Annotated in this window: 45 protein-coding genes; 25 read left to right on the forward strand and 20 right to left on the reverse strand. The window is 64.3% G+C overall.

Features of this window, described 5'->3' with window-relative positions; translation table 11 throughout:
- Positions 1 to 111 precede the first annotated feature (111 nt).
- The gene (locus B2Z70_RS06710) at positions 112 to 738 is read right to left on the reverse strand and encodes a P-loop NTPase family protein (RefSeq protein ID WP_162010955.1); all 627 of its coding nucleotides are present in this window, start codon (positions 736 to 738) and stop codon (positions 112 to 114) included.
- 56 nt (positions 739 to 794) lie between these two features.
- Positions 795 to 2,291 (reverse strand): GumC family protein, encoded by a 1,497-nt coding sequence (locus B2Z70_RS06715; RefSeq protein ID WP_292982084.1) that lies wholly within the window; start codon positions 2,289 to 2,291, stop codon positions 795 to 797.
- 82 nt (positions 2,292 to 2,373) lie between these two features.
- On the opposite strand from B2Z70_RS06715, the gene B2Z70_RS06720 reads away from it, so the two are divergent.
- A complete protein-coding gene (locus tag B2Z70_RS06720; RefSeq protein ID WP_292982085.1) occupies positions 2,374 to 3,105 on the forward strand; it encodes a polysaccharide biosynthesis/export family protein in 732 nt (243 codons plus the stop codon).
- A gap of 57 nt (positions 3,106 to 3,162) precedes the next feature.
- On the opposite strand, the gene B2Z70_RS06725 is transcribed toward B2Z70_RS06720, so the two are convergent.
- From B2Z70_RS06725 to B2Z70_RS06735, 3 genes are all read right to left on the reverse strand, one after another.
- Positions 3,163 to 3,435, reverse strand: coding sequence for an SEL1-like repeat protein (locus B2Z70_RS06725; RefSeq protein WP_009800700.1), 273 nt, complete (start codon positions 3,433 to 3,435; stop codon positions 3,163 to 3,165).
- 174 nt (positions 3,436 to 3,609) lie between these two features.
- Positions 3,610 to 5,109 carry a hypothetical protein gene (locus B2Z70_RS06730; protein ID WP_292982086.1) on the reverse strand — a complete coding sequence of 500 codons (1,500 nt, stop codon included), beginning with the start codon at positions 5,107 to 5,109 and terminating at the stop codon, positions 3,610 to 3,612.
- 72 nt (positions 5,110 to 5,181) lie between these two features.
- Complete coding sequence (locus tag B2Z70_RS06735) at positions 5,182 to 5,907, reverse strand: glutathione S-transferase N-terminal domain-containing protein (RefSeq protein WP_009800698.1); 726 nt, start codon at positions 5,905 to 5,907, stop codon at positions 5,182 to 5,184.
- A 114-nt stretch (positions 5,908 to 6,021) separates the two neighbouring features.
- Between B2Z70_RS06735 and B2Z70_RS06740 the strand changes: the two genes are divergently transcribed.
- The 5 genes from B2Z70_RS06740 (at position 6,022) to B2Z70_RS06760 (ending at position 9,163) form a co-directional block, all read left to right on the forward strand.
- Positions 6,022 to 6,981, forward strand: coding sequence for an isopenicillin N synthase family dioxygenase (locus B2Z70_RS06740; RefSeq protein ID WP_292982087.1), 960 nt, complete (start codon positions 6,022 to 6,024; stop codon positions 6,979 to 6,981).
- Complete coding sequence (locus B2Z70_RS06745; protein WP_292982088.1) at positions 6,978 to 7,406, forward strand: hypothetical protein; 429 nt, start codon at positions 6,978 to 6,980, stop codon at positions 7,404 to 7,406. Before B2Z70_RS06740 ends, B2Z70_RS06745 begins: the two co-directional genes overlap by 4 nt.
- 44 nt (positions 7,407 to 7,450) lie before the next feature.
- Positions 7,451 to 7,900 carry a hypothetical protein gene (locus B2Z70_RS06750; RefSeq protein ID WP_292982089.1) on the forward strand — a complete coding sequence of 150 codons (450 nt, stop codon included), beginning with the start codon at positions 7,451 to 7,453 and terminating at the stop codon, positions 7,898 to 7,900.
- Entirely contained in the window at positions 7,897 to 8,112 is a 216-nt protein-coding gene (locus B2Z70_RS06755; RefSeq protein WP_009800694.1) for a helix-turn-helix transcriptional regulator, read from the forward strand. Before B2Z70_RS06750 ends, B2Z70_RS06755 begins: the two co-directional genes overlap by 4 nt.
- Positions 8,113 to 8,218: 106 nt before the next feature.
- Positions 8,219 to 9,163 carry a radical SAM protein gene (locus B2Z70_RS06760; protein WP_292982090.1) on the forward strand — a complete coding sequence of 315 codons (945 nt, stop codon included), beginning with the start codon at positions 8,219 to 8,221 and terminating at the stop codon, positions 9,161 to 9,163.
- A gap of 1 nt (position 9,164) precedes the next feature.
- Here B2Z70_RS06760 and B2Z70_RS06765 read toward each other — a convergent pair whose 3' ends face one another.
- From B2Z70_RS06765 to gatC, 8 genes are all read right to left on the reverse strand, one after another.
- Positions 9,165 to 10,109, reverse strand: coding sequence for a DUF6624 domain-containing protein (locus tag B2Z70_RS06765; protein ID WP_292982091.1), 945 nt, complete (start codon positions 10,107 to 10,109; stop codon positions 9,165 to 9,167).
- Between the two features lie 31 nt (positions 10,110 to 10,140).
- Entirely contained in the window at positions 10,141 to 11,547 is a 1,407-nt protein-coding gene (locus B2Z70_RS06770) for a mechanosensitive ion channel family protein (protein WP_292982092.1), read from the reverse strand.
- A gap of 360 nt (positions 11,548 to 11,907) precedes the next feature.
- Positions 11,908 to 13,404 carry an Asp-tRNA(Asn)/Glu-tRNA(Gln) amidotransferase subunit GatB gene (gene gatB / locus B2Z70_RS06775; RefSeq protein ID WP_292982093.1) on the reverse strand — a complete coding sequence of 499 codons (1,497 nt, stop codon included), beginning with the start codon at positions 13,402 to 13,404 and terminating at the stop codon, positions 11,908 to 11,910.
- A gap of 36 nt (positions 13,405 to 13,440) precedes the next feature.
- The gene (locus B2Z70_RS06780; protein WP_292982094.1) at positions 13,441 to 14,427 is read right to left on the reverse strand and encodes an NADPH:quinone reductase; all 987 of its coding nucleotides are present in this window, start codon (positions 14,425 to 14,427) and stop codon (positions 13,441 to 13,443) included.
- A complete protein-coding gene (locus B2Z70_RS06785) occupies positions 14,427 to 14,672 on the reverse strand; it encodes a hypothetical protein (protein WP_292982095.1) in 246 nt (81 codons plus the stop codon). Before B2Z70_RS06785 ends, B2Z70_RS06780 begins: the two co-directional genes overlap by 1 nt.
- Positions 14,672 to 14,965 (reverse strand): hypothetical protein, encoded by a 294-nt coding sequence (locus tag B2Z70_RS06790; RefSeq protein ID WP_292982096.1) that lies wholly within the window; start codon positions 14,963 to 14,965, stop codon positions 14,672 to 14,674. The genes B2Z70_RS06785 and B2Z70_RS06790 overlap by 1 nt, the downstream gene beginning before the upstream one ends.
- Positions 14,962 to 16,443, reverse strand: a complete 1,482-nt coding sequence (gatA, locus tag B2Z70_RS06795) for an Asp-tRNA(Asn)/Glu-tRNA(Gln) amidotransferase subunit GatA (RefSeq protein ID WP_292982097.1) — start codon at positions 16,441 to 16,443, stop codon at positions 14,962 to 14,964. Before gatA ends, B2Z70_RS06790 begins: the two co-directional genes overlap by 4 nt.
- A 6-nt stretch (positions 16,444 to 16,449) precedes the next feature.
- Positions 16,450 to 16,737: an Asp-tRNA(Asn)/Glu-tRNA(Gln) amidotransferase subunit GatC gene (gatC, locus tag B2Z70_RS06800; protein ID WP_009800686.1), complete on the reverse strand. Its 288-nt coding sequence runs from the start codon at positions 16,735 to 16,737 to the stop codon at positions 16,450 to 16,452.
- A gap of 123 nt (positions 16,738 to 16,860) precedes the next feature.
- Between gatC and ruvX the strand changes: the two genes are divergently transcribed.
- From ruvX to dprA, 7 genes are all read left to right on the forward strand, one after another.
- Positions 16,861 to 17,349 carry a Holliday junction resolvase RuvX gene (ruvX, locus tag B2Z70_RS06805; protein WP_292982098.1) on the forward strand — a complete coding sequence of 163 codons (489 nt, stop codon included), beginning with the start codon at positions 16,861 to 16,863 and terminating at the stop codon, positions 17,347 to 17,349.
- Entirely contained in the window at positions 17,346 to 18,266 is a 921-nt protein-coding gene (locus tag B2Z70_RS06810; protein WP_292982099.1) for an AEC family transporter, read from the forward strand. Before ruvX ends, B2Z70_RS06810 begins: the two co-directional genes overlap by 4 nt.
- Entirely contained in the window at positions 18,263 to 19,177 is a 915-nt protein-coding gene (locus B2Z70_RS06815; RefSeq protein WP_292982100.1) for an AEC family transporter, read from the forward strand. Before B2Z70_RS06810 ends, B2Z70_RS06815 begins: the two co-directional genes overlap by 4 nt.
- Before the next feature lie 79 nt (positions 19,178 to 19,256).
- Positions 19,257 to 20,261, forward strand: coding sequence for an aspartate carbamoyltransferase catalytic subunit (locus B2Z70_RS06820; RefSeq protein ID WP_292982101.1), 1,005 nt, complete (start codon positions 19,257 to 19,259; stop codon positions 20,259 to 20,261).
- Positions 20,258 to 21,523, forward strand: a complete 1,266-nt coding sequence (locus B2Z70_RS06825) for a dihydroorotase (RefSeq protein ID WP_292982102.1) — start codon at positions 20,258 to 20,260, stop codon at positions 21,521 to 21,523. Before B2Z70_RS06820 ends, B2Z70_RS06825 begins: the two co-directional genes overlap by 4 nt.
- Positions 21,523 to 22,122 carry a glycerol-3-phosphate 1-O-acyltransferase PlsY gene (gene plsY / locus B2Z70_RS06830; RefSeq protein ID WP_292982103.1) on the forward strand — a complete coding sequence of 200 codons (600 nt, stop codon included), beginning with the start codon at positions 21,523 to 21,525 and terminating at the stop codon, positions 22,120 to 22,122. The genes B2Z70_RS06825 and plsY overlap by 1 nt, the downstream gene beginning before the upstream one ends.
- Positions 22,119 to 23,237, forward strand: coding sequence for a DNA-processing protein DprA (gene dprA, locus B2Z70_RS06835; protein ID WP_292982104.1), 1,119 nt, complete (start codon positions 22,119 to 22,121; stop codon positions 23,235 to 23,237). Before plsY ends, dprA begins: the two co-directional genes overlap by 4 nt.
- Here dprA and B2Z70_RS06840 read toward each other — a convergent pair.
- The gene (locus B2Z70_RS06840) at positions 23,234 to 23,521 is read right to left on the reverse strand and encodes a hypothetical protein (RefSeq protein ID WP_292982105.1); all 288 of its coding nucleotides are present in this window, start codon (positions 23,519 to 23,521) and stop codon (positions 23,234 to 23,236) included. The genes dprA and B2Z70_RS06840 overlap by 4 nt on opposite strands.
- A gap of 171 nt (positions 23,522 to 23,692) precedes the next feature.
- On the opposite strand from B2Z70_RS06840, the gene topA reads away from it, so the two are divergent.
- The 6 genes from topA to rpmG all read left to right on the forward strand — a co-directional run bounded on the left by topA (position 23,693) and on the right by rpmG (position 31,319).
- Positions 23,693 to 26,347 (forward strand): type I DNA topoisomerase, encoded by a 2,655-nt coding sequence (topA, locus tag B2Z70_RS06845; protein WP_292982106.1) that lies wholly within the window; start codon positions 23,693 to 23,695, stop codon positions 26,345 to 26,347.
- On the forward strand, positions 26,344 to 28,602 hold the full coding sequence (gene rnr, locus B2Z70_RS06850; protein WP_292982107.1) for a ribonuclease R: 2,259 nt from the start codon (positions 26,344 to 26,346) through the stop codon (positions 28,600 to 28,602). The genes topA and rnr overlap by 4 nt, the downstream gene beginning before the upstream one ends.
- Positions 28,580 to 29,275: an NUDIX hydrolase gene (locus B2Z70_RS06855; RefSeq protein WP_009800675.1), complete on the forward strand. Its 696-nt coding sequence runs from the start codon at positions 28,580 to 28,582 to the stop codon at positions 29,273 to 29,275. The genes rnr and B2Z70_RS06855 overlap by 23 nt, the downstream gene beginning before the upstream one ends.
- Positions 29,272 to 29,880, forward strand: coding sequence for a hypothetical protein (locus B2Z70_RS06860; RefSeq protein ID WP_292982108.1), 609 nt, complete (start codon positions 29,272 to 29,274; stop codon positions 29,878 to 29,880). Before B2Z70_RS06855 ends, B2Z70_RS06860 begins: the two co-directional genes overlap by 4 nt.
- A gap of 8 nt (positions 29,881 to 29,888) precedes the next feature.
- The gene (locus B2Z70_RS06865; RefSeq protein WP_292982109.1) at positions 29,889 to 31,064 is read left to right on the forward strand and encodes an MFS transporter; all 1,176 of its coding nucleotides are present in this window, start codon (positions 29,889 to 29,891) and stop codon (positions 31,062 to 31,064) included.
- Positions 31,065 to 31,151: 87 nt separating this feature from the next.
- Entirely contained in the window at positions 31,152 to 31,319 is a 168-nt protein-coding gene (gene rpmG / locus B2Z70_RS06870; RefSeq protein WP_009800672.1) for a 50S ribosomal protein L33, read from the forward strand.
- 58 nt (positions 31,320 to 31,377) lie between these two features.
- Here the strand turns inward: rpmG and B2Z70_RS06875 are convergent, their stop codons facing one another.
- Together B2Z70_RS06875 and B2Z70_RS06880 are read right to left on the reverse strand one after the other, a co-directional pair.
- Positions 31,378 to 32,730, reverse strand: coding sequence for a PleD family two-component system response regulator (locus tag B2Z70_RS06875; protein ID WP_009800671.1), 1,353 nt, complete (start codon positions 32,728 to 32,730; stop codon positions 31,378 to 31,380).
- Positions 32,731 to 32,742: 12 nt separating this feature from the next.
- On the reverse strand, positions 32,743 to 33,108 hold the full coding sequence (locus B2Z70_RS06880) for a response regulator (protein ID WP_009800670.1): 366 nt from the start codon (positions 33,106 to 33,108) through the stop codon (positions 32,743 to 32,745).
- 178 nt (positions 33,109 to 33,286) lie between these two features.
- Between B2Z70_RS06880 and B2Z70_RS06885 the strand changes: the two genes are divergently transcribed.
- A complete protein-coding gene (locus B2Z70_RS06885; RefSeq protein WP_292982110.1) occupies positions 33,287 to 34,195 on the forward strand; it encodes an ROK family protein in 909 nt (302 codons plus the stop codon).
- Complete coding sequence (locus B2Z70_RS06890; RefSeq protein ID WP_083783159.1) at positions 34,195 to 35,472, forward strand: DNA polymerase IV; 1,278 nt, start codon at positions 34,195 to 34,197, stop codon at positions 35,470 to 35,472. The genes B2Z70_RS06885 and B2Z70_RS06890 overlap by 1 nt, the downstream gene beginning before the upstream one ends.
- Here B2Z70_RS06890 and B2Z70_RS06895 read toward each other — a convergent pair.
- Positions 35,469 to 36,350: an alpha/beta hydrolase family protein gene (locus B2Z70_RS06895; protein WP_292982111.1), complete on the reverse strand. Its 882-nt coding sequence runs from the start codon at positions 36,348 to 36,350 to the stop codon at positions 35,469 to 35,471. The two genes, B2Z70_RS06890 and B2Z70_RS06895, sit on opposite strands and share 4 nt — an antisense overlap.
- Positions 36,351 to 36,498: 148 nt before the next feature.
- Here B2Z70_RS06895 and B2Z70_RS06900 point away from each other — a divergent pair, with 148 nt between their 5' ends.
- The 3 genes from B2Z70_RS06900 to B2Z70_RS06910 all read left to right on the forward strand — a co-directional run bounded on the left by B2Z70_RS06900 (position 36,499) and on the right by B2Z70_RS06910 (position 38,666).
- Positions 36,499 to 36,960: a RidA family protein gene (locus B2Z70_RS06900; protein ID WP_009800665.1), complete on the forward strand. Its 462-nt coding sequence runs from the start codon at positions 36,499 to 36,501 to the stop codon at positions 36,958 to 36,960.
- Positions 36,961 to 37,024: 64 nt separating this feature from the next.
- Positions 37,025 to 38,170 (forward strand): GNAT family N-acetyltransferase, encoded by a 1,146-nt coding sequence (locus B2Z70_RS06905; RefSeq protein ID WP_292982112.1) that lies wholly within the window; start codon positions 37,025 to 37,027, stop codon positions 38,168 to 38,170.
- Positions 38,171 to 38,234: 64 nt separating this feature from the next.
- Entirely contained in the window at positions 38,235 to 38,666 is a 432-nt protein-coding gene (locus B2Z70_RS06910; protein WP_292982113.1) for an HIT family protein, read from the forward strand.
- A gap of 6 nt (positions 38,667 to 38,672) precedes the next feature.
- On the opposite strand, the gene B2Z70_RS06915 is transcribed toward B2Z70_RS06910, so the two are convergent.
- Positions 38,673 to 39,119, reverse strand: a complete 447-nt coding sequence (locus B2Z70_RS06915) for a hypothetical protein (RefSeq protein WP_292982114.1) — start codon at positions 39,117 to 39,119, stop codon at positions 38,673 to 38,675.
- Between the two features lie 119 nt (positions 39,120 to 39,238).
- Here B2Z70_RS06915 and B2Z70_RS06920 point away from each other — a divergent pair, with 119 nt between their 5' ends.
- A complete protein-coding gene (locus B2Z70_RS06920; protein ID WP_292982115.1) occupies positions 39,239 to 40,060 on the forward strand; it encodes an alpha/beta fold hydrolase in 822 nt (273 codons plus the stop codon).
- Here B2Z70_RS06920 and B2Z70_RS06925 read toward each other — a convergent pair.
- Both B2Z70_RS06925 and clpA read right to left on the reverse strand, forming a co-directional pair.
- Positions 40,057 to 41,301 carry a S41 family peptidase gene (locus B2Z70_RS06925; protein ID WP_292982116.1) on the reverse strand — a complete coding sequence of 415 codons (1,245 nt, stop codon included), beginning with the start codon at positions 41,299 to 41,301 and terminating at the stop codon, positions 40,057 to 40,059. The two genes, B2Z70_RS06920 and B2Z70_RS06925, sit on opposite strands and share 4 nt — an antisense overlap.
- On the reverse strand, positions 41,298 to 43,323 hold a 2,026-nt coding region (gene clpA, locus B2Z70_RS06930; RefSeq protein ID WP_292982117.1), incomplete at its 5' end, for an ATP-dependent Clp protease ATP-binding subunit ClpA. The genes B2Z70_RS06925 and clpA, both read right to left, overlap by 4 nt.

Below are 43,323 nucleotides of genomic sequence, written 5' to 3' on the forward strand. Positions count from 1 at the left end.
GCGCACTCGAGAACAGGAAGATGACCAGCACCGCGAGCGCGGTCTCCAGCGTTTGCGCGAAGCGGAACCGGGGCAGATAGCCCCGCCAGCGATCCGCCAGGGCGAAGGCGCTCACGCCGCCGTCGCAGACCGGGCGCGATTGACCACCACGCCCCAGACCTGCGCTCCCAGCTCGCGCAACTGCTCCGCCATGGCTTCACAGCGCTCGCGACCGTCCGTACGGGCGTTCGCGACCAGAATGACGCCGTCCATGTTCGGAGCCACCAGAGGAATGGCGGCGCTCTGATAGGAGGCGTCCACCAGCGTCAGGCCTGCGCTGCGACGCGCCTGCATCCAGTAGTCGGGCGCATCCAGGAAGGTCAGGCTGCGCACCTGTCCCGGCTGGCGCTCGAACCGGCTGACATAGATCGGCTGGTCCTCGACCCGGCGCAGCGCGACTCGCCCGGCATTGTCCGGCACGGTGCGCCAGAAGCGGCGGCCCGACAACGCGCCGGAATAGGCCTTGCCATTCAGCCGGAAGGCGTCCGATTGAGGATTGTTCTTGAAATCAAGGTCATAGAGCCAGACGGGCTTGACGCCGCGCTGCACGGAGGCGCGCGCGAGGCCCGATGCGATTGTCGAGGCGCCGGCGTTGACGCTGACCGGAACAACCATAACCGCACGCGCATGGGCGCCCTGCGGCGCCAAGCGCCGGGCCAAGCCGTCCAGTTCCACCTCGATGCTCATACGCACAGCCACGCCTGTTTACCCAACAGACAGATGTATGCGTGAATGGTTAACGGAGCCCTGTCAGATCAGCGCGTCTCGCTAACCCGGGCCAGCACGGGCAAGCGGGTCCGCGATCGTGAGCGGGTCGGCTCGGACGCATCCGGGTCGGGCTGTGGCTCCGAACGGGAATTGTGAGTTGGCGATGGCGTTTGCGGCGCCGGGCTGCGCGGCGCAGGCTCAGGCGCATCACGCAGTGTGATGACATAGCCGCGGATCAGGCCCAGCAACAAGGCGACTCCTCCCGCCAGAACGCCCACCGCCATCACGGCGAGCTTGCGCTTGGAGGAGGCCTGCACCGGCGGCGTTGCGCGGGACACGATGCGGATGGCGTCCGCTCCGCCCGGCGGCATTTCACGGCGCGCCATGGCGTCCGCAGCCTGCACCGACAACTGATCAGCGGCTGCAGACCGCGCGGCCACGGCCCGCGTCAGGCGGTCATAATCAGATTGCAGGGCGCGCAGCCGGTCCACTTCAGCCCGGGCGTCCCGCAACTGCGAATTCAGCGAGGAGGCCAGCCGGGCCTGCCCAGCCGCGTTGGATTCCTGCTGCAGGCGAGAGGACTCAAGCTCTTGCCAGATCGGATTCACACCCGTGCGGCGCTGGCCCTGACTATTGGCGCGACCTTCCTCGACAAAGCGCTCCAGCGCTTCGATCTCGCGCTGCACGGCAATGACAGGCGGCGCGTCCGGCTGATAGCGCGCCATCAGCCCGGCCTGGCGGACCTGCAAGTCGAGAAGCTGGCCCGTAACCGAGTTTTCGACATAAAGTTCAATCGTCTGCGGGATATTCTGGAGACGGTCTTCAAGCGCTTGCGCCAAGGCGCGCGCCTGAGCGGCGTCTGCCTCAGCCGCCAGCTTGCGCCCCTGAATGTCCGCCAGGCGGCCAAGCGCCGAGTTCAGTTCGGTCTCGAAATCGGTGATGTCGTTGTCTGACATGAACAGGCGCAACGCCATCTGTGCGGCGCGCGCATCCCGCTCCGCCGCATCCAGACGGGCCTGCACGCCGCCTTCGTATCCGCCCGTCAGAAGTTCCACACGATAGCGCAGATAGGCGTCGACAATGGCGTTCACGGTATTCGCCGCCACTACCGGATCGGGATTCTTGAAGGTGGCGATCAGGAAGCTTGCGTTCGGAGCCCGCGAGACGCCAAAGCCCTCGCCCAGCGTCTTGAGCTGTTCGGGATCGGCGCTGCCTGTCAATTCGATCAGCATGCGCCGTTTGACTTCCTCGGACGCCAGCAGATCCGCTTCGGACTGCATGATCTGGTCAAACATGAACTCGCCGCCCGCCCCGGCGGCGCCCGGTGTCAGGTCTTCATCATCCATGATCACCAGCAAACGGCTGCCCGCGGTGTAGGTCGGGGTCAGGCTCAGATAGGCCGCGATCGCTAGCGGGATGAAAATCAGAAACGTAATCAGGATGATGAACAGACGTTGCGTCCATGCGATCGCGACCAGATCCACAAGATCCAGTTCGCGCCGCGCCCGCCCGTCGGCGGAGGAGTCTGAAGGCGTTGACGTCATAGGTGCATCTGGCGCGATTGCGCTTAATTTTTCCTTAGCCGCAGCCTTTCATGGTGAAGATCTGATTAGGGGAGTTTCCGCGATGGCTGCGCCAACACGTCGGTCTGTCTTGTCCGCTTTGGGCGTCCTGGCCCTGGGCGCCTGCGCCAGCACGCCGCAACAGGGCGCGGGAAACAGCTTTGAACCGAGCCGGTTCCAGACCTGGTCGGAAGGCGATCCGGCCTATCGCCTGTTCCCCGGCGACGAGGTTGAAGTCACGGTGCATACGGCGGACGAGCTGAACCGGACGCTGGCGGTCGGACCTGATGGTCGCGTCAGCCTGCCCCTGGCGGGTTCGGTCATGGTGGCTCAGATGACAGGGCCCCAGGCGGCGCGCGCGATTGCCGATCGCTATGCCCGCGTGCTGCTTGATCCGATCGTGGAGGTGCGGCCGGTCACCTACGGCGCCCAGCAGATCCTGGTCGGCGGCGAGGTTCGCAGCCCCGGCGTCTATGAAATGATCAGCCCGCGCATGGGCGTGATGGAAGCGCTCACCCTTGCCGGCGGCGCCAATAATCGCGCGCGTCTGCGTCAGGTGGTCGTCCTGCGCCGCGCAGAAGATGGCGGCGTGATGATGCGCACGGTCGACATTCGCAACGCCCAGAGGGGCGCGCCCACGGACATCATTCCGCTGGCTCGACACGACATCGTCTTTGCGCCCCGCACAACAATCGCTGAAATCAACGATTTTACAGAGCTTTATATTCGAAACATCCTGCCGCTCGACAACGCGTTCGCTTACGCACTCGCCGATCAGGTGTTCAATTCGAACTAGAGGGATGCAGACGGATCGAGCCTGTCGCTTCTGACGGCGATCATGGCTCGATCGGTCCTAGTGCCGGGTCGACAGCCACTCGCGGGCGGCCGTCAGGGCGGCGGCGATCTGTTCGCCATCCATCTCGGCGGCGACTTCGCTGCGATAGTATTTGGCGGTGTCCGAACCCATCAGAGAGGCCAGGTTGAACCATTTGTGCGCCTCGACGTAATCGATCACGCCGCACTGGCCAGTCGAATACAGAAGGCCCAGCTTGCACAGATCCTCGCCCGTCGGGTCCATTTTGACCGCGTCGTGAACTTGCGCCGTTTCCACGTCAGTGAAAGCCATTTTAGTCTTCCCATCGTTGGCGGAGGGCCGGACTTTCCGTCCGTGTCGCCTCCGCATCCCACCATGCACCCGATGCCTTTTCATTGGCCCGTTGTGCACGATCAGAATGCGCACGATGTCTGACTACAGGGTTAAAGAGTCTCAAGAATAACGTCGATTAACCCTTTAATTCCGTTAGAGATTCCTACCCAAAATTAACCGGCTGACTTTTCCGTCGAGCCGTTCCAGCGCCCCTGGAGCGCCGCCTGAACGTCGTAAGCGCCCATGAATCAAAACGATTCCCAGAAGCAGCATCGCCAGAACGAACTGAAGACCGGCGAGCCAGAACTCGGGCGCGCCCGGATCGGGTCGAAAAAAATTTTTCACTCGCCCCAGCTCGATCAGACGCGCCTCGAGCAGGATGCGCCCCGCCAGCAATCGTCCGTCAGAAATGTTGCTGACCCGCGCGAGCGCGTGCACATCATCCTCTTGCCGAAGAAGATCGGAGGTTCTCAGGGCGACCAGCGCGCCCTCAGCCCGGCGTATCCCGTCATAGGCCTCGAACCAGCGCTGCTGCGCCTCCAGGTCCAGTCCGGCGGCCTGCCGGAATTCCGACCTCGCCTGCCCGCAGGCGGACACACAGGTTTCCGGACGCGCATAATACCGATCCGCATCGGCCAATACGGGCATCAGCGCCGTCAGCAACCGCATCTCCGGCGCGCGTGACGGCGCTCCGAGCATCAACCTGTCGAGCCAGTCGCCCTGCAGCCGCCCAGCCGCACGCGCCGCCAGCGCCAGACGCACAGGCGTGGGCTCGAGCGCCGGATCATGAAGCGAGAGCGCCAAAGCCGCCTGCACGGGATCCGCAGCAGGAAAGACAAGCCCGGTTCGCTCACAGGCCGGCACGCGCTGTTGCTGAGCCTGAGCAAGGGCGCAGCCCTGAACAATCACTTCGCGGGCATCGGGGAGCACAGGCGGAATGCGCCCGCGATCCGGCGCCATGACGCCCGGAAGGGCCGCCAGATTGATCGCCAGCCCGTCTGGTCTCAGAAACCAGTCTTCCGCATCACGCAGGCTTCTGCCGTAAAGCGCCTGGGCGCGGTCAAACCGACGCCGGATCGTGGGCGGCGCTTCCACAAGCCAGACCGGCGCCGGGCCAGGAGGCGCGATTTGGCGGCGCGCCTCAAGCACGCCGCTGATGATTTGCTGACGCCGCCAGACCGGCATGGCGACGAGATCGGCCTGCATCAGCTCGGGCCGGCGATCCTGTCGCATCAGATAGAGGGCCAGGGATTCCCGCCCCATCAGCGCGGGCAGGCTGTTTGCGAAACTTTCCGCGCGCAACAGGTCAGGGCCGCCGGCCTGTCCGGGCCGGAGAGCCAGGTCGAGTTCAGCGCGCCACAGCGTCAGGACATCCGCGTCCGATTGTTCTCCTGCTGCGTTCTGAAGGGCCGTCTCGAAACGTTGCCCCAGCGGCGGGGCGGGACGGAAGGCGTCGACCGGGGCGGCGCCCAGGCCGCGATACATCCAGAAGACCGCACCCGATAGCAACACGACAAACAGGGCTGGACGGGCAAGCGCGAAGAGTGTGCGCCAGATCAGATAGAGCGCCACGCGCCAACGCTCGACAAGCCAGGGCGAGCGCGCGCCATAGCGTTCGCTATAGGTGCGAGACGGTGCTGTCTCAACCCTCATCAGTCTTCCCCCTGCCCTCGCCTCTCAAACTAGAGGGCGGAAGCGACAGGGGAAAGCCTGATTCACGTTGCGTTAGGATTTGGCGCGCTGGCCAAACAGGACATCGCGCGCCTTCTTCATCTCCTCGCTGTCGTCTGCGAGAGATTTGAACAGGTCCTTGCCCACAGCGCGGCCGGTCTTCACCGCCTCGCGCGCGCCGACGCGCTCATGCCAGGCTTTCAGACGCGGGAACTCGTCGAGATTCTGGCCCTGACCTTCAGGCAGGATCCAGGGCCAGGCCGCCATGTCGGCGATGGAGTAGAAATCGCCCGCCAGATACTCACGGTTTTCCAGATCACGCTCGATCACGCCATAAAGCCGGTGCACCTCGTTGGTGTAACGGGTCTTGCCGTACTCGAGCTTGGTTTCATCGGGCTCGATCTTCAGCGCATAGGTGCGGAAATGGTGCGCCTGGCCGCACATTGGGCCCAGCCCGCCCATCTGCCAGAACAGCCATTCCTCGACCGCGGTCTGTTCGCGCAGGTTCGAGCCATAGAACTGGCCGGTCTTGCGTGCGAGGTATTGCAGGATAGCGCCGCTTTCGAACACCGAGATCGGCTCGCCGTCCGGACCTTCAGGGTCGATGATCGCGGGCATGCGATTGTTGGGGCTGATTTTCAGGAAGTCCGGCTCGAACTGTTCGCCCAGCCCGATATTGACCGGCTTGAGCTCATAGGGCAGGCCCATTTCCTCAAGGGCGATACTGACTTTCCAACCGTTCGGGGTCGGCCAGTAATAGAGTTCGATCGGCTTGCTCATGGGTGTCTCCCTGCCCTGAAAATCGGCTGTGAACGCCCTATGTCGGCGCCTGCGACCATACGTTCAAGACATAGCATCTTCACGAGCCCGCGAGGGAGCGCTAAAGAGCCCGCCATGACCGATATCATTTTGACCGACCAGACCCTCGAGCCGGTGTCCTTCAAGCTCGCCGGAGAGAATCCCGAAGCCTTCGCCCGCGATCTGGGCGCCAGCTTCCGTGAAACCGGCTTTGCGGTGATCAGCGATCACCCTGTAGATCAGGACGTGATTGATCGCGCCCTGGAGGACGCCAAGGCCTTCTTCGCGCTGCCCGACGCCACCAAGCGCGCCTACGCCATTGAAAACGGCGGCGGCCAGCGCGGCTATACGCCCTTTGGCACCGAAAACGCCAAGGGCATGGACCAGAAGGACCTCAAGGAATTCTGGCACCATGGCCGGAACTTGCCCGAGGGCCACAAGTATTCCGACGTGATGCCGCCGAATGTCCCGGTGACGGAAATCCCCCGTTTCGACGAGAGCATCCAGGCGCTCTACGCCGCGCTCGATGAAATGGGCGCCGTGCTTCTGAAGGCCCTGGCCAGGGATCTGGGCCTTGAGGAGAGCTGGTTCTCCAAGACCGTGAATGACGGCAACTCCATTCTGCGCCTGCTGCACTATCCGCCCATCGACGGCGATCCCTCCGGCGTCCGGGCGGGTGCGCATGAAGACATCAACGTCATCACGCTGTTGCTGGGCGCCGAAGAAGCGGGTCTGCAGGTCAAGACCAAGACGGGCGCCTGGCTGCCAATCCAGCCGCCGCCCGGCGCGCTGGTGATCAATATCGGCGACATGCTGCAGCGTCTGACGAACCATGTGTATCCCTCCACGACGCATCGCGTGGTCAATCCGTCCAGGGAGCGCATGGGCTTCTCACGCTATTCCACGCCCTTCTTCCTGCACTTCAATCCCGACTTCCTGATCGAAACCCTGCCCGGCTGCATCAGCGAGGAGCGCCCCAACCGGTACCCCGAACCGATGACCGCGCACGAATACCTGCTGGAACGCCTGCGTGAAATCGGGCTGATCAAGACGTGACCGATCCCGCGCTCAAGACCTCCCTCGCCCGACGGACCCGGTTGTTCACGCGCCTGTTCGGCGTCGGGTTCGCGGGCTGGCAGGCAGGCGAGGCCCTGATCGCCTTCGGTCTGATCGGGGTCGGCTTCTCCGTGTCCGGCATCGGCATGGGGCTGACCATTGTGGGCCTGATATTGCTGGCGGGGACGGTCCTGCACGCACGCAAGGCCAAGGCGTTCGACATTTTCCGCTCCGAGGCGATCGGACCGGCCTCGCGCAGCGCCCTCATCGCGCTCGGCGTGGCGATGGCGATCTCCGCTGCTCTCATTGGACTCGCCCAGGCGCCGCAATCGCCGCTGATCGATCTCATGATCGCGGCGCCGGTGCTGGCGTTTTGCCTGCATTTTGCACAGGCCTTCAAGGCGGACCTCGACGAGGCGTCCTGACTGCGCAATGTTACCTCAAGGTGACATAGCGCAAGAGAGACGTCATGGATCAGCTCGAAGCCCTCAACGCCCGCATGCGAGTCTGCCTGCTGTGTCAGGCCGCTGGTTTTTTCGCCTGGCAAGCCGGCGGAGGGGTCGCCGCGTCAGAGCAGATGCCGGCATCCCTCTCTGCAACCGGCCTTGTCGTCAGCCTGCTTGGCTTCGGGCTCTGGCTGGTGACGATCAGTGTGTATTTCATGAATGCCAGACGCGCCTACAAGAGCGTCGGCTATGACGTCATAAATGACGAATGGGCGCGCGATGTGCGCCGTCGCGCCGCTGAAGCCGCGTTCTGGGTGATCACCCTGTGCACCGTGCTCGCCATGACGCTCAGCAATTTCGGTGTCGAGGGCGCATTGCTGCTCAAGATCCTGACCGGACTGTCCGTTTCCAGCTTCTTCGTTGCTACGGTCCTGTATGATCGCCGCGGAGAAGGTGAAGAGGACGCAGCATGAGCCGGAGCGGGCTGGAGAACGCGATGAAGGCGTTGCGCGCCGAAGCGGGCCTGACCCAGGCCGATCTGGCGGCTCGGGTGGGCGTCACCCGCAAGACCATCAATACTGTCGAGAACGGGGTCTTCACCCCGTCCGCCCTGCTGGCGCTGAAGATCGCCCGCGCCCTGGGTCAGCCGGTCGAGCAGGTCTTCTGGCTCAGCGATGAGGCATGAGCCCATCCGAACACGACGCAGACACATCCTCTTGAGCGTGATTGCCGGGCCCCCCGCCCTGCCCTAGCTTCGCAAGCCTCAGCAAAGCTTTTGACTCGGACCGTACATGCCTGACGCTTCAGCGCCCCTTCTGAAATTCACAGACCCTGTCACCACCGCCAAGGGCGAACGCCGGGCGGCCGTAGGGTTCGATACGCTCAAGACGCTGTGGTTCAACACCGGCACGCTCTGCAATATCGAGTGCAAGAACTGCTACATCCTCAGCTCGCCCACCAATGACGCCCTCGTCTATCTGAGCGAGACGGATGTGGTCTCCTATCTCGATGAGATCGATGCGCTCGGCTTCGGCACGGTGGAGATCGGCTTTACCGGCGGCGAGCCCTTCATGAACCCGGACATGGTCCGCCTGATGGAAGTCTCGCTCGAGCGCGGCCATCGCGTGCTGGTGCTGACGAACGCCATGAAGCCGATGATGCGGCCGCGGGTTCAGGAGGGGCTTCTCGACCTTCAGGCGCGCTATGGCGACCGGATCGAGATGCGCCTGAGCCTGGATCACTACACGCGCAAAAATCACGACGCCGAACGCGGCGCGGGCGGCTTTGACGCCACCGTCGAGGGGATGCAATGGCTGGCCGAACACGGTTTCACGCTCAGCGCAGCCGGCCGCTCGCTCTGGAACGAGACCGACGCCGAAGCGCGCGCGGGCTTCAGGACGCTGTTTGACGGGCTGGGCGTGGATATCCCGTCTGAAGACCCGTCCCGCCTCGTGATCTTCCCCGAAATGGATGAAGCCGGCGATCCGCCCGAGATCACCACCGCCTGCTGGGGTATTCTCGACAAGAGCCCCAAGGACATCATGTGCGCCAGCCAGCGCATGGTGATCAAGCGCCGCGGCGCGGAGCGACCCAGCGTCATCGCCTGCACGCTGCTGCCCTATGAAGACGAGTTCGAGCTGGCCGAGACGCTGGAAGCCAGCCTCAAGCCTGTCAGCCTGAACCACAAATACTGCGCCCAGTTCTGCGTGCTGGGCGGGGCGAGCTGCTCGGCGTGAACTAGAACTCGTCGCGAAGAGCTGCGCCCAACCGCCTCTGACAGGCCCGGTCGTGTATCTCGCGCGCGACTTCCAGCGGCTCCAATCCGATCTCGGCGCGTTCTTGTCGGGCCCGTTCAAGGTCGACAGGCTGACTGTAAGACCAACGCCCGCGCACACATTGGCCTTGCGTGGCGTAAATCTGAGGCTGGCGTTCGGCCACACGCACCCGATCTGTCAGAAAGGCTTGAGCGCGTCTCTGATAAAGCGCGTCCCCGAACGTCGTTGAAGCCTCCATCAAGGCAATCACATCACGTTGAAACGATGCGGATGCATGCTGGACAAGGTCTGCACGTGCGGGAGCATCCTCGCCATAGATCAGCGTCATAAGGCGCTGCGGATCCGCCATCAGGTGACGCAAATAGTTCCCGTTCGCCCGGTCCGACTTGCACAGTCCGCGGTACAGCACGTTCAGCTCGAACTCCGCCGCGAACCCACTCAAAGCCGGATCGCGCGGTTCCAGCATCAGATCTCGCCAGAACTGATCACGAATGATCGCAGCATCCAGCTCGCTCGGAGCGGCTTGCAGACGACGATCAAGCTCTGCTTGCGCACTTTGATAGAGTGCAACGCCCTGATCGTGTGCTGCTTCATAAGATGCGAGGTCAGGCGCACGTTTCGCGAGCTGAACGCCGCCCAGCACCGCTGTCATCTCACACCCGGCCTGCTCGATATCAAGCCGAGCGCCTTCCCGCACATTCTCAGGCGCGACCTGAAGGCTGACCGCGCGTTCAAGAGCGCCAAGGCGCTCCCAGCCAGTGACCTCATCGCCCGCCTCAAACCGGATTGCGCCGTAATCATAGGTGACAGGATCCAGCTCACCGGAGAGGAGTTGATCGGCGAGCGGCTCTATTGGCTGTGCGGTCTCAAGCAAGAACACAGGGGCGATTACAGTTACCCACACCATCACAAGGGCTCCCTTGCCTCATATGCTCGGCCTAGTCGGCGTCGGATTTGTCCTCGGACTTTGCCTCGATCGTCTCCGTCGCATCCGCCTGTAGCGCCTTCGCCCGCTCCGGCAGGGACTTCACATAGAGATCCATTTGCGGGAACGGAATCTCGATGCCGTCCTCGTGCAGGACTTCCCACAGGGCGAGATAGACATCCGAACGCACATTCGCCTGGCCATTCTGCGGATCGCGTATCCAGAAGCGCAGGTCGAAATTCACCGAGGAGTCGCCGAACTCCATGACATTGCAGACCGGCTCACGCTCGGACACCACCCGGTCGACGGTCTTCGCCGCTTCTATGGCGAGGGCCTGCACCTTCTTCAGGTCCCGCGTGCCATAGGAGACGCCAAAGGGCGCGTGCAGGCGCACGATATGGTCGGATTTGGACCAGTTGGTGACGCCGTTATTGATGAAATGGTCGTTCGGCAGCAGCATTTCGGTGCCGTCGCGGGTGCGGATCGACACATAACGCGCCTGCATGCCGGTCACCCAGCCGAACTGGCCGTCCACCTCGATGGCGTCGCCGGGCTTGATCGACTTGTCCGCCAGCAGCGTGAAGCCGGCTGCGAAATTGGATACGGTCTTCTGCAGACCCAGACCGACGCCAATGCCGACAGCGCCGGAGAAGATGGCCAGCGTAGCGAGGTTAAAGCCCGTCATCTGCAGAGCAATCAGCAGCGCCAGCACGGGCAAGAGCACGCCGAGGACCTTGGAGATCAACGCGCTGAGCGCCGGGGAAATCTCGTCTGATTGCTGAAGCTGCTTGTCTATGGCCCGCCCGGCGAAGCTCGCCACCGAGAACAGAAGGCCGAAATAGATCATCGTGCGCAGCACATCGAACAGGCTGAGCTGGACGGGTTCGCCCTCACTGGTTTCCCCCAGCGGGATGGCCAAGGCCTGAAGCTGGGCGATGACATCATCGAGCAGCCCGAACACATCGAGCGCCGCCACAGGCCAGGCGATGTAGAACGCCACCGCCGACCAGAAATGCGATCGGATCACCAGCGTCACCGCCCGGATGATCAGCCAGGCGCTCATCAGGCTGATCGCCGCGCTGACAATGGCCACGGGGCGGTCGAGCGCCCCCAGCCCCACCCGGATCACGGTGAGCACCAGATAGAGCGCCAGAGGCGTCATCAGCTCGAGCGCCGCCGTCAGCAGGCGTCGCCACAGGCCGGTCTTGATGCGCGATTTGGTCTGGGCGTGGATGAAGTTGCGCAGGCGCGGCCCGAACAGCAATGCGGGCACGAACGCCGCCACGATCAGCGCCAGCTGCAGCGCATTGTCGATATTGAGGGCCGAGACCTGGATCCAGTCCCAGATGGCTTCCGCGCGCGAGCGCAGCTCATCAACCGGGACAATATCAGCAAGGGCGGAGTCAGGCTGTTGGGTCATGCCGCCACGTTAGCGCGTTCGCCGGGCGTGTCACCAGAGAGGGTGTGGAGAGCTGCAAACTTCTCGACCCTATAATTCTGATCGACAATTGACCTCTTTCCCGGCGAAGGCCGGGACCCAGAGATCATCATATGCTCACGTTCAGCGGCTCTGGGCACCCGGCCTTCGCCGGGGAAGAGTAATAAATAGAGAGCTGAATTCCCAGGCGAGCGGAGCGAAGACCCGGGACCTCTGTCCGCTCAAGGCGCCCTATTCTGCGCGAGGCCCCGGCTCGGCGCTGCGCTTGGCCGGGGTTTCATCCCAAACAAAAAACCCCGGAGCCAGGCTCCGGGGTTTTGTCATTCAGCTTTGACGAAACGCCTAGCCCAGAAGTTTCTTGGCGAGGATTTCGTTGACGGCTTGCGGGTTCGCCTTGCCGCCCATTTCCTTCATCACCTGGCCCACGAACCAGCCCATGGTCTTGGGCTTGTCCTTGACCTTCTCGGCCTGATCAGGGTTCGCCGCGATCAGATCGTCGATGACCTTCTCGATGGCGCCGGTATCGGTCACCTGCTTCATGCCCCGCTCGTCGACGATCTTGGCCGGGTCGCCGCCTTCGGCCCAGACGATCTCGAACACGTCCTTGGCGATCTTGCCAGAAATGGTCTTGTCCATGATCAGCGAGACGATGCCGCCCAGCTGTTCGGGGCTGACCGGGCTCTCGGTGATGCCGAGGCCTTCCTTGTTCAGACGGCCAAAGAGCTCGTTATTGACCCAGTTCGCAGCCAGTTTCGGATCACGGCCTTCGAGCACTTTCTCGAAATAGTCCGCGCGATCCTTGTCAGCCGCCAGAACCGAGGCGTCGTATTCCGACAGGCCCAGCTCCTCGACGAAACGCTTGCGCTTTTCGGCGGGCAGTTCGGGCAGGTTCGCCTTCAGATCGGCGATAAAGCTGTCTTCCAGAACCAGCGGCAGCAGGTCGGGGTCCGGGAAATAGCGATAGTCGTGCGCTTCTTCTTTCGAACGCATGGAGCGGGTCACGCCGGCATTGGCGTCGAACAGGCGGGTTTCCTGATCGATGGTTCCGCCCTCTTCCAGGATATCCACCTGACGCTGGGCCTCGTACTCGATGGCCTGCATGATGAAGCGCAGCGAGTTGACGTTCTTGATCTCGCAGCGCGTGCCCAAATGCTCGAACGAGCCGGTCTCGATGAATTTCTCGTACTGGCCCGGACGGCAGACCGACACGTTCACGTCGGCGCGCATCTGACCCTTTTCCATGTCGCCGCCGCAGGTGTCGAGATAGCGCAGGATGGTGCGCAGGGTGCGCACATAGGCCGCCGCATCGCCGGGCGTGCGGATATGCGGGCGGGACACGATTTCCATCAGCGCCACGCCGGAGCGGTTCAGGTCCACATAGGTTGCGGTCGGATCAAGATCGTGGATCGACTTGCCGGCGTCCTGCTCCAGGTGCAGGCGCTCGATGCCCACGGTGAACAGGGTTCCGTCATCGCGTTCGCACTCGATCTCGCCCTCACCCACGATCGGATGGGCGAACTGGCTGATCTGATAGCCTTGCGGCAGATCCGGGTAGAAATAGTTCTTCCGGTCAAAGCGCGAGAAGGCGTTGATCTGGGCGTTCAGCCCCAGACCCGTACGCACCGCTTGCGCCACACAGGCTTCGTTGATCACCGGCAGCATGCCGGGCATGCCCGCATCCACCAGGGAGACTTGCGTGTTGGGTTCTGCGCCAAAGGCCGTCGCCGCGCCGGAGAACAGCTTGGCATTGGATTTGACCTGGGCGTGCACCTCAAGCCCCATGACGAGTTCCCAATCGCCTGTGGCGCCTTTGATCACGTAGGTGTGCTCGCTGCTCATCGCGGTCTTCTCTATCTCAACTGAACAGGCGCATCTTCACGCAGGGGTGACGATGACGCTCCCGATTTTGTCTCCGGCCTCCACCCGTTTATGGGCGTCGGCGCAATCTTCCAAGGCATATACGCTGTCGATGCGCGGTTTAAGCGCGCCTTCGGCCAGCGCACGGGTCACATCCTGAACGGCTGAGGCCCGTTGGGCCGGGGTGAGCGTGTAGACGAACACGCTCTGAAATCCGGCGTTCTTGAACATCAGATCATAGAACGGCAATTCGGGCGTCTTCTCCCCCTCGCTGCCATAGCTGGCGATCAGGCCGTGCGGACGTATCAGCGCGACAGACGCCGCCAGATTGCCGCCGAACTCCACCTCGACGATGTGATCAACGCCCTCGCCTTCGGTCATGGCCTCGATCGCCTCGACCACGTCCTGCTGGCGATAATTCACCACCTCGTCCGCGCCCGCGTCCAGCGCGGCTTCGGCCTTTTCCGGACCCGACACCGTGGTGATGACCTTGCCCGCACCCATCCATTTGGCGAGCTGGATCGCCTGAAGGCCCACAGCCCCCGCGCCGCCGGTGACCAGCAGTGTCCTGCCTGTGACCGGGCCATTGGCCGTCAGCGCGCGATGGGCCGTCAGGGCGGAAATGCCCAGCGCCGCGCCTTCTTCAAAGCTCACCGTATCCGGCAGCGCGCCAGTAAACTCGACGGGCACGACGCAGATCTCGGCGCAGGTCCCGCCAGCACGCTTGAAGGCGGCGTTGAAGACAAACACCCGCTCGCCAATGCGGGCCGGGTCCACGCCCTCGCCGACGGCGCGGATGACGCCGGCGCCATCGGAATGCGGGATCTGCCGCGCCACGCTCATCGGCGCGCGCAGACCGGCGCGGGTCTTCACATCGGATGGATTGACGCCCGACGCCTTGATGAACACCGCCACCTCGCCCGGGCCGGGCGTTGGGTCGGGGCGCTCGCCCAGCGTCAGCACATCGTCCGCCGCGCCTTGAGCCTCATACCAGATCGCTCGCATCAGGACGCCTCCCCGGTCGAGGAATCGCTGGCGGGCGCATCCGGGGATTTGCTCGCCATGTCATCGAGCGAGCGCTTGAGCCGGGTGAAGAAGATGGTGTTCATCACACCGATTGCGCCCGTAACCAGTAGCGTGATCCCCACCGCCATCTGCACGCCGCCCTCACCCAGCCGCCCGGACGCGAGCAGCGCGCCCAGAATGGCGACCAGGCCGAAGCCGATCATGAGGAGGCGGGGTAGCGGCATTAGTCTTTTGATCCATCCCAGGTTTTTGAACTGACGTGCAACCAGAGAACCCACAAAAAGGCGATAGCAAAGCAAAGTCCGGATAAAATCAGCAAGCAACCGGAGAGAATATATTGGCTGGAAGCAATCCCGAACCTTTCAAGCCTGGTGACGATCCAGCTGCCTTCCTCACCAGAAGCCAACAGCAATCCAAGCCCCCCGAAAACCGGCCAGATAAAAAGGAAAAATCTGACCGGATGGTCGCCCAAGCCCTTGGGTAACAGCTCAGCGAGGGTCGAGGATAGTTGGCTCACCCCCACCACTGCTCCGGCTTGGCCGTGAAGCCTGCAGCCTGTTCCAGCGCGCCGCCGACGGCGAACATGGTTTCCTCGTCCAGCGCCTTGGTGATGACCTGAAGGCCCAGCGGCAGACCGTTCTTGTCCAGACCCGCCGGAACGCTCATCGCCGGGATGCCGGCGATATTGGCGGTCACGGTGAAGATGTCATTGAGATACATCTCGATCGGGTCCGCATCGGCTTTCGACCCAATGCCAAAGGCCGCGCTCGGCGTGGTGGGCGTCAGAATGGCGTCCACGCCTTCAAAGGCGGCGTTGAAATCCTCAAGGATCTTGCGGCGCACCTTCAGGGCCTTGAGGTAGTACGCATCGTAATAGCCCGCGCTCAGCACATAGGTGCCGATCAGGATGCGGCGCTGAACCTCGTCGCCAAAGCCCTGACCGCGCGTCTTCTCATAGGTGTCGATCAGGTCTTCACCCTCGACGCGCTGACCAAAGCGCATGCCGTCATAGCGCGCGAGGTTCGAGGAGGCTTCCGCCGGGGCGATGATGTAGTAGGCCGGCAGGGCGTATTTGGTCATCGGCAGGGAAATCTCGACGATCTCCGCGCCCTGCTCCTTGAGCCATTGGGCGCCCTTCTCCCACAACGCATCAATGTCGGACGGCATGCCGTCGACGCGATACTCTTTCGGGATGCCGATCTTCAGACCCTTCACGCCGCGGCCGACAGCCGAGACCATGTCCGGAACCGCGCCCGGATAGGAGGTGGAATCCTTGGGATCATGGCCCGACATCACCTGGGTGAGCAGCGCCGTGTCCTTCACCGTCTTGCCGAACGGGCCCGGATGGTCGAGCGAGCTTGCGAACGCCACAACGCCCCAGCGCGAACAGCGGCCATAAGTGGGTTTCGCGCCCACAAGGCCGGTGAACGCCGCCGGCTGGCGGATCGAGCCGCCGGTGTCGGTGCCGGTCGCGCCATAGGAAATGCCGGCCGCCAGCGCCGCCGCAGAGCCGCCCGAGCTGCCGCCCGGAACCAGATTTTCGGTGGAGCCCTTGGCGCGCCAGGGGTTGATCACCGGACCCGAAGCGGCGGTTTCGTTGGAGGACCCCATGGCGAATTCGTCCATGGAGGTCTTGCCGAAGAACACCGCACCCGCATCCCAGAGCTTGCCGGTGACGGTGGATTCGTAACGCGGCTTGAAGCCTTTGAGGATGTTCGAGCTCGCGGCGGTCTCAACGCCGTAAACGCCGAACAAGTCCTTGATCGCGATCGGCGCGCCCTCAAGTAGACCGGCCTCGCCCTTGGCGCGGCGGGCGTCAGAGGCTTGCGCCATCTCTTTCGCCTTGTCGCCGTCGATGAAGGTGAAGCAGTTGAGCGCGCCTTGCGCCGCTTCCGCCGCCTTGACCGTCGCTTCGGCAACCTCGACCGCCGAGAAGTCCTTCTTCTCAAGGCCCTCGAGCACATCAAACAAAGAGAGCTGGGTAAACTCGGTCATCTGCGCTTACTCCACGCTCTTGGGCACAACGAAGAAGCCTTCTTCGGCTTTCGGGGCGTTGGCCAGAATATCGTCGCGCTTGCCGCCATCGGTGATCTCGTCCGCGCGCAGGGGCAACGGGGTCTGGACCGGCGTGGTCATCGGCTCGACGCCCGTGACATCAACCTCATTGAGCTGCTCGACCCAGTCGAGAATGCCATTGAGTTCATTGGTGAGCGAATCGAGACGGTCAGCCGGCTCGGCGATGCGGGCCAGACGCGCAATGCGCCGGACATCGTCTTGGGTCACAGACATGGGCAGGTCTCCGGATGGGAGGGCAAGGCTAAGCGCTCTGCGTACCAACGCCGGTGCTGCGGCGCAAGATTGTGACGGAGTCCGGCTCTTCCCTTGCGCGGTTCAGAGGCCTAAACGGAAGCCATGCTGTTTCTCGATCCCGCCCTGCTCCCCCAAGGCCCGCTGATGGCCATTGATCCCGGCACGAAAACGCTGGGCGTGGCGGTGTCCAATACCGATCGAACTTTGGTCACGCCCCTGACCACCATCCAGCGCGAGAAATTCACCCAGGACGCCCAGGCGCTGCTCAAGCTCTATGACGAGCGCGCCTGCGTGGGCCTGATTGTCGGCCTGCCGCTGCACATGCATGGCGGGGATGGCCGCCGGGCGCAGTCTTCGCGCTCCTTCGTGACGAACCTTCTACGGCTGCGGGATCTGCCTGTCGCCTATCAGGACGAACGCCTGAGCACCTTTGCGGCGACCGAGTCGCTGATCGAGGCGGGCGTGAAGCCGTCCCACCGCAAGGACTTTGTCGATGCCCAGGCCGCGGCGGTGATTCTGGAAAGCGCCATCGGCCGCATCAATCAGGGCGTCACCCATACGCCCCTCGCCCCGGACGATCCGATCTCATGAACGCCGTCGCGAGCGCCCTGATCCCCATTTTCGGCGTGATCGCGCTCGGCTGGGCCATGCGGCGCTCAGGCCTGGTGCGCAAGGAATTGTGGCTGGGCGTGAACCGGCTCAGCTATCAGGCGCTGCTGCCCTCGCTATTGTTCTCGACCATTTCCCGCGCCGATTATGCGGGCCTGCCCGCCGGCTCCTTCCTCATCGCGGTGACCCTGGGCTTTGTGGTGATGGGGGCGCTCTGCCTCGCCCTCAAACCCCTGCCCGTTCCGGGTCCTGCCTATACCAGCCTCTTTCAGGGCGGCGTGCGCTGGAACGGCTTCGTGCTGCTGGCGCTCGCCGGAACCGCCTTCGGAACCGAGGGCAATGCGCTGGCCGCCCTGGTCTTCGCGCCCACCGTCCCGCTGATCAATGTGATGTGCGTGGTGGTGCTGACGATCTGGGGGACAAGCGACGTCAAACCTGACGCCCGCCGCGTCGGCATGCGCATCGTCACCAATCCGCTGATCATCGCCTGCCTTCTGGGCGCAGCGTGCAATGCGCTCGGCCTGTTCCAGACCGGCCCTGTGGCCGACACCGCGGCCCTCGCCGGTCGCGCCGCCCTGCCGCTGATCCTGATGGCCATTGGCGCGGGACTCGACTTCTCCGCACTCAAGGCGCGCCCCAAGCTGTTGATGCTGTCGGTCAGCCTCAAGCTGATCATCGCGCCGCTTGTTTTCATCGTGCTCGGGCGCCTGTTCGGGGTTGAGGGCGTGGCGCTGGCGCTTCTGGCCGCCATCGGCTCCACGCCGGGGGCCGCCGCCGCCTATGTGCTGGCGGCCGAGCTGGGCGGGGATGCGCGTTTGATGGCCGGGCATGTGACCGCCACCACGCTTCTGGCCTTCCTCGCCATGCCCTTCTGGATCTGGACCACCAGCTTTCTATGACACAGATCATCCTCTCTGCCTTCCTGCCGGTCTTCCTGATCATCGTCCTCGGGTATGGCGTGCGCGCGCTGGGCTATATCCCACGCGAGCACTGGCGCGGCGTGAATGCGCTGAACCATCGCCTGCTGTTGCCGAGCTTCCTGTTCGCCCTGCTGGCGCAGGCGCAGTTTGACGGCGGGCAAAGCCTGACGCTGGCGGGCGTCTCCGCGCTCGGCTCCTTCATCATGATCGCGCTGGCGCTTGTTCTGGGCCGGATGATCAGTCCTTCAGGCCGCATCACGGCGCCCATGATCGCCAGCGCCGTGATGTGGAACATCGTCCTCTCCCTCGCCCTGGCTGACCGCCTGCTCGGCGACACGATCGCTAGCGCGGGCGCAGCGGTGTCCGCCACCGGCGTCATCATTGGCGCCGCCGCCGCCGTGGCCAGTTTCGCCCTGACGTCAGGACGCGGCCTGCAAGCAGCATTGATCAAGACCGCCAAAGACCCGGTGGTGCTCGCCTGCGTGCTGGGCCTTGCTGCGAATCTGAGCGGGCTGGGCCGCATCGCCTTCCTGGTCGGTCCCATCGAGATGATCGGCGCGGGCTCCATGGCGGTGATCCTGCTGTCCATGGGCGCAGGTCTGGATTTCAAGGCGCTGAAGGGCCGACTGACGGTATTGTTGTCCGCGGCGCTGCTGCGCACCTGCGTGGGGCCGGTGGTCTATCTCGGTCTGGCGCTGGCCTTTGGCTTCTCGGGTGATTTCGCGGTGCTGATGGCGATCGCCGGCGCCGCGCCGGCGGCCGCGTTCATCTACGCCGTCGCCGCGGACTTTGACGGCGAGGCCGGACTGACGGCGGGCATGATCACGCTGACCGTGCTCACCAGCGTCATCACCCTGCCCGTGGCCGCGGCGATCGCGCTGTCGCTCTGAAGGACTACGACACCGTTCAGCTTGCCCCAACCGATGTGCGCGCCTATACCGCCGCAAACGCATTTCGGGAGGCGCTTTGATGGAGCGTACAGGCTTCGCCTACGATTTTCCCCATGACAGCCTGTTGAGCGTCGGGGATCTCAACCCGCTCGACGTGCAGATGATTTTCGAGCGCGCCCGGCATCATTTCGACAAGGCGCGGCTCGGCGAGAAAGCGGGCAACAGCCTCAAAGGCCTGACCCAGATCAATCTCTTCTTCGAGAACTCGACCCGCACGCTCGCCAGCTTCGAGATCGCCGCCAAGCGCCTCGGCGCCGACGTGGTGAACTTCGCCGCCGGCAGCGCCTCGATCTCCAAGGGCGAGAGCCTTGACGACACCGCCCTGACCCTTGCGGCCATGCGCCCGGACGTGCTGGTGGTGCGCCACAAGGCGGCGGGCGCGGCAGCCCATTTCGCCCGCATCACCGGCCTTCCGACCGTCAATGCCGGCGATGGCGCCCATGAACACCCGACGCAGGCGCTTCTTGACGCCTTCACCCTGACCCGCCGCTGGGGCGAGGTCGGCGGTCGCCGCATCCTGATCGTCGGCGACATCCTGCATTCTCGGGTCGCCCGCTCGAACGTGTCGCTCCTGAACCTGCTCAACGCCGAGGTGCGCCTGTGCGGCCCGGCGACCCTGCTGCCCGCCGATGCGGATCGCTGGGGCGTCACGGTGTTTCATGATCTCGACGTGGCGCTCGAAGGCTGTGACGCGGTCATGGCGCTGCGCATCCAGAAAGAGCGCATGACCGGCGGTCTGATCCCGTCTGATCGCGAATACGCCGCGCTCTGGGGCCTCAACGAAGCGCGCCTCGAACGCGCCGCCCCAGATTGTCTCGTGATGCATCCGGGGCCGATGAACCGGGGCGTGGAGATTGACGGCGCGCTGGCGGACGACCCCGAACGCGCCCTGATCCTCGAGCAGGTGGAAAGCGGCGTCGCGGTGCGCTCCGCCATCCTCGAGCTGATCACGGGTCGCGCGCCCAATTCCACGATTGCGGACATGCGCAACCATGACGCCGATGGTCTGGGAGACGGGGCATGATGCTGTTTGAAAACGCCCGCCTGATCGATCCGGCGTCTGGCCGCGACGAGTTCGGCGCCCTGCGTGTGCGCGACGGCCTGATCGAGGAGATCGGTCCCGATCTCGTGGCGCACGACGACGAGCAGGTGATCGATGTGAAGGGCGCGGTCCTCGCGCCGGCCCTCATCGACATGCGCTGCACGGCCGATCCTGCTTCAACCGGCGCCCGCGGTGTTGATGCCGCGGCCCGCGCGGCGGCGGCCGGCGGCGTCGCGACGCTGGTGCTCTCGCCTGAAAGCGGCGGCGGGTTCCGCACCCCTGAAGACATTGCGGCGGTGAACGCGGCGGCGCTCACGAGCGCTGTCCGGCTCTATGCGGCCGGGCTCTGCGTCAGCTCACCTGAGGACATGGCCGAGATCGGTCTGATGCTGCGCGCCGGCGCGCTGTATCTGGGGGATGGCGGCCAGCCGGTGTCCGATACGCGCCTGGCGCGCCGGGTTCTGGCTTACGCGGGCGGGTTTGACGCCTGGGTCAGCCTGCGTCCGGAAGATCACGGCCTCAGCCGCGGCACGCTGGCGACCGAGAGTGATCTCTCCATGCGCCTGGGCCTGCCCTCACGGCCTGCGCAATCGGAAGCCATGGCGCTCAAGCGCGACGCATCACTGGCTGCCCTAACCGGTGCGCGCCTGATCTTCGACCGCGTCACCACGCGCGAGGCGCTCGACGCCGTTCGCGGGGCCCGCTCAGACGGTCTGGAAGTCGCTGTGACGGTTCCGGTGAGCCATCTCAGCTTCAACGAGATGGATACCGGCGGTCTGGACCCGCGCTACCGGCTGGAGCCGCCCCTGCGCAGCGAAAACGACCGTCAGGCGCTGATCGATGCGCTGAGCGAGGGCCGTATCGACGCGGTGGTGTCTGACCACATCGCCCTGACCAACGAATCCAAGGCCCATCCCTTCCCCGAAGCTGCGCCCGGCTCCGCCACGCTGGAAGCCCTGCTGCCTGTTCTGTGCGGACTGGCTGAAGAGGGGCGCATGAGCCTCGCTGAAGCGCTGCGCCCGGTGACCTCCGGCCCGGCGGACATTCTTGGCCTCGAACAGGGACGACTTGAAGAGGGCGCGCCGGCGGACCTTGTGGCGTTCGACCCCCGCGCCCCCTTCGTCTATGGCCGCGGCGCCCTGCAATGCCGCGCGCCAAGCGCCTTTTCCGGGCGCCGCCTGTTCGGTCGCACCTTGATCACGGTCGCGGAAGGCGCGATTATCCATCAACTGGAAGATGAGTAATGATGTTTGATCCCTGGTTCGCGGCGGCGCTGGTCGTCGGCTATGTGTTCGGTTCGATCCCGTTCGGCCTGCTGCTGACCAAGCTGGCCGGGCTTGGGGATATTCGCGCCATCGGCTCGGGCAATATCGGCGCGACCAATGTGCTGCGCACAGGCCGCAAGGATCTGGCGCTCGCCACGCTCATCCTCGACTCAGGCAAGGCGGGTTTCGCCTGCCTGCTTTTCACCTATTTCGCCAATCCCACGGCGGGCCTGATTGCGGGCGGCGCGGCCTTCTTTGGCCATTGCTTCCCGGTCTGGCTGAAGTTCAAGGGCGGCAAGGGCGTGGCGACCTTTCTCGGGGTGCTGCTGGCCGCCCACTTCCCCGTCGGGGCCCTGACCTGTTTTGTCTGGCTGGGCATGGCGCTGATGCTGCGCATGTCATCCCTGTCCGCGCTCACTGCAGCCCTCGCCGCCCCGGCTCTGGCCTATGCCTTCGGCCGTGAGGACGTCGCCATTCTCGCGCTCTTCCTCGCCGCGCTGCTCTACTGGCGGCATCAGGAGAATATCGGCCGCATCCTCAAGGGTGAGGAACCCAAAATCGGGGCCAAGAAGACGTGACGCGCCGGTCCCTCTCCCCGACCGAGCGCGTGGACTGGCTTCGCCTGTCGCGCACCTCGGGGGGTGGACCTGTCACCTTCGCCAAGCTGATCGAGCGCTTCGAAACCGCCAGTCGCGCCATTGACGCCCTGCCGGACCTTTCAAAGCGCGGCGGCCGCGCCAAGCCGCTGAAGGCGATCGCCCGCGATCAGGCCGAGGACGAGCTGGCCGACATAGAAAACTTTGGCGCGCGCCTGTTGTGCGCCTGTGAGGCGGAGTTTCCCTCAGATCTGGCGGCCCTTGATCCACCACCGCCGGTGATCACGGTCAAAGGCCCACTCTTGCTCTCAGACAAGCCGGTCTGCGCCATGGTCGGCGCGCGCAACGCGTCCGCCGCGGGATTGCGCTTTGCAGGCGATCTGGCGCGGGGCCTGGGAGAACGCGGCGTTCTGATCGCCTCGGGGCTGGCGCGGGGCATAGACGGCGCCGCCCATGCCGCCAGCCTTGAAACCGGGACCATCGCCGTGCTGGCCGGCGGTCTCACCTCGATCTACCCGCCCGAGCACGAGGCGCTCTATCACGCCATCTCCGAACAGGGCCTGCTGGTGAGCGAGAGCCCGCCCCGCTACAGCCCGCAGGCGCGCGACTTCCCGCGTCGCAACCGTTTGATCTCGGGGCTCTCCCTGGGCGTTCTGGTCGTGGAGGCGGCGGAGCGCTCGGGCTCGCTCATTACAGCGCGCTATGCGCTGGAGCAGAACCGCGAAGTCATGGCGGTTCCGGGCTCGCCCCTGGATCCCCGCGCCCGCGGCTCGAACCGCCTCCTTCAGGATGGCGCAGCGCTGATCCAGGGCGTGGAGGATGTCATCGACATCCTGTCCGGCGCGCGCCGCCCGAAACTCGAGGAACCCTCAGGCGCAGACTTTGAAGACGAGTTCGAGGATGCGCGCGCACTCGATGAGGCCGTGTCCGACATTCGCGAGCGCATCGCCGGGCTGCTGTCCCCCACCCCTGTCTCCCGCGACGAACTGGCGCGGCTGACCCGGGCGCCAGCGCGCGTCGTCCTGGCGGCGCTTGTGGAACTGGAACTGGCGGGCCGGTGTGAGATCTGGCCCAACGGCATGGTCTGCAGCGACTAGGTTCGCGGGCCGCCGCTACGGGGTCGGCCATCGGGAAAGAAGGGGAACAAGGCAGCCGGATCCGCATCCGGATTGGTCAGGGGCGGCTTTCGGGTCACTTGCCGGCATTCCTGTTCAATCACATGCGCTGCTGTCGCCAGCATGACGGAGGAATTGCTCAGATCCGCCCTGTGCGCGAAATGGGACAGTGCGGCGAGCATCTCGACAAGATAGCCCGCGGCTTCCTGGGTGGTCTTCTCGCGAAAGGCGGGATCGTCAGAAGCGCCGGTGGGGGACTTGGCCATAATCGTTTTGATTGCTCTTTGAACAACTCTGCGGGGAGCCGTATACCTGTGCTCGCTTTCTGGCAAGCGTCAGCCCCATGTTGACAGGGTGATGAACTATCCCCACCTTCCGCCGCCATTGACCGGACCAGCCTTGACGCTGGACCGTATCACCCTGCTATCAGTGATCATATGAACGTCGTTGTCGTCGAATCCCCGGCCAAGGCCAAAACCATCAACAAGTATCTGGGGAGCGATTACACCGTGCTCGCCAGCTTCGGCCATGTGCGCGATCTGCCGCCCAAGGACGGATCGGTGCGTCCCGAGGAAGACTTCGCGATGGACTGGACCGTGGAGGGCAAGTCCAAGGAGCGCATCAAGGCGATCGCCGACGCGCTCAAGGACGCCGACACCCTGATCCTCGCCACTGACCCGGATCGCGAGGGTGAAGCGATCTCCTGGCACCTTCTCGAAGCGCTGCAGAAGCGCAAGGTGCTCAAGGACAAGCACGTCCAGCGTGTGGCGTTCAACGCCATCACGAAGAAAGCCGTCAGCGACGCCATGGCCAATCCGCGCGAGCTCGATATGGAGCTGGTGGAGGCCTATCTGGCGCGCCGTGCGCTCGACTATCTGGTGGGTTTCACCCTGTCGCCGGTTCTCTGGCGCAAACTGCCGGGCGCGCGCTCGGCGGGCCGGGTACAGTCTGTGGCGCTGCGACTGATCACCGAGCGCGAAACCGAGATCGAGCGGTTCGTCAGCCAGGAATACTGGTCTGTGGACGCCGAGGTGAAGGCCGAGGGCGCCGATCAGCTCATCGCATCGAAACTGACCCGGTTTGAAGGCGAAAAGATCACCCGCCTGACCATTGGCGAGGAAAAGCGCGCCCGCGCCGCGGAAGCCGCCATCAAGTCGGCGAGCTTCACCGTGGCGGCGGTCGAGGCCAAGCCCACCAAGCGCAATCCGCCGCCGCCCTTCACCACCTCGACCCTGCAGCAGGAAGCGGCGCGCAAGCTGGGCTTTGACGCCCAACGCACCATGCGCACTGCACAGCGCCTGTATGAAGGCGTCAATCTGGGCGGCGAGACGGTGGGTCTCATCACCTATATGCGGACCGATGGCGTCTCCATGGATATGGGCGCGATGATGCAGGCGCGCGATGTGATCGCCGAGCGTCATGGATCGGACTTCGTGCCGGAGAAGCCGCGCTTTTACTCCACCAAGGCCAAGAACGCCCAGGAAGCGCACGAAGCCATCCGCCCGACGAGCTTCACCCGCCATCCCGACGAGATGCGCCTGGAGGCCGATCAGGCCAAGCTCTATGCGCTGATCTGGAAGCGCGCCGTGGCCAGTCAGATGGAAGCGGCGCAGCTTGAGCGGACCACCATCGACTTTGAGAACGCCGACCAGTCCCTCGCCCTGCGCGCCACGGGCACCGTCGTGACCTTCCCGGGCTTCTTCGCCCTGTATCAGGAAGGCCGCGACGACGAAGAGGATGAAGGCGAGAACCGCCTGCCCGCCGTAAAGCAAGGCGCATCGGCAAAGGCCGAGACGACGCTGGCCGAACAGCATTTCACCCAGCCCCCGCCCCGCTATACCGAGGCCTCGCTGGTCAAGAAGATGGAAGAGCTGGGCATTGGCCGTCCGTCCACCTATGCCTCCACCCTGTCGGTGCTGCGCGACCGCGACTATGTCCGCATGGAAGACAAGCGCTTCAGGCCCGAGGACAAGGGCCGGGTCGTCATCGCCTTCCTGGAAAACTTCTTCGCACGCTACGTCCAGTACGACTTCACCGCGTCGCTGGAAGACCAGCTCGACAAGGTCTCGGCAGGGGATCTCGAATACAAGCAGCTTTTGCGCGACTTCTGGAAGGACTTCCACGCCTCCATCGAGGATATCGCCGATCTGCGCATTGGCGATGTGATCGACGCGATGAATGTGGCGCTGGCGCCGCTGATCTTCCCGCCGCGCGAAGATGGGTCCGATCCCAAGGTCTGCCCCAAATGCAATGAGGGCGCGCTGTCGCTGCGTCTGGGCAAGCACGGAGCCTTCGTCGGCTGCTCGAACTATCCTGACTGCCGCTATACCCGGCCGCTGGGCGGGGGCGAGCTCGACGCCGTCGCCGGTGATGGCGAGCTGGGCGAACATCCCGAGACCGGCGCCATGATCGTGCTCAAGGACGGTCGCTTCGGCCCGTATCTCGAAATGCAGGTCGAGGACGAGGACAAGCCGCGCCGCGGCTCCATTCCCAAGGGCTGGGATCCGGCGTCCATCACGCTTGAGAAGGCGGTCGCGCTGATCGACCTGCCGCGCAAGGTCGGCCCCCACCCCGAAGACGGCGAGATGATCGAGGCGGGCATTGGCCGCTATGGTCCGTTCGTCAAGCACGGCAAGACCTATGCGAACCTTGCAAACGCCGACGAGGTGTTCGAGGTGGGCCTGAACCGCGCCGTCGATCTGATCGAGCAGAAGAAAGCCAATCCGCGCAGTCGGGGCGGCGCAGCCGCAGCTCCGTTGAAAGAGCTGGGCGAGCACCCTGATGAGGGCGGCGCGATCAATGTCATGAGCGGCCGCTACGGCCCCTATGTGAAATTCGGCAAGATCAACGCCACCCTGCCCAAGGAGATGGACCCGGCCGAGGTCACGCTGGAGCAGGCGCTGGAGCTGATCGCCGCAAAAGCGGCCAAATCGCCTGCCAAGAAGAAGGCGCCGGCGAAGAAAAAGGCCTCGGCCAAGAAACCGGCGGCCAAGAAGGCGGATGGCGAGACCAAGACCGCCGCCAAGAAACCCGCCGCGAAGAAATCAACTGCCAAGAAAACCACCGCGAAGAGTACAAAGGCCCCGTCTTGAACGAAGATCCATACGCCCGCTTTGGTTTCACCAAGGACGCCCTTCTCGAGGCGATCCGGCTGGGCGAAGGACGCTTCACCAAGCGTGAACTCGCCAAGGCTCTGGGACTGAAGGGCGACCAGCGGTCCGGCCTCAAGCTCGCTTTGCGCGAGCTCGAGGATGGCGGCGAGATCCGCAAGAATGAGCAGAAGGCCTATGAAATGGCCGACCAGCTGCCGGCGGTCACGGTGCTGGAAGTGATCGACCGCGATGTGGATGGCGAGTTCCTCTGCCAGCCGGTGAAGCCTGAGCTGCAAGGCCCGAAAATCATCCTCAAGCCCGGCGAACGTACGCGCGGCCCCGCTGCGGGCGTGGGCGACAAGATTCTCGCACGGCTTGCCCCGCTCAAGGACGAAGAGGGCTACGAAGCCAGCGTCATCAAGAAGCTGGGCCAGTCCGCGCACCGGATTCTGTGCGTGTTGCGCGACAATACCCGCGGCCCGGCGCGTCTGGTCCCGGTCGATCGACGCGCCCGTCACGAACTGGTGCCGGCCCGTGGCGAGACCAGCAAGGCTCAGGATGGCGATCTCGTCATCGTGCGCATCGCGTCCGAGCGTCGTCATGGTCTCAAGACGGCCATGATCGATGAAGTCGTGGGCCGGGCTGACAGCGCTCGCGCCGGCTCCATCATCGCCATGGCCGAACACGGCGTGCCCGATGGCTTTCTGGATGCCGAACTCAAGCAGGTCGATGCCATCGAGCCCGTCACCATGGGCTATCGAGAGGATCTGCGCGACATACCGCTTGTCACCATCGACCCGGCTGACGCTCGCGACCATGACGATGCGGTCTGGGCGGCGCCCGATGACGATCCGAAGAATCCGGATGGCTGGATCGTGATCGTCGCCATCGCCGATGTCGCCGCCTATGTCACGCCCGCCAGCCCGCTCGACAAGGGCGCGCGCAATCGCGGCGTCTCGGTCTATCTGCCGGACCGGGTGGTGCCCATGTTGCCCGAGCGCCTGTCCAATGATCTGTGCTCGCTGCGCGAGGGCGAGGAACGCCCGTGTCTGGCCGTGCGCATGGTTTTTGACCGCAATGGCAATCAGATCGGTCACCGCTTCATTCGCGGCTGGATGCGGTCCGCCGCCAAGCTGGCCTATGAAGAAGCGCAGGCCGCCATTGACGGAAACGGCACGGGCAAGGCGGAAACCCTGCTGGAGGACGTGCTCAAGCCGCTCTGGGGCGCCTATGGGGCGTTGAGGCAAGCCCGCAAGCGTCGTAAGCCGCTGGAAATTGACGCGCCCGAACGCAAGGTGATCGTGGGCGAGGACGGCCGGGTCCAGGGCGTGCGCCTGCGCGAGCGCTTCGATGCGCACAAGCTGATCGAAGAGATGATGATCCAGGCGAACGTGGCCGCCGCCACGGCGCTGGAGGCCAGGAACAGCCCCCTCATCTACCGCATTCACGATGAGCCGGGCTCTGAAAAGCTCGATAACCTCGCGGATTTCTTGCCCCATGTGGGCCTGAAATGGACCCGCGGCGAGCGCCCGACGCCGTCGCGCTTCAACACCCTGCTGCAGGCGGCTCAGCCCACCGACCATTACGAGACGGTCAATGAGGTGGTGCTGCGCAGCCAGTCCCAGGCGGTCTATGACACCGACAATATCGGCCACTTCGGACTTAACCTGGCCAAATACGCTCACTTCACCTCGCCCATCCGGCGCTATGCGGACCTCACCGTCCACCGCGCCCTGATCCGCGCCTACAATCTGGGCTCGGACGGCCAAACCGATGAAGAGCGTAGCCAGCTCCAGCGCATCGCCGAGGACACCACCTCGAATGAACGCCGCGCCATGGCCGCCGAGCGTGACGCGGTGGACCGCTTCATCGCCGCCTGGCTGGCTGACCGCGTGGGGACGGAGTTTGAAGGCCGGATCACCGGCGTGACGCGCTTCGGGCTGTTCGTGCGCCTGCATGAAACCGGCGCGGACGGGCTGTGCCCGGTCTCTCGGCTCGGTCAGGAATACTATATGCACGACGAGGCGGCCCATGCGCTGGTCGGGCAAAGCTCGGGCGGTCGCTATCGGCTGGGCATGTTGGTGACAGTGCGCCTGGATGAAGCGACACCCGTGACGGGCGGGCTGTTATTCGACATTCTAACACCGCCTGAATCAGGAAAACCGCCCAAAGGGCGTGGACGCCCGCGCGACAAATACGAGCGCCGCGGCTCCCCGCGCGCAAAGAAACACAATGCCAGACGCAAAAAACGATAAGAAAACAGCGCCTAAAACCAGTCCACGCCCGAAACTCGCCGCTTCGCTGCTGCTGCGCCGTCAGCGCGCGAATGGCGAGATAGAACTCCTGTTCGGTCGGCGCTCGACCGGACATGTCTTCATGCCCAGCAAATATGTGTTTCCTGGCGGCCGCGTGGACCCCACCGACGGCTATGCGCCGCTGGCTGAAGAGCTCAATGACAAGACCCGCTCGGTGATGACGCGCGTGCTGACCGAACGCCGCGCGCGCGCCGCGGCGGCGGCGGCCCTGCGCGAAACGGCGGAAGAAACCGGTCTGATCCTGGGCAAGCCGGCGGAGGACGCCTGCACCTTCAAGGCGCCCTGGGCGCCGTTCGAGGCGGCCGGCGCGCAGCCCAACGCCGCGCCGCTGGACGTGATCACCCGGGCCATCACGCCTCCCCGGAGACCGCGCCGGTTCGACGCCTGGTTCTTCACCTGTGATGTGGAGCATGTACACGGCCCCGTAGACCTCACCAGCAATGGCGAGCTTGAGGATTTGAGGTGGGTCGGCCTGAGCGAACGCGACACGCTTGATCTGCCAATCGCCACGCAATATGTGATCGGCGAGCTTGAAGCCTGGCTCAAGGACCCTGCCCGCCCCGTGCGCTATCTGAAGAGCACGCGATCCGGTCCCAGGGTTGAAACCCTATGAGCGCGCGCCCGATCAATATGGCGACCATACTGCTGGCCGACCCGCATTCGCGCCAGATTGCGCTGGTGCGGACGGAAAACGGGTACGGCTTGCCGATGGCGCGGCCGGCGCGCGGCGACGGCCTCGACGCATTTGGCGGCCCCGTGATCTCCCGCAAGCGCCTTGGATCGCCCGAAAAGCAGACCGGCGCCTATATGGACGCCGCCATTCGCGCGCTGTCTGAAGAGCTGGGCCAGCTTCTGGCAAGACCGCTCGCGTCTGATGTGCACGTGCCGGGCACAAACCCCTGGGCGCGCCTGACCCGTCACCATCTCCAGCCCGACCGCGACAGCCTGACCTATCTGGGCCGCGCGCTCGATCCGGCTGACGCAGAGACGCGCCGCCATGTCCGGGTATTCACCGCGCCTGTCGCCCGCATCTCCAACTCGGTCAAGCGCAGGGGCGGAGAGCGCATCGCCTGGGTCAATCCTGAAAGAGCGCCCGAGCTGCTCAGGGATGAGGCGCTCAATGTCTTTGCTGAAACCGCCCTGGCCTCGCTGGGCGGACGACCGCGCCCGCTGATGGTGTCATTCCGGGCGGGACAAAGGCAGGAAGTCCGGCTATAGGCCCGGCGATGATCGCCAGCTTCCTCACCTCGCCAGACCTTGCCCGCACCCGCTCGCTGATCGCGGCGATCTGCTGCGCCGCCCTCGCGGGATGCGGCTTCGGCCTGCTGATGCCGCTGGTGGCGCTCAATCTCGAGGCCATGACCGGCTCAGCCGCCATTGTGGGCACGAACGCCGCCGCCGCGGCACTCTCAACGCTTCTGGCGACGCCGCTCATCCCGGCGCTGATGGCGCGCACGCCGCCGCGTCAGACCGTGGTGATCTGCGCACTGATCACGGCGGCAGGGTTTGTCCTCTTTCCGGCCATGCCCGACCCCCTGGTCTGGTTCGGGCTACGCTTTGTCATGGGCCTGTCGGTGACGATCATCTTCGTCGCCAGCGAAACGTGGATCAATCAGCTGGCCAAACCCGAAAGCCGCGCCAGCCTGCTGGCGGTCTACGCCACCGTGCTGTCGGGTGGTTTCGGCTCGGGCGGATTGTTGTTGTCGCTACTGGGATCGGAAGGCTGGACGCCCTGGATCGCAGGCGGGGTGATCTATGCGCTCGGCGCGCTCCCTATCCTCATTCTGAAGGGCCCTCAGATCAAACCGCCCAGTCCGGACGAGGCCGGGCTTGAAAGCCTGCTGAGCGCCGGACGGCTTGCGCCCCTGGCGATCATGGCCGGGCTGGTCTTCGGCGGACTTGAAACCAATGTCTTCTCGCTCATGCCGGTCTACGCCGAGCGGATCGGCATCGCCGAACAGGGCGTGGGCCTGCTGGTCGCCATAGGCGCCCTGGGAGCGATCGCCCTTCAGATCCCGCTCGGCAAGCTGGCCGATCGCACCGGCCGGGACCGCACCCTGTCGGGTGTGGCTCTGAGCGCCGTGATTCTGTCGGTCGCCATGGGGCTCGCGGGCGCGAATCTGTGGCTTCTCATCCCCATGGTCTTCTTCTTTGTGGGGGCCAGCAGCGCCTTCTACACCATCGGGCTCGCCATGATCGGGGAGCGCGTTCAGCCCGGCGCCCTCGCCTCGGCCAACGCAGCCTTCATCTTCGCCTATGGCCTGGGCTCGCTTCTGGGCCCGGCCCTGGGCGGCATTTCCATGGATATTGCAGATCCGTGGGGCCTGATGGCCGCCTTCGCCGCCATGGCCGGGCTGTACTTCGTCCTGTCTCTACTGAGCAAACAGCGTTCGCAGCATTGACAGCAGCGCAGGCGCGAGTATGTTCCGCGGCTCGTTGCGCCGGACTTGTGTCTGGCGCGCCAAGTTTTTGTGTACGGGTGCGCGACTATGGCCAAGCCGACTACCATCAAAATCCGCCTGAACTCGACGGCGGGCACGGGCTATTTCTACGTGACCAAGAAAAACGCCCGCACGATGACCGAGAAACTCGTTCTGAAAAAGTACGACCCGGTCGCGCGCAAGCACGTCGAGTTTAAAGAAGGCAAGATCAAGTAAGTCTGCGCTTCAGCGCGATTTATTGGTCTATCCGGACTGAGGAAAGCCGCCTGTTTGTTCAGGCGGCTTTTCGTTTTGCCTCGATCACCCGGTTCCGTCCGGACCGCTTGGCGTCATAAAGCGCCGTGTCCGCCCGCTCGATCAGCGCCTCGACGCTATCGTCCATGAAGGCCTCCGCCACGCCGACGCTCATGGTGACATTGATGATGTCGCCGGTCTCGCGCAGGGTCACGGGGGTGGCGCAGACCGCCAGACGGGCCCGCTCCATGGCGTCACAGGCTTCGCGCGCAGTGGTGTTGGAGAACACCACCAGGAATTCCTCGCCGCCATAGCGGCCGGCAATATCGATGGCGCGCAACTGCTCGTTCAGACGGGCGCAGATCTCCTTGAGCACCTGGTCGCCGGCATTATGGCCCCAGGTGTCGTTGATCCGCTTGAAATGGTCGATATCGATCAGCGCTGTGGTCAGCGGCTCATGATTGGCGCGCAGGCCATCGAGCGCCTGGCGCAGGCGCGACACCGTATAGCGACGATTGAACAGCCCGGTCAGCGCATCGCGCACCGACATCTCAAGGCTTTCATCCAGACGGTCCCGCAGGGCATCCGCATAACGCTTGCGCTTGAGCTGGGTGGCGCTGCGCGCAGACAGCTCGCCCGGATCGAGCGGGCGCGAAATCACATCGTTCACGCCCAGATCGAGCGCGCGCACCATGGTGCGCTTGTCCATTTCGTCGACCACGCCCAGAAGCGGCACCTGCCGTGTGTCCACGTCCGAGCGGATGCGCGCACACAGGCGCAAACCGTCAAAGCGCGGCGAGCTGAGATCAACGATTACAAGATCAGCGTGACGCGCCTGGGAAATGGCGATCTTGGGATCGCCATAGCCATGCGCATCCAGCGTCGCGGGCAAGGCTCGGGCGATGCGATGCGCGGCTGCCTGGTCGGCCGCCGCCACAATGACGCGACCGCCGCCATTGGCGGGCTCGAAGGGCAACATCTCAACGCCATTGCTCTCACGCTGGCGCAATTCATCCATGACGCTCGTCAGGCGCAGCAAGGAGCGCACCCGTGCAAACAGCGCCACATCATCCACCGGTTTGGTGAGAAATTCGTCTGCGCCGGCTTCCAGGCCGCGAATCCGGTCCGAGCGCTGATCCAGCGCGGTGACCATCACAACAGGAATATGCCGGGTTTCAGGGTCCGCCTTCAGACGGCGACAGGTCTCAAAGCCGTCCATGCCCGGCATCATGATGTCGAGCAGGATCACATCCGGTTTCTCGCACCGGGCCAGATCGAGACAGGTCGGTCCGTCCTGCGCCATCAAGACATCGAAATACTCAGCCGTCAGGCGTGCTTCCAGCAGGCGGCGGTTCGTCTCGATGTCATCAACGACCAGTATGCGCGCGCTCACCCGTGTCTCCTTCTAGTCGAGAAAGTCCCGAACCGTCTTGATGAAGGAGGCAACCGTGATCGGCTTGGACAGATAGCCCTCGCAGCCGCCTTCACGAATGCGTTCCTCATCGCCCTTCATGGCGAATGCGGTCACGGCCACCACGGGAATGGCCGACAATTCGTCATCATTCTTGATCCATTTGGTGACATCCAGCCCGGACACTTCGGGCAGCTGGATATCCATGAGGATCAGATCCGGCTTGTGCTCACGCGCCATATCGAGCGCCTTGAGGCCTTCGCTGGTCTGCACGGTCTCATAGCCGTGCGCTTCGAGCAGATCACGAAAGAGCTTCATGTTCAGCTCGTTGTCTTCAACGATCAGAACTTTTTTGGACATGACCTGCAGCATTATAACCGCGCTTTCCCCAATTCGCCCCGCCGTCTTTGCAGCGTGAGCGTTTTGACCATCCAGAGTGCATTTAACCCGACTTTCCTTAATCAAGAATGAGTCGCCGCCTTCGCAGGACGATTAGAACAAGATATGAACGTCGGATGCGATCAAAAAGAGGCGACCCGTGTTACGTTTAGGCGTGGATCTCGGAGGCACGAAAATCGAGGCGGCCCTGGTTGAAGACAGCGGCGCGTGCGTCTTGCGTCGCCGCTTGCCCGTATCTCGCGACTATCTTGAAACACTGGACGCCATCGCGGACCTCGTGACGAAGGTCGAACGTGAAGCCGGTCTGTCAAAGCCCCTGCCTGTGGGCCTGTGCCATCCCGGCTCGCTGAGCCCCAGAACCGGGCTGATGCGGCATTCCAATCTCATTGCATTGAACGGCCGTCCCCTTGATCAGGATCTCTCCCGGCGACTGAACCGCGCCGTACGCTGCGCCAATGACGCCAACTGCTTCGCCCTGTCTGAGGCGCGGGACGGTGCAGCCGCCGGCGCTCTGAGCATGTTCGGCGTCATTGCGGGAACCGGCGTGGGCGGCGGCCTCGTCCTGAACGGCAGGCTGGTGAGAGGGGCGGACGCAAGCGCTGGCGAATGGGGGCACATGGCCCTGCCCTATCTGACTGCTGAGGAGCGGGCGGCCGACCCGGCCTGTTATTGCGGAAGATCAGGATGCGTGGAGGCCTGGTGTTCCGGTCCCGCCTTGTCGCGTGACCATGAGCGCCAGACGGGGCGATCGTTGAGCGCGCCGGAAATCGCCGCCGCAGCGAAATTGGGCGACAAGGCCTGCCAGCTCAGTCTCGACCGCCATGCGGACCGATTCGCCCGCGCGCTGACCAACGTGATCAAGATCGTGGATCCGGAGGTCATCGTGCTGGGCGGCGGCCTGTCGAACCTGGACGGATTTGCGGACACGCTCGCAAAACGTCTGCCGCACTGGCTCTCCGGCGATGATCTGGTCGCCCGAATCCGCACGCCCCTTCATGGCGACAGCTCGGGCGTGCGCGGCGCGGCCTGGCTATGGGATGACAACTGATGTCTTCCTCTCCCGCACATGCCGGCTACTGCCGCAGCTGTCTGGCGCCCGCTGCACCCGGTGCGAAATGCGCCCGATGCGGGCGCGGTCCGGTGCTGCATCACGCCGAACTCAACACGCTCGCGATCGCCCATATCGACTGCGACGCCTTTTTCGCCTCGGTCGAGAAACGCGACAATCCCGAGCTCGAGGACCAGCCGGTGATCATCGGCGGCGGCAAGCGCGGCGTGGTCTCCACCGCCTGCTATGTGGCGCGCCTTTATGGCGTGAAGTCAGCCATGCCCATGTTCAAGGCGCTCAAGGCCTGTCCCGATGCGGTCGTCGTGCGCCCGCGCATGGCGGTCTACGCCGCCGAGGGCAAACGCATCCGCGCCATGATGGAGGATGTGACCCCGCTTGTGGAGCCGCTCTCCATAGACGAGGCCTTTCTGGATCTGTCGGGCACGGAGAAGCTGCACGGGGCCCCGCCCGCCCTGACCTTGCTGCGCCTGCAACGCCGCATCCTCAACGAGGTCGGGGTTACCGTGTCTGTGGGCCTCAGCTTCAACAAGTTTCTCGCCAAGACCGCCTCTGATCTCGACAAGCCCAACGGGTTCTCTGTGATCGGCCGGGCGGACGCGCCAGCCTTCCTGGCGCAGATGAAGGTGGGGGATGTTTATGGCGTGGGCCCCGTGCTGGGCAAGAAACTCAATGCAGACGGGCTCTACACCCTGTCTGACGTGCTCAGGCGGTCTGAGGGCGATCTGGCGCGCAAGTACGGCGATTCCGGTCTGCGGCTCGCCCGGCTGGCGCGCGCTCAGGATGACCGCAAGGTCAGCCCCGAGCGCGAGCGCAAATCGGTCTCTGCCGAGACGACCTTCAATGATGATGTCTCAGACAAGTCTGTCCTCAAGGACCGGCTCTGGCCGCTTTGCGTGAAGGTTGCTGACCGGATGAAGGCCCAGGGCGTCGCCGGGCGCGTGGTGACGTTGAAGATCAAGACCGACAGGTTTCGCACGATCACACGACGGCGCACCCTCACCGATCCCGCACAGCTGGCGGACACGCTCTATCGCATCAGCTGCGACATGCTCGACAAGGAGCCCGACGGCGTGCGCTACCGGCTGATCGGCGCGGGGTATTCGGTGCTCGAGCCCGCCATCGCGGATGCCGGCGATCTGCTCGATCCCAATGCGCTCAAACGCGCCGCCGCCGAACGCGCCATGGATGCGGCGCGCGCCAAGTTCGGCGAGGCGGCCATCATCAAGGGCCGGATGCTGAAGAAAGATCGCGACTAGCCGCTTCGCGCCAGACGGTGAGCGTCCTGGGACAGCCAGCGGAACACCTGCGGCCAGAACACATCGGCCATCTTGGACCGGAACAGCCCGTCATGACCCAGCGCGCCGCGACCGGCGTCTTCATGGCTGACCAGTTTCATTTCCGTCTGGGCGTTTTCATACCGTTCCAGCAACCAGCGCACAGACTGAGGATTGGCGATCGGGTCGTCATCCGGCGTCCAGGCGCGCACCGGCGCGGTGAATCCTTCATAGCGCGAGGTCAGGCCCAGCTCCGCGATGGCGTCCCGGAAGCACTCGGGATTGACCCCGAAATCCCGCCAGTCCGCCCAGACGCGCGGCGGCAGGGGTTCGCCGCGCCAGAACACGCCTTTGGGGATATGCCCGCGCAGCAGAAGATAGGCCGGGCCGAAAACCCGCCAGAACGCCCAGGCGAAGTATTTCAGCGGTGCGGACTGCTCGCCCCAATACCCCGAGGACGCCGAGAGCAGCGCCAGTCGACGCACCGGCAGAGAAAGATCGATCAGCGCGGCGAACTGCCCGCCTATGGAATGGCCGACAATATCAAGCGGAAGGCCTGGAAAGGCCTGGCAGGCCGCCTCGGCGGCTGCGGGAATATCATAACGCGCCCAGTCGAGCATGCGCGCGGTCTCCCGACGCGGATGGCAGCGCGCGGATTCCCCCTGCCCCCGGTAATCGTAGATCAGTACGGCCCAGCCGTTCTCCGCCGCGGCTTCGGCGAATGGGAGATAGAAATCCTTGCGGTAACCGGTCGCCGGATTGATCACCATCACGGCGTTTGGCGCTTGCGGCACGAGAAAGACGCCGGACAGCAACTTGCCGTCGGCTGTCCGCAGTCGGACGGGTCTCTGCGATGTCATGCTCGCTGCATCGCGCGCCATCAGCTCACCTAATCGTTAAAAGGCACCATGCCGGGCGGGCCCACTGAATTCAACCCGCCGCCCTCATTGCCAGATCGTCTCTCAGGCGCCTAATTGAAGCGGTCCACTTCCAATCGGAGCTTGCCCCATGGCCGAAATTGAATCCCGCCTGAAAGAACTGGGCCTCACCCTGCCCGAAGCTGCGGCGCCCGTAGCCAATTACGTGCCGCACGTGCAAACCGGTCAGACCGTCCATATTTCCGGTCAGATCTCGATGGGCCCGACCGGTCTGGTGACCGGGCGTCTGGGCGACGGCCTGACGCTGGAAGACGGACAGGCCGCCGCGCGTCTGTGCGCGTTGAACCTGATCGCCCAGTTCAAATCCGCCTGTGACGGCAATCTCACCCGCGTGCTGCGTGTCGTGAAGCTGGGCGGATTCGTCAACGCCCATCCGGACTTTCATGACATACCCAAGGTGATCAACGGCGCATCCGACCTCATGGTCGAGGTGTTCGGCGACGCCGGTCGCCACGCCCGGTCCGCCGTCGGAGTAGCGGTTCTGCCGCTGAACGCGGCCGTGGAAGTGGATGCGGTGATCGAGATCGCGTGATCCCGCTCGAAGAACGGGTCCCGCGACCCTATATCGAGGCGCTGAGCAGGCTTCTGGACGGGTCATGACCGACATCTCCGTGCGCATGATCACCGCTATGGCGCAGATCGATCCCGCAGACTGGGATCGATGCGCCAATCCGGAGGATCAGCCCTATGACCCGTTCCTGAGCTGGAACTTCCTGGATGCCCTGGAAACCTCCGGCAGCGCCGTGGAGGAAACGGGCTGGGGCCCGCGCCATCTGATCGCCGAGGACGATGCCGGGCAGGTTCTCGGCGTGATGCCGCTCTATGTGAAAGGGCATTCGTATGGCGAATATGTCTTTGATCATGCCTGGGCGGATGCGCTGGAGCGCGCCGGCGGCGCCTATTACCCCAAGCTGCTGACCGCCATTCCCTTCACCCCCGCGACCGGCCGGCGTGTGCTGAGCCGCGATCCCGACATACGCAGCGCCTTGATCCAGGCTGGCCGGCACGCCGTGCGCGAGCTCGATCTGTCAAGCTGGCACGTACTCTTCCCCGACGCCCCCACCCAGGCCGACCTGACCGGCGCAGGTTTGCTGGCGCGGCAGGACATCCAGTTCATCTGGGAGGACGAGGACTATGGCGATTATGAAGGCTTCCTCGCCGCCCTCTCCTCAAGAAAGCGCAAGGCCCTGAGAAAGGAACGCAAGGCCGCCCAGCAAGCGGTCACGATCGAACAGCTCACCGGCGACGCGCTGACCGAACACCATTGGGACGTGTTCTTCGCCTGTTATCAGGATACCGGCGCGCGCAAATGGGGCACGCCCTATCTCAACCGCGAGTTCTTTTCCCTGATCCATGAGCGCATGGCCGACAAGGTGCTGCTGGTGATGGCGAAGGAGGGCGAAACCCATATCGCCAGCGCCCTGAACTTCATCGGATCGGACACGCTCTATGGCCGGTACTGGGGTGCGCTTCGCTTCGCCGACCAGCTCCATTTCGAGCTTTGCTATCATCAGGCCATCGACTACGCCCTCGCCCACGACCTCAAACGGGTCGAAGCGGGCGCACAGGGCGGACACAAGCTCGCGCGCGGTTACCGCCCGCAGCTGGTCTATTCCGCCCATGATGTGGTCCATGAGGGCCTTCAGGGCGCGGTGGATCGCTATCTGCGGTCCGAGCGCCGGGCGGTGGAAACAGAGCGTCAGGCGTTAGACGCAGACAGCCCCTATCGCAAGGACGGTTAGGTCTTGGACCGCCCTCCGGTTCGCGCTACCACACCCCAAAGCCTTTGCAATCGGGAGACCCGCCATGAGCCTTCACGGGACCTATGACGACCAGAACATCTTCGCCAAGATCCTGCGCGGCGAAGCGCCCTGCGTGAAGGTCTATGAGGACGAGCATGTGCTGTCCTTCATGGACATCTTCCCGCAAAGCAAAGGGCATACCCTGGTCATCCCCAAGGAGGCTGCGCGCAATCTTCTCGAGATTTCTGATGCTGGCGCCGCCGAGGCGATCAAGCGCGTCAAGAAGGTCGCCAAAGCCGTCGAAACCGCGCTCAAGCCTGATGGCGTCACCATCGCACAGTTCAACGGCGCGCCGGCCGGCCAGACCGTCTACCACATCCATTTCCACATCATTCCCCGCTGGGAAGGCCAGGACATCGCCGGCCATGGCAGCGCAGGCCAGGCGGATATGGATGAGCTCAACGCCCTGTGCGAAAAGATCAAGGCGGCGCTCTAGGCGCCGCTATTCACACCAGACCTCCGGCATGTCGAAGGGGCCGTGGACCTTCACGGGCTCCCCCTCGGCGTCCCGCTCGATGACCTCGAACCGCGCTGCATTCACCGGCAGGATCGCATCGGCATCCTCAAGCGGACCGGACTGCAAGCCTGCGCCGGTACGCGGGCCCAGCTCACCCTCCTCTGACGGCTCGCCATGCCAGCCGCTGGTCCATCGCGGATCAAACGGGAAAGTCCGCGCCATCTCCTCCCCCTGGCAGTCATACGCCACCCAGAGCAGACGTGATTGCGGCGGCCCCATATCCTCTTCCACATAGAAGCGTCGACCGCCGAAGGCCTCGACCAGGGCGGGCGTCTCGGTGAAATCCACAGCCACCACGCGGCCGGTGACGGGCGTGTCGGGCGTCGGGGTGGTCACCATGAGCAGCGTCAGGGCGAGTGCGGTCAGGGTCATGATCGTCTCCGGCGAGAGAGGGGTCAGTCATTGCTTTATGACAGCCATGCACGGCGAACCCTTTGCCCTCAAGTGCAATCGACCTAGCGTGGACGCCATTTCCTGATTTGAGACCCTCCATGACCGCTTCCGCTTTCTCGATCGCCGCCAACGCCACCGCCGCGATGTTCCCGCGCACCTTCAAGGCGTCAGTCCAGCGCCAGTTCACCCGGCCGCGCGTCCGGCAACAGACCGACAAGGGCCGCGACTGGCTCGAAGGCCTCGAGAAGACGGAGTTTGTCGGCCCAGAAGGCAGGCAGCGGGTCTATCGCGGCGGTGACGGTCCGCTGGTCTTCTTCCAGCATGGCTGGGAAGCGGACAGCGCGGACCTCTCCACCCTGGGTCAGGCCGTGAAAGAGGCCGGGTATTCCGTCGCTATGATCGACGGCCCCGCCCATGGCCAGAGCGAGGGACACAAGGCGTACATCCTTCTCTTTGCTGAAGGACTGGGCGCAGCTGCGGCGCAGCTGGGTCAGCCCCATGCCGTCATCGCCCATTCCATGGGCCTGCCCGCCACCGTGCTGGCCATGGCCCGGCACTCATTGGCGCCCGGGCGGGTGATCGGCCTTGGCGCGCCGGACGCCCTGCCCCGCAATGTCGCCTTTCAGGGCGAGGCCATGGGTTTGTCCCAACGCGCCATTGCGCTGATGCTGGAGGCGGTGAGCGAGAGCTTTGGCGAACCCGCGGCCAATCTCGACATCACGCTGGATGCGCCGAATTTCACCGCGCCCGCCCTGATCCTGCATGGCGAGAACGATCAGATCGCTCCGTCCGTTTGCGCCGAACGCATCGCCAGCGCCTGGCCTGGCGCCGTTTCAGAGATATTCGCAGGCGTCGGCCATCGGGGCATCCTGCGCGATCCCCGGGTCGTGGAGCGGGTTCTGGGGTTTGTCGCAGGCTAACGGGAGCGGAGCAGCTCAAAGGCCCGCTCAAGCGCCAGGTCCTCGCCGTTTGGCCCGCGCAGATCCGCGCTCTCAAGCGGTATGTCCGCCACATAGGCCTCACGCGGCGTTCCGTTGACGTGAAACAGCGCCTCGGTGGGCAGTTTCACCGTCCAGCCGGTCTCGGGCAGCTCATAGTCATAGATGGCGCCGAGAAGCCCCGCCATCGGCGCGCCCAGGGTGACCGCATCCGCCACTGCGTCGAGGCCGATGGTCAATCCCTCGCCCATCGATCCTGTCCAGCGTCCGGAAATCACCACGACCGGCACACCGGCCAGGCTGTCGCCCCGCGGCAGGACCTCTTCCACCCATTGCCGGGCGACGCCGGTGTCGCGCTCGATCTGCGGAAAGGCGTGACGTTGATAGGGCCGGGTCTCGTCAATCAGACGCCCCATAAGGGCGCGGGCATAAAGGGTGTCGCCGCCGCTGGGCGTGTCGCGCAGATCAATGATCAGCCCGTCCGGGCGTTCGCCTGACAGCGCCTCATCAATGGCGGCGATCAGGCCATCCTCGCCCAATGAATTGTTGAACCGCAGAACCCGAATGCCATCATGCTCCGTCACGCTGATGAGCGGCCGATCGGGCGTCTCGACCTGATAGAGATTGGGCAAGCTCAGGGCGTGTTCCCCGCCGCTGGCGTCCACAAAGACGAACTCTCGCACCTCGTCCCGCGGCCCTGCAGCCAGAACCCGCGCGGCATAGGCTTTCGCAGCCGCCGTCTTGTACGGACCGCCGCAGAGTTCCGAGACGGCCTCGTCCGTGGACTGCCCCGCCACCGCGACCAGACGCCAGCCGGGCTCTATGCCCGCGGCTTGCGCGGGCGAGCCGTCGCGCACATCCGTGATAACATAGGCGCCGTTGCGGTGCTCGACCCACAGATCGTTATAGCTCGGCGTCAGCCCGTAAGAGCTGCGTGAGGAGATGCCCAGTATGGCGTGATGATCCTGAATGGCGTTGATCGCACATTCGGCAAAGCGCAGCAGGCTGGCGGAATCCGTCACCGCGTCCGGGTCCACGCCGTTCGCGCTACGGGCCGGGTTTCGCCCGTCAAAGCGGTCGAAATACGCGTATTCCTCGTCGATCAGCCCGAGCAAATGCTCGGCGTCGGCGCGAAAGTCAGGGGCCTGCGCGAATGCGCCAGCGCCCAAAACGAACGCGCCGCTGAGGATCAGCGGCGCGCAAGCATGAAAGTGTTTGATCACTTCACTGTTTCTTTTGTCTTTTTCGATTTTCGCTTGGGCTTGGCGTCGTTCAGGCGATCGCCCGGAATGATCTCGAAGTCGAGGCGCTCGGTATCAGCGGCGTCCACATCCACCTTCACCACGCCGCCCTTCTTGAGCTGGCCGAACAGAATCTCTTCCGCCAGAGGCTTCTTGATATGATCCTGGATCACCCGGCTCAGCGGACGGGCGCCGAACTTCTCGTCATAGCCGCGCTCACCCAGCCAGCGGGTCGCCGCCTCGGTCAGCTCGAAGGTCACGCCGCGATCGGCGAGTTGCGCTTCAAGCTGCAGGACGAACTTCTCGACCACCCGGCCGATGACGTCGATCTTGAGGCCCGAGAACGGGATGATCGCGTCGAGGCGGTTGCGGAACTCTGGCGTGAACAGACGCTCGATCGCCGCCTGGTCCTCACCGTCGCGCTTGCCGCGGCCAAAGCCGATGGCTTCCTTGGCGGCGTCGGCGGCCCCGGCGTTGGAAGTCATGATCAGGATGACATTGCGGCAGTCCACGGACTTGCCGTTCGCGTCAGTCAGCTGGCCATTGTCCATAACCTGCAACAGGATGTTGAAGATGTCCGGATGCGCCTTCTCGATCTCGTCAAGCAGCAGGACCGAGTGCGGATGCTGGTCGATCGCGTCGGTCAGCTGGCCGCCCTGGTCATAACCCACATAGCCCGGAGGCGCGCCCAGAAGACGGCTCACCGTGTGGCGCTCCATGTATTCGGACATGTCAAAGCGCAGAAGCTCGACGCCCAGCGTATCCGCCAGCTGGCGGGCCACTTCGGTCTTGCCCACACCGGTCGGACCGGAGAACAGGTAGGAGCCGATGGGCTTGTGCGGTTCGCGCAGGCCGGCCCGCGCCAGCTTGATGGCGCTGGCGAGCTTCTCGATGGCGTCGTCCTGACCGAACACAACGCGCTTGAGCGAGGTTTCCAGATCGCGCAGCACCGCCTCGTCGGATTTCGAGACCGATTTCGGGGGGATGCGGGCGATCTTGGCGACAACCGCCTCGATCTCTTTGACGCCAATGGTCTTCTTGCGCTTGGACTGCGGCACCAGACGCATGGAGGCGCCCGCCTCGTCGATCACGTCAATGGCCTTGTCCGGCAGCTTGCGGTCACCGATATAGCGGTCCGACAGCTCCACCGCCGATTTCAGAGCGTCCGCCGTGAAGCGAATGTCGTGGAATTCCTCGAAATACGGCTTGAGACCGTTGAGGATCTTGATGGCGTCCGGCACGGACGGCTCGGTCACGTCGATCTTCTGGAAGCGCCGCGCCAGCGCGCGATCCTTCTCGAAGTGCTGACGGTATTCCTTGTAGGTGGTCGAGCCCATGCAGCGCAGGCCGCCCTGTTGCAGGGCCGGCTTCAAGAGGTTCGACGCATCCATCGCGCCGCCGCTGGTCGCGCCCGCGCCGATGACGGTGTGAATCTCGTCGATGAAGAGCACCGCATGCGGCATTTTTTCCAGTTCGGTGACGACCGCCTTCAGCCGCTCCTCGAAATCGCCGCGATAGCGGGTGCCGGCCAGCAGCGCGCCCATGTCGAGCGAATAGATGACCGCTTCCTTGAGCACGTCGGGCACGTCGCCTTCGATGATCTTGCGCGCCAGACCCTCCGCGATCGCGGTTTTGCCCACGCCCGGATCGCCGACATAGAGCGGGTTGTTCTTTGATCGGCGGCAGAGGATCTGCACGGTGCGGTCCACTTCGGCCGACCGGCCGATCAGCGGGTCGACCTTGCCCCGGTCCGCCTTCTCATTAAGGTTGACAGTGAACTGGTCGAGCGCGCTGTCCTTCTTGCCCTTGCCGTCCTGCACCTTCTTTTCCTCCTCGGCGGTGCCCTTGGTCTCCTGACGCTCGGGCGTGGGCGTGCCCTTGCCGACGCCGTGGCTGATGAAGCTGACGGCATCGAGACGGCTCATATCCTGCTGTTGCAGGAAATAGACGGCATAGGATTCGCGCTCGGAAAACAGCGCAACCAGCACATTGGCGCCGGTCACT

This window comes from Oceanicaulis sp. UBA6590 (assembly GCF_002433705.1).
Taxonomy (GTDB): domain Bacteria; phylum Pseudomonadota; class Alphaproteobacteria; order Caulobacterales; family Maricaulaceae; genus Oceanicaulis.

Excerpts from the sequence above, each read along its gene's own strand:
- rpmG (WP_009800672.1), top strand. The coding sequence starts at position 31,152 with ATGGCCAAGCCGACTACCATCAAAATCCGCCTGAACTCGACGGCGGGC.
- B2Z70_RS06780 (WP_292982094.1), bottom strand. The coding sequence starts at position 14,427 with ATGCGAGCGATCTGGTATGAGGCTCAAGGCGCGGCGGACGATGTGCTG.
- B2Z70_RS06740 (WP_292982087.1), top strand. The coding sequence starts at position 6,022 with ATGACCGATATCATTTTGACCGACCAGACCCTCGAGCCGGTGTCCTTC.
- ruvX (WP_292982098.1), top strand. The coding sequence starts at position 16,861 with ATGCTGTTTCTCGATCCCGCCCTGCTCCCCCAAGGCCCGCTGATGGCC.
- B2Z70_RS06855 (WP_009800675.1), top strand. The coding sequence starts at position 28,580 with ATGCCAGACGCAAAAAACGATAAGAAAACAGCGCCTAAAACCAGTCCA.
- B2Z70_RS06890 (WP_083783159.1), top strand. The coding sequence starts at position 34,195 with ATGTCTTCCTCTCCCGCACATGCCGGCTACTGCCGCAGCTGTCTGGCG.
- B2Z70_RS06770 (WP_292982092.1), bottom strand. The coding sequence starts at position 11,547 with ATGACCCAACAGCCTGACTCCGCCCTTGCTGATATTGTCCCGGTTGAT.
- B2Z70_RS06825 (WP_292982102.1), top strand. The coding sequence starts at position 20,258 with ATGATGCTGTTTGAAAACGCCCGCCTGATCGATCCGGCGTCTGGCCGC.
- B2Z70_RS06755 (WP_009800694.1), top strand. The coding sequence starts at position 7,897 with ATGAGCCGGAGCGGGCTGGAGAACGCGATGAAGGCGTTGCGCGCCGAA.
- gatA (WP_292982097.1), bottom strand. The coding sequence starts at position 16,443 with ATGACCGAGTTTACCCAGCTCTCTTTGTTTGATGTGCTCGAGGGCCTT.
- plsY (WP_292982103.1), top strand. The coding sequence starts at position 21,523 with ATGATGTTTGATCCCTGGTTCGCGGCGGCGCTGGTCGTCGGCTATGTG.
- B2Z70_RS06760 (WP_292982090.1), top strand. The coding sequence starts at position 8,219 with ATGCCTGACGCTTCAGCGCCCCTTCTGAAATTCACAGACCCTGTCACC.
- B2Z70_RS06910 (WP_292982113.1), top strand. The coding sequence starts at position 38,235 with ATGAGCCTTCACGGGACCTATGACGACCAGAACATCTTCGCCAAGATC.
- B2Z70_RS06730 (WP_292982086.1), bottom strand. The coding sequence starts at position 5,109 with ATGAGGGTTGAGACAGCACCGTCTCGCACCTATAGCGAACGCTATGGC.
- B2Z70_RS06765 (WP_292982091.1), bottom strand. The coding sequence starts at position 10,109 with ATGGTGTGGGTAACTGTAATCGCCCCTGTGTTCTTGCTTGAGACCGCA.
- B2Z70_RS06715 (WP_292982084.1), bottom strand. The coding sequence starts at position 2,291 with ATGACGTCAACGCCTTCAGACTCCTCCGCCGACGGGCGGGCGCGGCGC.
- B2Z70_RS06815 (WP_292982100.1), top strand. The coding sequence starts at position 18,263 with ATGACACAGATCATCCTCTCTGCCTTCCTGCCGGTCTTCCTGATCATC.
- B2Z70_RS06725 (WP_009800700.1), bottom strand. The coding sequence starts at position 3,435 with ATGGCTTTCACTGACGTGGAAACGGCGCAAGTTCACGACGCGGTCAAA.
- B2Z70_RS06720 (WP_292982085.1), top strand. The coding sequence starts at position 2,374 with ATGGCTGCGCCAACACGTCGGTCTGTCTTGTCCGCTTTGGGCGTCCTG.
- B2Z70_RS06860 (WP_292982108.1), top strand. The coding sequence starts at position 29,272 with ATGAGCGCGCGCCCGATCAATATGGCGACCATACTGCTGGCCGACCCG.
- B2Z70_RS06915 (WP_292982114.1), bottom strand. The coding sequence starts at position 39,119 with ATGACCCTGACCGCACTCGCCCTGACGCTGCTCATGGTGACCACCCCG.
- B2Z70_RS06820 (WP_292982101.1), top strand. The coding sequence starts at position 19,257 with ATGGAGCGTACAGGCTTCGCCTACGATTTTCCCCATGACAGCCTGTTG.
- B2Z70_RS06895 (WP_292982111.1), bottom strand. The coding sequence starts at position 36,350 with ATGACATCGCAGAGACCCGTCCGACTGCGGACAGCCGACGGCAAGTTG.
- B2Z70_RS06750 (WP_292982089.1), top strand. The coding sequence starts at position 7,451 with ATGGATCAGCTCGAAGCCCTCAACGCCCGCATGCGAGTCTGCCTGCTG.
- B2Z70_RS06880 (WP_009800670.1), bottom strand. The coding sequence starts at position 33,108 with ATGTCCAAAAAAGTTCTGATCGTTGAAGACAACGAGCTGAACATGAAG.
- gatC (WP_009800686.1), bottom strand. The coding sequence starts at position 16,737 with ATGTCTGTGACCCAAGACGATGTCCGGCGCATTGCGCGTCTGGCCCGC.
- B2Z70_RS06735 (WP_009800698.1), bottom strand. The coding sequence starts at position 5,907 with ATGAGCAAGCCGATCGAACTCTATTACTGGCCGACCCCGAACGGTTGG.
- B2Z70_RS06785 (WP_292982095.1), bottom strand. The coding sequence starts at position 14,672 with ATGCCGCTACCCCGCCTCCTCATGATCGGCTTCGGCCTGGTCGCCATT.
- B2Z70_RS06840 (WP_292982105.1), bottom strand. The coding sequence starts at position 23,521 with ATGGCCAAGTCCCCCACCGGCGCTTCTGACGATCCCGCCTTTCGCGAG.
- B2Z70_RS06865 (WP_292982109.1), top strand. The coding sequence starts at position 29,889 with ATGATCGCCAGCTTCCTCACCTCGCCAGACCTTGCCCGCACCCGCTCG.
- B2Z70_RS06810 (WP_292982099.1), top strand. The coding sequence starts at position 17,346 with ATGAACGCCGTCGCGAGCGCCCTGATCCCCATTTTCGGCGTGATCGCG.
- B2Z70_RS06905 (WP_292982112.1), top strand. The coding sequence starts at position 37,025 with ATGACCGACATCTCCGTGCGCATGATCACCGCTATGGCGCAGATCGAT.
- gatB (WP_292982093.1), bottom strand. The coding sequence starts at position 13,404 with ATGAGCAGCGAGCACACCTACGTGATCAAAGGCGCCACAGGCGATTGG.
- B2Z70_RS06920 (WP_292982115.1), top strand. The coding sequence starts at position 39,239 with ATGACCGCTTCCGCTTTCTCGATCGCCGCCAACGCCACCGCCGCGATG.
- topA (WP_292982106.1), top strand. The coding sequence starts at position 23,693 with ATGAACGTCGTTGTCGTCGAATCCCCGGCCAAGGCCAAAACCATCAAC.
- B2Z70_RS06900 (WP_009800665.1), top strand. The coding sequence starts at position 36,499 with ATGGCCGAAATTGAATCCCGCCTGAAAGAACTGGGCCTCACCCTGCCC.